Here is a 43,053-nt window from a genome sequence, read left to right as displayed (position 1 = left end):
CTAGCCCCTCGAGGGAAAAAATGAACTGCTTTTTTCCTAGGTCGCTTCGGTCCAGACGATGAAGTCAAAAACCGAATTCACCGTATGGCCAGCAAGCAATTGTCGGGGCTGACCAAGGCGCTTGCGATTTTCTTAAAAAAATACAGGGAGGGACGGACACTAGTCCTTTTATATGGAAAAGAATTGGTATGTTGTTCATACTTACTCAGGTTATGAAAATAAAGTAAAAGCTAACCTAGAAAAACGCGTTGAATCAATGGGGATGGCTGATAAAATTTTCCGGGTCGTAGTTCCTGAGGAAGAAGAAACGGAAATCAAAAATGGTAAAAAGAAAGTGGTAAAACGAAAAGTTTTCCCTGGCTATGTTTTAGTTGAAATTGTTATGACGGATGATTCTTGGTATGTGGTCCGGAATACTCCTGGAGTAACTGGTTTCGTCGGCTCCGCCGGTTCAGGTTCAAAGCCAACTCCGCTTCTACCGGAAGAGGTGGCCGTACTATTGAAACGCATGGGAGTAGAAGAAAAACGTTTAGATGTGGACTTTGAAATCGGCGAAACAGTGCGTGTGAAAGAAGGCCCATTTGCCAACTTTACCGGTACAGTTGAAGAGATGGATAAAGATAAAGCTAAACTTAAAGTATTAGTCAATATGTTCGGCCGCGATACTCCGGTTGAACTTGATTTCACACAAATTGACAAACTATAAAAAGAAAAATAAAGTCGATATTGTAAAAAAACTTGAAATCAACTTTAAAAAATGTTAATATTTCATAGGTCAGTATGTCTCGAACTTTGAGACAAGACTTTGTCAAGTTCTTTATCTTTATATAAAGACAGATGCCTTGAGTGGGAGGGTGAAAACCCTATTACCACATCACGGACTTTAAGGAGGTGTGTCTCGTGGCTAAAAAAGTAATTAAAGTTGTTAAATTGCAAATCCCTGCTGGTAAAGCAAATCCTGCGCCGCCGGTTGGTCCTGCACTAGGTCAAGCTGGTGTTAATATCATGGGATTCTGTAAGGAATTTAACGCTCGTACAGCTGATCAAGCTGGTTTAATTATTCCTGTTGAAATCACGGTGTTTGAAGACCGTTCATTTACATTTATTACGAAAACTCCTCCTGCTGCCGTTCTTTTAAAAGTAGCAGCTGGAATCCAGTCAGGTTCTGGTGAACCTAACCGTAATAAAGTAGCAACAGTTAAGCGCAACACAGTGCGCGAGATTGCGGAACAGAAAATGCCTGACCTTAACGCAGCTAGCGTTGAAGCAGCAATGCGCATGGTTGAAGGTACTGCACGCAGCATGGGAATCGTTATCGAAGATTAATCCATGTAAAACTGTTTGATGAAATGAAGGGTTGCGAAGTTCTAAAATACTCGCAACCTTTTTCGTGGGAGAATTATTCGCTAAAACCACATTTTAGGAGGAAAAACAAATGGCTAAAAAAGGTAAAAAATATCTAGATGCTGTGAAGCTTGTAGATCGTACAAAAGCATATCCAATTGCTGAAGCAATTGAACTTGCAAAGAAAACAAACTTTGCAAAATTCGATGCGACTCTTGAAGTTGCTTTCCGTCTAGGTGTAGACCCTAAGAAAGCGGACCAACAAATCCGTGGTGCAGTTGTACTGCCAAACGGTACTGGTAAAACTCAACGCGTTTTAGTATTCGCGAAGGGTGAAAAAGTGAAAGAAGCTGAAGCTGCTGGTGCTGATTATGTTGGCGATACAGAATACATTAATAAAATCCAACAAGGTTGGTTTGAGTTTGATGTAATCGTTGCTACTCCAGATATGATGGGTGAAGTTGGTAAACTTGGTCGTGTATTAGGACCAAAAGGTTTAATGCCAAACCCTAAAACTGGTACTGTTACATTTGACGTAACAAGAGCAATCAATGAAATCAAAGCAGGTAAAGTGGAATACCGTGTTGATAAAGCTGGTAACATCCACGTGCCAATCGGCAAAGCATCTTTTGAAGATGAAAAACTTGTTGAAAACTTCAAAACGATTTTCGATACCTTGCTAAAAGTTAAGCCTTCTGCTGCAAAAGGTACTTACATGAAGAACGTAACTGTTACTTCAACAATGGGACCTGGTGTGAAGGTAGATCCATCTTCAGTTGCTACAAAATAATTTTTGTTGACAAACTATTATTAGTTATATATAATATATTTTGTTGTTTAAAATAAAAACATTTGTACTGTAGACAGCAGGGGCTCTTGGGCTTAATTATCCTGCCGAGGTAATGCGATAAATTGGCTGAAACGCTTCAGCTTTATGCTGCCTCCATGTCTTTGTTTGATATGGAGGTTTTTTATCTGCCTGGTATAAATGTAGATAACTACAGGAGGTGTAAAGATGAGCAGTGCAATCGAATCAAAGAAATTAATCGTTGATGAAATCGCTGATAAATTAAAAGCCAGCAAATCTACGATTGTTGTTGACTACCGTGGTCTTACTGTTGCTGAAGTGACTGAACTTCGTAAGCAACTTCGCGAAGCTGGTGTCGATTTCAAAGTTTACAAAAACTCAATGACTCGCCGTGCGGCTGATGCTGTTGAACTTTCAGGTTTAAACGAAGCTCTAACAGGTCCAAACGCAATTGCGTTCAGTACCGAAGATGTTGTAGCTCCTGCTAAAATCCTTAATGATTTTGCGAAAAAACATGAGGCTCTTGAAATTAAAGCAGGTGTAATCGAAGGTAACGTCGCTTCGGTTGAAGATGTTAAAGCTCTTGCTGAACTTCCTTCACGCGAAGGTTTACTTTCTATGCTACTTTCAGTACTACAAGCTCCAATCCGCAATCTTGCTCTTGCAGCAAAAGCAGTTGCAGATCAAAAAGAAGAACAAGGCGCGTAAGTTAATCTAAATGCGTTACTAATAAATCGAATGAACACTAAGGAGGAAATTTAAAATGACTAAAGAACAAATCATTGAAGCAGTTAAATCTATGACTGTTTTAGAACTAAACGATCTAGTAAAAGCAATCGAAGAAGAATTCGGCGTAACTGCTGCTGCTCCTGTAGCTGTAGTTGGCGGTGCTGGTGCTGCTGCTGCTGAAGAACAAACTGAGTTTGATGTAATCCTTGCTGGCGCAGGAGATCAAAAAATCAAAGTTATCAAGGTTGTTCGTGAAATCACTGGTCTTGGTCTTAAAGAAGCAAAAGACCTTGTTGATAACACTCCAAAGCCTCTTAAAGAAGGCGTATCTAAAGAAGAAGCTGAACAAATCAAAGCTAAGCTTGATGAAGTTGGAGCGAACGTTGAAGTTAAGTAATTTTACTATAAAAAAGCTCGCTGTTTAAGCGGGCTTTTTTTGGCTTATTAAAAATCCTCGCCTTTCTTCAATATCATTCTCCAGGGAGTTGATTTTTTGACAGAACACTACTATTCTCGTTCCCAAAAAGTTGAAAGTGATCCGAAGTATTGGGATTATACCTTAAGGAAGCATCTTTTTCGTTTTAAAACAGATAATGGTGTTTTTTCTAAACGGGAAGTAGACTTTGGTTCGCGTTTATTAATTGAAGCATTTGAATTACCCGATGTTGAAGGATTTATTTTAGATGTGGGCTGTGGTTACGGACCCATTGGTTTATCTCTGGCACAGAGTTACCCTGAAAAAATAGTTCATATGGTGGATGTAAATGCGCGGGCAATTGAACTTGCTAAAGAAAATGCAGTGCTTAATCAGCTTCAAAATGTTGAAATTTATGAAAGCGACCGGTTAACAGCGGTTAAGGTAAACAATTTTGCGGCTGTTTTAACCAATCCGCCGATTCGGGCTGGCAAAAAAATTGTCCATGATATTTTTGAACAAAGCCATGAACACCTTGCTGCTGGCGGTGAACTTTGGATCGTTATTCAAAAGAAACAAGGAGCGCCATCGACAATTGAAAAATTGAAGGAACTATTTGCCGAGGTAGAAACGATTAATAAGTCAAAAGGTTATTTTGTCATAAAGGCTAAAAAATAGTTGACTCTAATTGGACGCTATGTTAGCATTATAAAATGCCATCATAATATTTTCCGAATTATTCCTGAAAACAATTAAAAACATTGTATAAAAATGGATAAAGTCGGAAATGATGACAAAATAATAGTCAAAATGTGAAAATGTGGTTTTTATGAAAAACCCTTTTTCTTTTTGTCTTACAAGAGGGAATTTATTTCTTCTTAAAGACGTTAATACATTTTATTATAACGCTTGATTTGAGGGGTGAATCAGTTGACAGGTCAACTAGTTCAGTATGGACGACACCGGAAGCGGAGGAGTTACGCGCGAATCAGTGAAGTTTTAGAATTACCAAATCTTATTGAAATCCAAACCTCTTCATATCAATGGTTTCTTGATGAGGGATTGCGTGAAATGTTCCAGGATATTTCACCAATTGAAGACTTTACTGGTAACCTATCACTAGAATTTATTGATTACAGCCTTGGCGATCCAAAGTATTCTGTTGAAGAGTCAAAAGAACGGGACGTTACATATTCAGCGCCTTTACGTGTAAAAGTACGTCTTGTTAACAAAGAAACAGGTGAAGTAAAGGACCAAGATGTTTTTATGGGTGATTTCCCGCTCATGACTGAAACAGGAACGTTTGTTATCAACGGTGCTGAACGTGTTATCGTTTCTCAATTAGTACGTTCACCGAGCGTATATTTCAGCGGGAAAGTTGATAAGAACGGAAAAAAAGGATTTACAGCCACTGTAATTCCGAACCGCGGCGCTTGGCTCGAGTATGAAACAGATGCCAAAGATGTCGTATATGTCAGAATAGATCGTACTCGGAAACTGCCCGTTACGGTTCTTTTGCGTGCACTTGGCTTTGGCTCTGATCAAGAAATCATTGAACTGATTGGGGACAACGAGTATATACGCAATACGCTGGAGAAAGACAATACCGAGGGTGTTGATAAAGCCCTTTTGGAAATTTACGAACGTCTTCGTCCAGGTGAACCGCCGACAGTTGATAATGCAAAAAGCTTATTAGTTTCCCGGTTCTTTGACCCTAAGCGATATGATCTTGCTAATGTTGGTCGCTACAAGATCAATAAAAAGCTTCATATTAAAAATCGCTTATTTAATCAACGTTTAGCAGAATCCCTTGTGGATCCTGAAACTGGTGAAATTATCACAGAAAAAGGAACATTACTTGACCGTAGAAATCTTGATCGGATTATTCCTGCGCTCGAAAAAAATATTAATTTTAATAGCTATAATCCAACAGGCGGCGTTGTGGAAGATGACATCATTCTTCAAGGAATCAAAATTTATGCCCCTAATGACGAAAATGAAAAAGTCATCAATGTATTGGGTAATGCGTATGTGGCTGAACCAATTAAAAATATTACTCCAGCAGATATCATTGCTTCCATTAGCTATTTCTTTAATTTGCTGCATGGTGTAGGAGATACAGATGATATTGACCATTTAGGGAACAGACGTCTTCGTTCTGTTGGTGAGTTATTGCAAAACCAATTCCGTATTGGTTTATCCCGGATGGAGCGCGTTGTACGCGAGAGAATGTCCATTCAAGATACGGCAACAATTACACCACAGCAACTCATTAATATTCGTCCTGTTATTGCATCGATTAAAGAGTTCTTTGGAAGCTCGCAATTATCGCAATTCATGGACCAAACAAACCCGCTTGCAGAATTAACTCATAAACGCCGTTTATCAGCGTTAGGACCAGGAGGATTAACACGTGAGCGTGCCGGCATGGAAGTTCGTGACGTTCACTATTCCCACTATGGTCGTATGTGTCCAATCGAAACACCAGAGGGTCCAAACATTGGTTTGATCAACTCTTTATCATCTTATGCAAAAGTAAATCGTTTTGGCTTTATTGAAACACCTTATCGTCGTGTCGATCCTGATACAGGTAAGGTAACAAGCCGAATTGATTATCTAACGGCAGATGAAGAAGATAACTATGTAGTTGCACAGGCAAATTCACGTTTAGGTGAAGACGGTGCCTTCCTTGATACGGATATCGTAGCTCGTTTCCGCGGTGAAAACACGGTGGTAAACCGTGACCGTATTGATTATATGGATGTATCACCAAAGCAGGTTGTGTCTGCGGCGACAGCATGTATTCCGTTCCTTGAAAATGACGACTCCAACCGTGCCTTAATGGGTGCGAACATGCAGCGTCAAGCAGTACCTTTGATGCAGCCGGAAGCTCCTCGTGTTGGAACTGGTATGGAATATGTATCAGGTAAAGACTCAGGTGCAGCGGTTATTTGTAAGCAGGATGGAATTGTCGAACATGTCGAAGCCCGCGAAGTTTGGGTTCGTGAATTAAAAGAAGTAGATGGCCAAGAGGTAAAAGGCGATCTTAAAAAATATCGACTCTTAAAGTTCATCCGTTCCAACCAAGGTACATGCTACAACCAACGTCCAATTGTTGCAGTAGGTAACCGTGTGAAAAAAGGAGAAATTCTCGCTGACGGTCCTTCAATGGAGTTAGGAGAATTAGCTCTTGGACGTAACGTTCTTGTTGCGTTCATGACATGGGACGGTTATAACTATGAAGATGCGATTATCATGAGTGAACGTCTTGTTAAAGATGACGTATATACATCAATTCATATTGAAGAGTATGAATCCGAATCTCGTGATACAAAGCTTGGACCAGAGGAAATTACCCGTGATATTCCAAACGTTGGGGAAGATGCCCTTCGTAATTTGGATGAGCGCGGTATTATCCGTACGGGTGCAGAAGTAAAAGATGGAGATCTTCTTGTTGGTAAAGTTACACCAAAAGGGGTTACTGAACTAACTGCTGAGGAACGTCTTTTACATGCGATTTTCGGTGAGAAGGCCCGCGAAGTCCGTGATACTTCCTTACGGGTACCACATGGCGGCGGCGGAATCGTCCATGACGTTAAAGTATTCAATCGTGAAGACGGCGATGAACTTCCTCCAGGAGTAAATCAGCTTGTCCGTGTATATATCGTTCAGAAGCGTAAGATTCACCAAGGTGATAAAATGGCAGGGCGCCATGGAAATAAAGGTGTTATCTCAAGGATTTTACCTGAAGAAGATATGCCTTATTTACCGGATGGCACACCGGTTGATATCATGTTAAACCCATTAGGGGTACCATCTCGTATGAACATCGGGCAGGTGCTTGAACTTCATTTGGGAATGGCTGCCAGATATTTAGGTATTCATGTTGCAACTCCAGTATTTGACGGAGCGCGTGAAGAGGATGTATGGTCAACGATTGAAGAGGCAGGAATGGCACGGGATGCGAAAACTGTTCTTTACGATGGTCGTTCAGGTGAACCATTTGACAACCGGGTTTCAGTTGGTGTCATGTATATGATTAAACTTGCCCACATGGTTGACGATAAATTGCATGCCCGTTCAACAGGACCATACTCACTTGTTACTCAGCAGCCACTTGGCGGTAAAGCGCAATTTGGCGGACAGCGTTTCGGTGAGATGGAGGTTTGGGCGCTTGAAGCCTATGGTGCCGCTTATACACTTCAAGAAATTCTGACTGTTAAATCAGACGACGTTGTTGGTCGTGTGAAAACATATGAAGCAATCGTTAAAGGTGAAAATGTTCCGGAACCGGGCGTTCCAGAATCATTCAAGGTTTTAATTAAAGAACTTCAAAGTCTTGGTATGGATGTGAAAATCCTCTCCGGTGATGAAGAAGAAATTGAAATGCGTGATATGGAAGACGAAGACGAATTACAACAGGTCGATACATTAAATATAGTTCCTGAAGCCCAGAACCTTGAGTCTGAAAAAGTGGGTTCAAAAGAGTAATTTTTAGCTAAGCGTACCGAGCATTAAAAAATGCTTCATAGGAACAAGTTGTACTTGTTCCTATTGCGCTTTTAGCTTTTCTTAGTGCAAAATGGGTAAAACCTGGAGATCAAAAGGGAGGTAGACCCTATGCTTGACGTTAATAATTTTGAGTACATGAAAATTGGTCTGGCTTCACCGGATAAAATCCGCTCATGGTCATTCGGAGAAGTGAAGAAACCTGAAACCATTAACTATCGTACGTTGAAGCCTGAAAAAGATGGCTTGTTCTGTGAGCGCATTTTTGGTCCTACAAAGGACTGGGAATGTCATTGCGGGAAGTATAAGCGTGTCCGTTATAAAGGTGTAGTTTGTGACCGATGTGGCGTTGAAGTAACTCGTGCAAAGGTACGCCGTGAAAGAATGGGCCATATTGAACTTGCAGCACCTGTTTCACATATCTGGTATTTTAAAGGTATTCCAAGCCGAATGGGACTTGTGTTAGACATGTCACCAAGGGCGTTGGAGGAAGTTATTTACTTTGCCTCTTATGTTGTAACGGAATCAGGAGATACAGCTCTTGATAAAAAGCAGCTTTTATCTGAAAAAGAATATCGTGCATACCGTGAAAAGTTTGGCAATAAGTTTCAAGCATCCATGGGTGCCGAAGCTATTAAGAAATTACTTTCAGACATCGATTTAAATAAAGAAGTAGATACCCTTAAGGAAGAATTAAAAACAGCACAAGGCCAACGCCGAACTCGTGCGATCAAACGCCTTGAAGTTTTAGAAGCTTTCCGTGGTTCGGGTAATGAGCCATCATGGATGGTTCTTGACGTACTTCCTGTTATTCCTCCCGAACTTCGTCCAATGGTTCAATTAGACGGAGGAAGATTCGCAACTTCTGATTTAAATGATTTATATCGCCGTGTTATTAACCGAAATAACCGCCTAAAGAGATTGTTAGACCTTGGTGCACCAAGCATTATCGTTCAAAACGAAAAGCGTATGCTCCAGGAAGCAGTAGATGCTCTTATCGATAACGGCCGTCGCGGTCGTCCTGTAACGGGACCAGGTAACCGTCCATTGAAGTCACTTTCTCACATGCTAAAAGGTAAACAAGGACGTTTCCGTCAAAACCTTTTAGGAAAACGTGTTGACTATTCTGGACGTTCTGTTATTGTTGTAGGTCCTAACTTGAAAATGTTCCAATGCGGTCTTCCAAAGGAAATGGCTCTTGAGTTATTCAAGCCGTTTGTTATGAAAGAACTTGTTGAAAAAGGCTTGGCCCATAACATTAAATCCGCAAAACGGAAAATTGAACGAGTGTCTCCTGAAGTTTGGGATGTCCTTGAAGATGTAATTAAAGAGCATCCGGTTTTATTAAACCGCGCTCCGACATTACACAGACTTGGAATTCAGGCATTTGAGCCAACCCTTGTTGAGGGCCGTGCCATTCGTCTGCACCCGCTTGTATGTACAGCTTATAACGCTGACTTTGACGGGGACCAAATGGCCGTTCACGTGCCGCTTTCTTCGGAAGCACAAGCTGAAGCAAGACTGTTAATGCTTGCTGCACAAAACATTTTGAATCCAAAGGACGGTAAGCCTGTTGTAACTCCTTCTCAGGATATGGTGCTTGGTAACTATTACCTAACGCTTGAAAGAGAAGGTACTGTAGGAGAAGGTATGGTCTTCAAAGACACGAATGAAGCACTGCTTGCGTACCAAAACGGCTTTGCTCATTACCATACTCGTGTGGCTGTCTATGCCGGTTCGTTAGGTAATGAAACCTTTACAGAAGAACAAAATAATATGCTATTAATCACAACAGTAGGTAAACTGATTTTCAATGAAATTCTGCCAAAATCTTTCCCGTATATCAATGAACCAACAAGAGATAATTTAGAAGTGAAAACTCCTGAAAAGTACTTTGTTGCTAAGGGCGAGGATGTTCGTGCAAGAATTAAAGAAATGCCTATTGTCGATCCATTTAAAAAGAAAATTCTTGGAAATATCATTGCGGAAGTATTCAAGCGTTTCAAAATTACCGAAACCTCAAAAATGCTTGACCGCATGAAGGATCTAGGATTTAAACATTCAACGAAAGCCGGTATTACGGTTGGTGTAGCTGATATCGTCGTATTAGGTGAGAAACAGCAAATCCTTCACGAAGCACAGGAAAAAGTTGATAATGTTATGAAGCAATTTAGACGTGGTTTAATTACGGAAGATGAGCGTTATGATCGTGTTATTGCGATTTGGAGTGCGTCTAAAGATACGATTCAAGGTAAACTGATGAAATCCTTGAATAAAACGAATCCAATCTTCATGATGTCTGACTCCGGAGCCCGTGGTAACGCATCGAACTTTACACAGCTTGCGGGTATGCGCGGATTGATGGCCAACCCGGCTGGACGGATTATTGAGTTACCGATTAAATCAAGTTTCCGTGAAGGTTTAACAGTTTTGGAATACTTTATCTCGACACACGGAGCCCGTAAAGGTCTTGCTGATACGGCGCTTAAGACAGCGGACTCTGGTTATTTAACACGTCGTCTTGTCGACGTTGCGCAGGATGTTATCGTTCGTGATGATGATTGCGGAACGGACCGTGGATTGCTCATTCGTGCATTAAAAGACGGAAATGAAATCATTGAGTCGTTAGAAGAACGTCTAATTGGCCTTTATGCTCGCAACCCAATTAAACATCCGGAAACGAAAGAAGTTCTTGTTCCTGAAAACGGACTGATTACTGAAGATCTGGCAGAGACCATTGTCGGTACAGGAATTGAAGAAGTAAAAATTCGTTCCGTATTTACATGTAATACCCGCCATGGCGTATGTAAGAAGTGTTATGGCCGTAACTTGGCTACTGGTCAGGAAGTGGAAGTGGGTGAAGCAGTTGGTATTATCGCTGCCCAATCCATTGGTGAACCGGGTACACAGTTAACAATGCGTACCTTCCATACAGGCGGTGTTGCCGGAGACGATATCACACAGGGTCTTCCGCGTATTCAAGAGATTTTTGAAGCACGTAACCCTAAAGGGGTAGCCGTCATTTCGGAAATTGATGGTGTTGTTGTTGGCATTAATGAGGGACGCGACCGTCAGCATGAAATTGTTGTTCAAGGTGAAGTGGAATCACGTACTTACAATGCACCGTATACTGCCCGCTTAAAGGTAGCAGTGGATGATCGTGTTAAACTTGGTCAAGAATTAACCGAAGGTTCAATCGACCCTAAAGAGTTAATTAAAGTAAAAGACGTGAACGCTGTTCAAGAATACCTATTGCGTGAGGTACAAAAGGTTTACCGTATGCAAGGGGTAGAAATCGGTGATAAACACGTTGAAGTAATGGTTCGTCAAATGCTTCGCAAGGTTCGCGTAGTAGATGCTGGGGAAACAGATGTACTACCGGGCACATTACTCGATATCCACCAGTTTACGGATGCCAATGAAAAGGCATTGTTAGCAGGTAAATTACCTGCGACAGGACGACCTGTATTACTTGGTATTACTAAGGCATCTCTTGAAACAGATTCATTCTTGTCCGCTGCATCATTCCAAGAAACAACAAGAGTTCTTACAGATGCTGCAATTAAAGGCAAACGCGATGAACTGTTGGGTCTTAAAGAGAATGTTATCATTGGTAAACTTGTTCCAGCTGGAACAGGAATGCAGCGTTATCGCAAGGCTGAGCCAGTATTCGCTGAATCAGAGTCTAACGAAACCGTTACAATTGATTAATCAAAGTTGTAAACGCGGTACTTGCCTTAAAGCAGGTACCGCATTTTAAAGAAAAATACTTTTTAAAGATTTGTTGACATCCAATTATAAAGATGTTAATATATCAAAGGTGCTCCTATTCACCTAGTACTTTGGAGGATATGAAAATGTCTTATGAAAAAGTATTACGGGCAAGCAAAGTAATTATAGGAACAAAACAAACAGCAAAGGCACTTAAAAACGGTCAGGTACAAGAATTGGTTATAGCACAGGATGCTGATCCGAAGGTGACGGAATCTGTGATTAATCAAGCCTTGCAAATGAACGTACCAATCCTTTATGTTGATTCGGCAAAAAAGCTGGGGAAAGCATGCAGGGTTGATGTCGGAGCCTCAACTGTTGCGATTATCCGTTAAAAACTGTTTTTGTAGATAGAGAAGTCTGCAAAAACTTTGTTTTTGCAAAAAAATGAACCACCTGGATGTGTGGGCTTACAAATAATGAAGGGAGGAAACATAACATGCCTACTATTAATCAATTAGTGCGCAAGCCACGTCAGGCTACTACTGAGAAGTCAAAATCTCCTGCGCTAAACAAAGGTTACAACAGCTTCAAGAAATCTCAAACAAATGTATCTTCACCACAAAAACGCGGAGTATGTACTCGTGTTGGTACAATGACTCCAAAGAAACCGAACTCAGCGTTACGTAAATATGCTCGTGTACGCTTAACAAACGGTATTGAGGTGACTGCATACATTCCTGGTATTGGTCACAACCTTCAAGAGCACAGTGTTGTTCTTATCCGTGGAGGACGTGTAAAAGACTTACCAGGGGTACGTTACCACATCGTACGTGGAGCACTTGATACTGCTGGTGTAAACAACCGCATGCAAGGACGTTCTAAATATGGTACTAAGAGACCAAAAGCAGCTAAAAAATAATCACTTTAAATAACAGCTTTCTCGAAAGGAGGAAATAATATGCCACGTAAAGGTCCTGTAGCAAAAAGAGATGTGTTACCAGATCCACTTTACAATTCAAAATTAGTTACTCGTCTAATCAACAAAATGATGGTTGACGGTAAAAGAGGTAAATCCCAAGAAATTCTTTACTCTGCGTTTGATACGATTCGTGAACGCACTGGTAAGGAACCAATGGAAATTTTCGATGCAGCTATGAAAAACATCATGCCTGTACTTGAAGTAAGAGCACGCCGTGTAGGTGGTGCGAACTACCAAGTTCCAGTTGAGGTGCGCCCTGATCGCCGTACTACTTTAGGTCTTCGTTGGTTAGTTAACTATTCACGTCTTCGCGGTGAAAAAACGATGGAAGAGCGTTTAGCTAACGAAATCATGGATGCAGCTAACAACTCTGGCGCATCTGTTAAGAAACGTGAAGATACACACAAAATGGCAGAAGCAAACAAAGCGTTTGCTCACTATCGTTGGTAATTTAACCTTCAATATAAAAACTTTCATACTAGGAAGGAGAAAGACCCAATGGCAAGAGAGTTCTCCTTAGAAAACACTCGCAATATCGGCATCATGGCTCACATCGATGCCGGTAAAACAACCACCACTGAGCGTGTACTTTACTACACTGGTAAGATTCATAAAATCGGTGAAACACACGAAGGTGCATCTCAGATGGACTGGATGGAGCAAGAACAGGAGCGCGGAATCACTATCACTTCCGCTGCCACAACAGCACAATGGAAAGGCCACCGTGTAAACATCATCGACACACCAGGACACGTAGACTTCACAGTAGAAGTTGAACGTTCCCTTCGTGTTCTTGATGGTGCAGTAGCCGTCCTTGATGCACAATCAGGTGTTGAACCGCAAACTGAAACAGTTTGGCGTCAAGCAACAACTTACGGAGTACCACGTGTTGTATTCGTAAATAAGATGGACAAAATTGGTGCTGACTTCCTATATTCTGTAGGAACAATCCATGATCGCTTACAAGCGAATGCACATCCAATTCAGTTACCAATCGGTGCTGAAGATCAGTTTGAAGCAATCATTGACCTAGTGGAAATGAATGCTGTATTCTACGGTAATGACTTAGGTACTGACATTGAAGTGCGTGAAATTCCTGAAGAATACCGTGCACAAGCTGAAGAATACCGTGAAAAATTAGTAGAAGCTGTAGCAGAACTAGATGAAGAATTAATGGAAAAATACCTTGGTGGCGAAGAAATCACCAAAGAAGAGCTTAAAGCTGGAATTCGTAAAGGTACCGTTAATGTTGAATTCTATCCTGTAATCTGTGGATCAGCTTTCAAAAACAAAGGTGTCCAGCTGATGTTAGATGCTGTTATTGACTACCTTCCATCACCGTTAGATGTACCTGCAATTAAAGGTCATGCAATTGATGATGAAGAAGAAGTCATTGAACGTCACTCTAGTGATGAAGAGCCATTCTCTGCTCTTGCATTTAAAGTTATGACTGACCCTTATGTTGGTAAATTAACATTCTTCCGTGTTTACTCTGGTATGTTAGAGTCTGGATCATATGTCCAAAACTCTACTAAAGGTAAGCGTGAACGTGTAGGACGTATCCTGCAAATGCATGCAAACAGCCGTCAAGAAATTTCTAAAGTTTATGCCGGTGACATTGCTGCAGCAGTAGGTCTGAAAGATACCACAACTGGTGATACTCTATGTGATGATAAAAACCCTGTGATCCTAGAGTCAATGAATTTCCCAGAACCGGTAATTCAACTTTCAGTAGAGCCAAAATCAAAAGCAGACCAAGACAAGATGACTACTGCACTACAAAAGCTTCAAGAAGAAGACCCAACTTTCCGTGCACATACTGACCAGGAGACTGGCCAGGTTATCATAGCGGGTATGGGTGAACTTCACCTTGATATTCTAGTTGACCGTATGCGTCGTGAATTTAAGGTTGAAGCAAATGTAGGAGCTCCTCAGGTTGCCTATCGTGAAACTTTCCGTGCTTCTGCACAAGTTGAAGGTAAATTCGCTCGTCAATCTGGTGGTCGTGGACAATACGGTCACGTTTGGATCGAATTCTCACCTAACGAAGAAGGAAAAGGATTCGAATTTGAAAACGGTATTGTCGGTGGTGTTGTTCCTCGTGAATACATCGCTCCAGTTCAAGCTGGACTTGAAGATGCTTTAAATCGTGGTGTTCTTGCTGGATATCCATTAGTTGATATTAAAGCAAGATTATTCGATGGTTCTTACCATGATGTTGACTCATCTGAAATGGCCTTTAAAATTGCTGCATCTATGGCACTTAAAAATGCTGCATCTAAATGTAGCCCAGTTATCCTTGAACCTATGATGAGGGTTGAAGTTGTTATCCCTGAAGAATATTTAGGGGATATCATGGGTCAAATCACTGCTCGTCGTGGTCGTGTTGAGGGTATGGAAGCTCGTGGTAACGCACAAGTTGTTCGCGCGATGGTTCCGCTTTCTGAAATGTTCGGATACGCAACAGCACTTCGTTCTAGTACACAAGGTCGTGGAGTATTCTCTATGCACTTTGATCACTATGAAGAAGTACCAAAATCAGTATCTGAAGAAATCATCAAAAAAAATAAAGGTGAGTAATTGATTTTCACTTATCTTTAAAGTATAACTACTAATGTAAGCAAGGAAACTGTAAGATTGGGACAACCACCTTGCGGTTTCCAAAAAATATACTTATATTTTATAATTTAGAGGAGGATTTCCTAATGGGTAAAGCTAAATTCGACCGCTCAAAACCACACGTTAACATTGGTACAATTGGTCACGTTGACCATGGTAAAACTACTTTAACAGCTGCAATCACTTCTGTACTTGCTAAATCCGGTAAAGCAGAAGCACGTGCATATGATCAAATTGATGGTGCTCCTGAAGAAAGAGAGCGTGGTATCACAATCTCTACAGCGCACGTTGAGTATGAAACTGATAATCGTCACTATGCACACGTTGACTGCCCAGGACACGCTGACTATGTTAAAAACATGATCACTGGTGCTGCGCAAATGGACGGCGGTATCCTAGTTGTATCTGCAACTGATGGTCCAATGCCACAAACTCGTGAACACATTCTTCTTTCTCGTCAAGTAGGTGTTCCTTACCTTGTTGTATTCATGAACAAATGTGACATGGTTGACGATGAAGAACTTCTTGAATTAGTAGAAATGGAAATTCGTGACCTTCTTTCTGAATACGATTTCCCTGGCGATGACACTCCAGTTATCAAAGGTTCTGCTCTTAAAGCATTAGAAGGCGATGCTGCATGGGAAGAAAAAATCTTTGAACTTATGAGCGCTGTTGATGAGTTTATCCCAACTCCAACTCGTGATACTGATAAGCCATTCATGATGCCTGTTGAGGATGTATTCTCAATCACTGGTCGTGGTACTGTTGCTACAGGACGTGTTGAGCGTGGTGTAGTAAAAGTTGGTGATGTAGTTGAAGTCGTTGGTTTCACTGAAGAACCAAAATCTACTACTGTAACAGGTGTAGAAATGTTCCGTAAACTTCTTGATTTTGCAGAAGCAGGAGACAACATTGGTGCTCTTCTTCGTGGTGTAGCACGTGAAGATATCGAACGTGGACAAGTATTGGCTAAACCTAAGTCAATTACACCACACACTAAATTCTTAGCTCAAGTTTACGTATTAACAAAAGAAGAAGGTGGACGTCATACTCCATTTTTCACAAACTACCGTCCACAATTCTATTTCCGTACTTCTGATATTACTGGTATTTGTAATCTTCCAGAAGGAACAGAAATGGTTATGCCTGGCGACCACATCGAAATGACTGTTGAGCTTATCGCTCCAGTTGCGATTGAAGAAGGAACTAAATTCTCTATCCGTGAAGGCGGACGTACTGTAGGATCTGGTACTATTACTTCAATTCAAGCGTAATAAAACAATAAAAAAAGCAGATGGGTGACGATCCATCTGCTTTCTTTATTGTTTGCTTTTTGAATAACCAGTTGAATTGCGCTCCAGGCGATTCACTCTAAACAAAATATTTATGATTTCAAAATGACTATTTAACTAAGCCTAATCGATAAAACGAGTTTCTTCTATATAAATATGTATTGTTTTATTTCACGAATTTTTAAACTTTTATAATCTAGCCCCGATTAAATTTAGGATATTAATGGAGATTGAAGTTTACTATTGAAATTGACTATAGGTGCCGTTATAATAATAAAAGTGTGCTAAGCACAAGAAACATAAAAGAAAATCGTGATAAATGTTGCGTTTGCTTTATGTTTTATGTATAATAGACAATGTTGGTCTTTGACTGCGATGATGTGGAAGGTTGCTGACACACCCGGCCGCTTTGCCATGGCGAGTGTGTGGGAAATTTTCACTGAGTATGTCTATTTAGAAAATAGGCGATAAAGGAGGGAAAATAATGGCAAAACAAAAAATTCGTATCCGTTTAAAAGCGTATGATCACAGAATTCTTGATCAATCTGCAGAAAAAATCGTGGAAACAGCAAAGCGTTCAGGTGCGGCAGTATCGGGTCCAATCCCGCTTCCAACTGAAAAATCTGTTTACACAATCCTTCGTGCGGTTCATAAGTATAAAGATTCTCGTGAGCAATTCGAAATGCGGACACATAAGCGTCTAATCGACATCGTTAATCCAACTCCACAAACAGTTGATTCATTAATGCGTTTAGATTTACCATCTGGTGTTGATATTGAAATTAAACTTTAATTACAATAAACAATCAAAAATTATAGGAGGTGTGACTAAATGACCAAAGGAATCTTAGGAAGAAAGATTGGTATGACTCAAGTATTTGTTGAAAACGGCAATTTAATCCCAGTTACTGTTGTTGAGGCAGCTGCAAACGTTGTTCTTCAAAAGAAAACTGTTGACACAGATGGCTATGAAGCAATCCAAATCGGTTTCGAAGACAAACGTGAAAAATTAGCTAACAAACCAGAAAAGGGCCATGTTGCGAAAGCAAATACTGCTCCTAAGCGCTTCGTTCGCGAAATTCGCGGAGTTGATGTGGCAGGGTATGAAGTTGGTCAAGAAGTCAAAGTTGATATTTTCGCTGCAGGCGAATCAGTAGATGTAACAGGAATTTCAAAGGGTAAAGGTTTCCAAGGCTCAATCAAACGCCACGGACAATCTCGCGGCCCAATGGCTCACGGTTCTCGTTATCATCGCCGTCCTGGTTCAATGGGACCTGTTGCTCCAAACCGTGTATTCAAAGGTAAAGCATTACCTGGACGTATGGGTGGAGAACAAGTTACTGTACAAAACCTTGAGATTGTAAAAGTTGATGTTGAACGCAATTTACTATTAATCAAAGGTAATGTTCCAGGAGCTAAAAAATCATTACTAAAAATTCAACGTGCGGTAAAAGCATAAATACTTTCTAAGAAAGGAGGAACAAAAGCATGCCTAAAGTAGCATTATTAAACCAAGCTGGATCACAAGTTGGTGAAATCGAACTTAACGAATCAGTATTTGGACTTGAGCCAAACCAACACGTATTATTTGAAGCAATTGTCATGCAACGCGCTTCTTTACGTCAAGGAACTCATAAAGTAAAAGGTCGTTCTGAAGTACGTGGTGGTGGACGTAAACCATGGCGTCAAAAAGGAACTGGTCGTGCTCGTCAAGGGTCTATCCGTTCTCCACAATGGCGCGGAGGTGGTATTGTATTTGGTCCAACACCACGCAGCTATAGCTATAAACTACCAAAAAAGGTTCGTCGCTTAGCGATCAAATCTGCACTATCTTCTAAAGTGGTAGAAGAAAATATTTTGGTGCTTGAAAGTTTGATTTTCGATGCACCAAAAACTAAAGAATTCAAATCAGTATTAGGCGGTCTTTCGGTTGAGAAGAAAGCACTAATCGTTACTGCTGACCTAGATGAAAACGTAGCATTATCTGCTCGTAACATCCCTGGCGTAACAGTTGTAACAGCTGATGGAATCAACGTATTAGACGTTGTAAATCATGATAAATTAATCATGACAAAAGCAGCGGTTGAAAAAGTAGAGGAGGTGCTTGCATAATGGATGCACGCGATATCATTAAGCGCCCCGTTATCACTGAACGTTCTACTGACCTAATGGCTGAAAAGAAATATACATTTGAAGTTGATGTTAGAGCAAATAAAACTCAAGTTAAAGATGCTATTGTAACTATCTTTGGCGTTGATGTTGAAAAAGTAAACATCATGAACTACAAAGGTAAATTCAAGCGTATGGGTAAATTCGGTGGTTACACAAATAAACGTCGTAAAGCAATTGTTAAATTAACAGCTGACAGCAAAGAAATCGAATTCTTTGAAGCATAAGAATCTAACTAGAAGAGGAGGGAAACAAAATGGCGATTAAAAAGTACAAACCTACCTCCAATGGTCGTCGTGGTATGACTACTTCTGATTTCGCAGAAATCACAACTAGCACACCAGAGAAATCTCTATTAGCACCTTTAAAGAGAAAAGGCGGCCGTAATAACCAAGGTAAGTTAACTGTTCGTCATCAAGGTGGCGGCCATAAGCGTCAATATCGTTTAATTGACTTTAAACGTACAAAAGATGGCATTCCAGGACGCGTTGCCACAATCGAGTATGATCCAAACCGTTCTGCAAACATTGCATTAATTAATTATGCGGATGGAGAAAAGCGTTATATCTTAGCTCCTAAAAACCTTCAAGTAGGTATGGAAGTAATGTCTGGTCCAGAAGCTGACATTAAAGTGGGTAATGCACTTCCATTAGCAAATATCCCTGTTGGTACCGTTGTACACAACATTGAATTGAAACCAGGAAAAGGTGGACAATTGGTACGTGCTGCCGGTACATCCGCACAAGTTCTTGGTAAAGAAGGTAAATACGTACTTGTACGTTTAAATTCTGGTGAAGTTCGTATGATTCTTTCTGAATGCCGTGCATCAATCGGTCAAGTTGGAAACGAGCAACACGAACTAATTAACATTGGTAAAGCTGGACGTTCTCGCTGGTTAGGCAAACGCCCAACTGTTCGTGGATCTGTTATGAACCCTAACGATCACCCACATGGTGGTGGTGAAGGTCGCTCTCCAATCGGACGTAAATCACCAATGTCTCCATGGGGTAAACCAACTCTTGGATACAAAACTCGTAAGAAGAAAAACAAATCGGACAAATTTATCGTTCGTCGTCGTAAAAAATAACGTGATTGAACTACGGTTCAAAGGAAGAACCGTAGACCTATCACGAAGGGAGGTTCATTCATGGGTCGCAGCTTAAAAAAAGGACCATTCGTTGATGATCATTTAATGGTTAAGATCGAAAAGTTAAATGAAACTGAAGGCAAGCAAGTTGTTAAAACTTGGTCACGCCGTTCTACGATCTTCCCACAATTTATCGGACACACTATAGCAGTTTATGATGGTCGTAAACATGTGCCTGTATATGTAACTGAAGACATGGTTGGACACAAGCTTGGAGAATTTGCTCCAACTCGTGCTTACAAAGGCCATGGTAATGATGATAAGAAAACAAGACGTTAAGAGAGGAGGCCATCCAAATGCAAGCTAAAGCTGTTGCAAGAACAGTTCGTATTGCTCCTCGTAAAGCACGTTTAGTCGTCGATTTAATCCGAGGTAAGCAAGTTGGTGAAGCGGTGGCGATTTTAAATCTCACTCCTAAGGCTGCTTCTCCAATCGTTGAGAAAGTTTTAAAATCTGCTATGGCAAACGCCGAGCACAACTATGAAATGGACGTAAATAACCTGGTAGTTGCACAGGCATTCGTTGATGAAGGACCAACTTTAAAACGTTTCCGTCCTCGCGCTATGGGCCGTGCTAGCCAAATTAACAAACGTACTAGTCATATTACAATCGTTCTATCAGAAAAGAAGGAGGGGTAGTCAGTGGGTCAAAAAGTAAATCCAGTCGGTTTGCGTATTGGAATCATCCGTGATTGGGAATCTAAATGGTACGCAGGCAAAGACTTTGCTGATCTTTTACACGAAGACCTTAAAGTTCGTGAATACATCACGAAGCGTTTAAAAGATGCTTCTGTTTCTAAAGTAGAAATCGAACGTGCTGCAAACCGTGTAAACGTAACTGTTCATACAGCTAAGCCAGGTATGGTTATCGGTAAAGGCGGTACAGAAGTTGAAGCACTTCGTAAAGCATTAAATCAACTAACTGGCAAACGTGTTCACATTAACATTCTTGAAATCAAGAGAGCGGACATTGATGCGAAATTGGTTGCAGAGAATATTGCTCGTCAATTAGAAAACCGTGTATCTTTCCGTCGTGCACAAAAGCAAGCGATTCAACGTGCTATGCGTGCTGGTGCGAAAGGTATTAAAACAATGGTATCCGGTCGTTTAGGCGGTGCAGATATTGCTCGTTCAGAACATTACAGCGAAGGAACAGTTCCACTTCATACGCTTCGCGCCGACATCGACTATGCTACAGCTGAAGCAGACACTACTTATGGTAAGCTTGGCGTAAAAGTATGGATCTATCGTGGAGAAGTCCTTCCTACTAAGAAGAAAACTGAGGAAGGAGGCAAATAATATGTTATTGCCAAAACGCGTAAAATATCGCCGTCAACACCGCGGGAAAATGCGTGGAAATGCGAAAGGCGGCACTGAAGTAACTTTCGGTGAATTCGGCCTACAAGCATTAGAAGCTTCTTGGATTACAAACCGTCAAATCGAAGCTGCACGTATCGCGATGACTCGTTACATGAAACGTGGCGGTAAAGTTTGGATTAAAATTTTCCCACATAAGCCTTATACTGCAAAGCCTCTAGAGGTGCGGATGGGTTCTGGTAAAGGTGCACCTGAAGGATGGGTAGCTGTTGTAAAACCAGGAAAAATTATGTTTGAAATCGCTGGCGTTTCGGAAGAAATCGCACGTGAAGCTCTTCGTCTTGCAATGCACAAACTTCCTGTAAAATGTAAGTTTGTAAAACGTGAAGAAATTGGTGGTGAATCAAATGAAAGCTAATGAACTTCGTGACCTTACCACTGCTGAAATTGAACAAAAAGTTAAATCTTTAAAAGAAGAGCTTTTCAACCTTCGCTTTCAATTGGCGACAGGACAACTTGAAAATACGGCTCGTATCCGTGAAGTACGCAAAGCGATTGCTCGCATGAAAACTGTGATTCGTGAGAGAGAAATCAGCGTAAACAAGTAATAGTGAGAGGAGGTTCACATAATGAGTGAACGTAACCAACGCAAAGTTTACACTGGACGCGTTGTTTCTGACAAAATGGATAAAACCGTTACAGTTTTAGTCGAAACATACAAAAAGCATCCATTATACGGTAAACGCGTTAAGTACTCTAAAAAGTATAAAGCTCATGATGAGCAAAATCAGGCAAAAGTTGGCGACATCGTACGTATCATGGAAACTCGTCCACTTTCAGCTACAAAGCGCTTCCGCCTAGTAGAAGTAGTAGAAAAAGCAGTTATTATTTAATTGTTCGGTTAAGCTTCATACCGAAGGGAGGTTACACGCATGATTCAACAAGAATCACGTTTAAAAGTTGCTGACAACTCTGGTGCTCGTGAAGTACTTACTATTAAGGTTCTCGGTGGTTCTGGTCGTAAAACTGCTGGTATCGGCGATATTATTGTATGTACAGTAAAACAAGCAACACCAGGTGGCGTTGTTAAAAAAGGTGATGTGGTTAAAGCTGTTATTGTACGTACAAAAAGCGGTGCACGTCGCACAGATGGTACCTATATTAAATTCGACGAAAACGCATGTGTAATTATCAAAGATGATAAGAGCCCACGCGGTACACGTATCTTCGGACCAGTTGCCCGCGAACTTCGCGAAAACAACTTTATGAAAATCGTTTCTTTAGCTCCAGAAGTATTATAATTTTAAATTCAAATGCCTTTAAGGAGGTGCTTAATGATGCATGTGAAAAAAGGTGACAAAGTAAGAGTCATCTCTGGTAAGGATAAAGGCAAAACAGGTGTTATTCTATCTGCTTACCCTAAAGAAGCCCGAGTGCTTGTAGAAGGCGTAAACATCGTAAAAAAACACACTAAGCCTTCTCAAGTGAATCCACAAGGTGGAATCATCAGCCAAGAGGCTCCAATTCATGTATCAAACGTTATGCCTATCGATCCTAAATCTGGTAACCCGACTCGTGTAGGTTACAAAACGGTTGATGGCAAAAAAGTACGTGTAGCAAAATCCGGTGAAGTTTTAGATAAATAGTTTAAATTAAGAAGGGAGGTACAATAAGTGAACCGCCTAAAAGACAAATTTGCAAAAGAAATTTCTCCTGCTCTAATGAGCAAATTCAATTATGAATCAGTAATGCAAGTGCCAAAAATTGATAAAATCGTTATTAACATGGGTGTTGGTGACGCAGTTCAAAATGCTAAAGCACTTGATAATGCTGTAGAAGAACTTGCTACAATTACTGGTCAAAAGCCAGTCGTAACTCGTGCGAAAAAATCTATCGCTGGTTTCCGCCTTCGTGAAGGTATGCCAATCGGTGCAAAGGTTACTCTTCGCGGAGAGCGCATGTACCAATTCTTGGACAAATTAGTTTCTGTATCATTACCTCGTGTACGTGACTTCCGTGGTGTTTCTAAGAAATCATTCGATGGTCGTGGTAACTACACTTTGGGTATTAAAGAACAGTTAATCTTCCCAGAAATTGATTACGATAAAGTAACTAAGGTTCGTGGTATGGATATCGTTATCGTAACCACTGCTAATACCGATGAAGAAGCTCGTGAGTTGTTAACTCAAGTTGGAATGCCATTCCAAAAGTAATCGCTAAATAAGGGAGGCGAAAACGTGGCTAAAAAGTCAATGATTGCGAAACAAAAGCGCGCGCCTAAATACAAAGTACAAGAGTACACACGTTGCGAACGTTGCGGACGTCCACACTCTGTATATCGTAAATTTAAGCTTTGCCGTATTTGTTTCCGTGAATTAGCATACAAAGGACAAATTCCTGGTGTTAAAAAAGCCAGCTGGTAAAATTATAGGGTTTGGAAGGAGGTAAAAATAATGGTCATGACAGATCCAATTGCTGATTTGCTTACTCGCATTCGTAATGCGAATATGGTACGTCACGAAAAGTTAGAAGTACCTGCTTCTAATATCAAAAAAGAAATCGCTGAAATTCTTAAGCGCGAAGGTTTCGTACGTGACGTTGAATTTATTGATGACAACAAACAAGGTATTATCCGTATCTTCCTTAAGTACGGTGCAAATAACGAACGTGTTATTACTGGTCTTAAACGCATAAGCAAGCCTGGTCTTCGTGTTTACGCTAAATCCACTGAAGTACCACGCGTACTAAATGGTCTTGGTATTGCACTAGTCTCTACATCATCAGGTGTTATAACTGATAAAGAAGCGCGTGCAAAACAAGTTGGCGGAGAAGTATTAGCTTACGTTTGGTAATAGAGTTTCTGAAAGAATGGAGGTGCACTAAATGTCTCGCGTAGGAAAAAAACCAATTGAAATTCCAGCTGGAGTTACAGTTGCTTTAAATAATCATACCGTTACTGTAAAAGGACCTAAAGGCGAATTGACTCGTTCTTTTAATCCTGAAATTACAATCAACGTGGAAGAAAATGTGATCAACATCACTCGTCCATCTGACGTGAAGGAACACCGTGCATTACATGGTACAACTCGTGCTGTTATTGCAAACATGGTTGAAGGTGTTTCTAAAGGCTTCGAAAGAGGTTTAGAATTAATCGGGGTTGGATACCGTGCGCAAAAACAAGGTAACAAGCTTGTTTTAAACGTTGGTTATTCTCATCCTGTTGAAATTGAGCCTGAAACAGGACTTGAAATTGAAGTTCCTTCTAATACAAAAGTTATTGTTAAAGGTTCTGACAAAGAACGCGTTGGTGCGTTAGCTGCTAACATTCGTCAAGTTCGCCCGCCAGAGCCGTATAAAGGCAAAGGTATTCGTTACGAAGGTGAATTCGTTCGTCGTAAAGAAGGTAAAACTGGTAAGTAATAACTAGCCTTATTGTTAAACGAAAGGGGTGACGTAAATGATTACGAAGCTTGATAAAAACGCTGTTCGCCTTAAAAGACATGCTCGTGTTCGTGCGAAACTTAGCGGAACTTCAGCTCGTCCACGTCTAAATGTGTTTCGTTCTAATAAACATATTTATGCTCAAATTATCGATGACATGAATGGAGTTACTTTAGCAAGTGCTTCAACTCTAGATAAAGAATTAAATCTTGAGTCTTCAAGCAATGCTGATGCTGCACAAAAGGTCGGAGAATTAGTTGCAAAACGTGCAGTTGAAAAAGGTATTACGAATGTTGTCTTTGACCGTGGAGGATACCTTTATCATGGACGTATTCAAGCGCTAGCTGATGCAGCCCGCGCGAACGGCTTACAATTTTAATAGACAAAGGAGGGACACAAAAAGATGCGTCGTATTGATCCAAACAAACTTGAACTAGAAGAACGCGTGGTTACGGTTAACCGTGTTGCGAAAGTTGTTAAAGGTGGCCGTCGTTTCCGTTTCACTGCTCTTGTAGTAGTTGGAGATAAAAACGGTCATGTCGGATTCGGTACTGGTAAAGCTCAAGAGGTACCGGATGCGATTCGTAAAGCTATCGAAGATGCGAAGAAAAACTTAGTCGAAGTACCTATGGTTGGAACTACTGTTCCTCACCAAGTAATTGGTCGTTTCGGTGCTGGCGAAATCCTTTTAAAACCTGCTTCTGAAGGTACAGGAGTTATCGCTGGTGGACCAGTTCGTGCCGTTCTTGAATTAGCTGGTGTTGCTGATATCCTTTCAAAATCTTTAGGAACAAATACACCAATTAATATGGTTCGTGCAACTGTAGAAGGTTTAAAACAATTAAAACGTGCTGAGGACGTAGCAAAATTACGTGGTAAATCAGTAGAAGAACTGTTAGGATAAGGGGGGAATTCAAATGGCGAAACTATTAATTACCCTCAACCGTAGTCTAATCGGTCGCCCTGAAGACCAACGTGCGACAGTTACTGCGCTTGGATTACGCAAATTAAATCAAACAGTTGAGCATCAAGATAACGCTGCTATTCGCGGTATGATTAACAAAGTTGCTCACCTTGTAACAGTAAAAGAACAATAATTGATTGTTTTCTTTCATAAAGGAGGTGCCAATATGAAACTTCATGATTTAAAACCTGCTGAAGGTTCTCGTAAAGAACGTAAACGTCTTGGACGCGGTATCGGTTCTGGTCAAGGTAAAACTGCTGGTAAAGGTCATAAAGGTCAAAACGCTCGTTCCGGTGGCGGTGTTCGCTTAGGATTTGAGGGTGGTCAGACACCATTATTCCGTCGTTTACCAAAACGTGGATTTACAAATATCAATCGTAAAGAATACGCTGTTGTGAACCTTGATGCTCTTAATCGCTTTGAAGAAGGTACTGAAGTTACTCCAGAACTTCTTATCGAAACAGGTGTTGTTAAGAACGAACGTGCAGGAATTAAAATTCTTGCTAATGGGAACGTAGAGAAAAAGTTGACTGTTAAAGCTCATAAATTCTCCTCTGCGGCCAAAGAAGCAATTGAAGCTGCCGGTGGAAGCACTGAGGTGATCTAATGTTCCAAACAATCTCCAATTTTATGCGCGTGGGTGATATAAGACGAAAGATTCTATTCACCCTTTTAATGTTAGTAATCTTTCGTCTAGGTACATTTATTCCTGTGCCTAATGTAAATGCTGATGTGCTTAGTGCTCAGGATAAACTTAGTGTATTCGGTGTTTTAAATACCTTTGGAGGTGGAGCATTAAAACAATTCTCCATCTTTGCAATGGGTATTATGCCGTATATCACTGCATCAATTATTATCCAGCTTTTGCAAATGGATGTTGTTCCAAAATTCACTGAATGGTCTAAGCAGGGAGAAGCTGGACGCCGGAAAACTGCTCAGTTTACTCGCTATTTTACTGTTGTGCTTGGATTTATCCAAGCATTAGGTATGTCCTACGGTTTCAATAACCTTGCAAATGGCCAATTGATTCAAAATCCGGGAATTGGTACGTATCTATTAATTGCGGTAGTTCTAACTGCCGGTACTTCATTCTTAATGTGGCTTGGTGAGCAAATAACTGAAAAAGGTGTTGGAAATGGAATTTCCATCATTATTTTTGCAGGGATTGTTGCCGGGATCCCAACCACAGTGAAACAAATTTTTGTGCAACAGTTTGAAAATGCTGGTGAAGCATTATTTATACGAATTGTTACCGTTATTTTAATTGTTATTGCTGTCATTGCTATTGTTGTGGGTGTTATTTTTATTCAACAAGCAAATCGCAAAATTCCAATCCAATATGCCAAACGTGTTGTGGCAGGACGTAATCCAGTGGGAGGACAATCCACCCATATGCCATTAAAGGTTAACGCAGCGGGAGTAATCCCTGTTATCTTTGCCATATCCTTTATTGTGACGCCGAGAACGATTGCTTCTTTCTTTCCGCAAAACAACGTAACCATTTGGATTAATAAAATATTTGATTATTCTCATCCAATTGGGATGATCATTTATGCAGCATTAATTATCGCGTTTACTTATTTCTATGCTTTTATTCAAGTTAACCCTGAACAAGCAGCGGAAAACCTGCAAAAGCAAAGTAGCTATATTCCGGGCATTCGTCCTGGAAAAAGCACACAAGAATATTTAACGCGTGTACTATATCGTTTAACTTTTGTCGGAGCACTCTTCTTAGCAGCAATTTCGGTTCTTCCGGTTATCTTTATTAAGGTAGCGAATCTTCCGCAATCTGCTCAAATAGGCGGAACAAGCTTACTGATCGTTGTCGGGGTTGCCCTTGATACGATGAAACAGCTTGAAGCTCAATTAGTTAAACGGCATTATAAAGGTTTTATTAAATAAATGGTTTTGGGGACCGTGTCCCCTTAAAGCCAAACAAAAGCACGAGGGGGAATACGTGTGAATTTAGTATTAATGGGGCTTCCGGGTGCTGGTAAAGGCACACAAGCCGAGAAAATAGTTGAAAAATACGGCATCCCTCATATCTCTACTGGAGATATGTTCCGTGCAGCGATGAAAGAAGGAACAGAACTAGGATTAAAAGCTAAATCCTTTATGGACAAAGGCGAGCTTGTTCCGGATGAAGTAACAATTGGAATTGTTCGTGAACGATTAAGTAAAGAAGACTGTCAAAAGGGATTTTTACTTGATGGCTTTCCTAGAACAGTACCTCAGGCAGAAGCATTGGAAACTCTTCTTGTTGAACTTAGCAGGTCAATCGATTATGTTATTAACATTGATGTTGACAAGAATATCCTAATGGAGCGTTTGACAGGTCGCCGAATTTGTAAAGATTGTGGCGCTACTTATCATCTTGTGTTTAACCCACCAGCTCATGAGGGGAAATGCGATCGCTGCGGCGGAGAACTATACCAACGAGCAGATGATAATGCAGAAACTGTGCAAAATCGTTTAGATGTTAATATTAAACAATCCCAACCATTGTTGGATTTCTATGAAACAAAGGGATATTTACGCACGATCAATGGCCAGCAAGATATTAATATAGTATTTGCTGACATTGAGCGATTACTTGGGAAGTAATTGAATGACGAAGTGTAAAACCAGGCTAATGTCTCTCGAACATCTCCGATAAGATTCTAACTTTTTGGATGCAAATCGTTTTTCATTGTACGTGAGTATGCAGGACACGGTGTTTGGCAAAACTTACATGGTGACGCTGGATTTTTCAGCATAGACCGCGTCTTAAAGCCTGGCATAGAAATTTAAATTTCTAATTGTTACTAAGAGACGTGATGCAGGTCATTATGTTATAATCGTATGGTTGAACTTTGATTTGCACTTTTAAAGAGTTTTTAAATAAATGACAATCTGAAAAAGAGAAGGGAGACGTGTCTAATGGCCAAAGATGATGTAATTGAAATCGAAGGTAAAGTCCTTGAAACTTTGCCGAATGCAATGTTTAAGGTAGAATTAGAAAATGGTCATACTGTGCTAGCTCATGTTTCTGGTAAAATTCGAATGCACTTCATTCGAATCCTTCCGGGTGACAAAGTGACTGTTGAGCTTTCTCCATATGACTTGACACGCGGAAGAATTACCTACCGCTTTAAATAATCTGCTTGCACTCCGTACTACTAAGGAGGTTAGGATAATGAAAGTAAGACCATCTGTTAAACCGATCTGCGAAAAGTGCAAAGTTATCCGTAGACGCGGTAAAGTCATGGTTATCTGTGAAAACCCTAAACATAAACAAAAACAAGGTTAATTTTTGAAGGAGGTGCGCTAAAATATGGCACGTATTGCTGGTGTAGATATTCCACGTGAAAAGCGTGTAGTTATCTCATTAACTTACATTTATGGTATTGGTAAAAATACAGCACAAAAAGTCTTGGCAGAAGCTGGTGTTTCTGAAGATACAAGAGTGCGTGATTTAACTGAAGACGAATTAAATAAAATCCGTGATATCATCGACAAGTTAAAAGTTGAAGGTGATCTTCGCCGTGAAGTTTCTCTTAACATTAAGCGTTTAATGGAAATCGGCTGCTACCGCGGATTACGCCATCGTCGCGGCTTACCGGTTCGTGGACAAAATACAAAAAACAACGCTCGTACACGCAAAGGTCCTCGTAAGACTGTTGCGAACAAGAAGAAGTAATCGGCAAAGGAGGTTATTTAAATGGCACGTAAAACGAATACACGTAAACGTCGTGTTAAAAAGAATATTGAATCAGGTATTGCACATATCCGTTCAACATTTAACAATACAATTGTAACAATCACTGATGTCCATGGTAATGCAATTTCATGGTCAAGTGCGGGTGCGCTTGGATTTAGAGGTTCTCGTAAATCTACTCCATTCGCAGCGCAAATGGCTGCAGAAACTGCAGCAAAAACTTCTATCGAACACGGTATGAAAACGTTAGAAGTAACGGTTAAAGGGCCTGGTGCAGGACGTGAAGCTGCAATTCGTGCTCTGCAAGCTGCTGGTCTTGAAGTAACAGCAATTAAAGATGTTACTCCTGTTCCACATAATGGATGCCGTCCACCAAAACGTCGTCGTGTTTAATTTTTCTGTATAGACTTTAATATCCTTGTCTATAATGGGATATGATACAAATTTTTCCGTTCATACAGAAGATTTATTCCAGTTGTTGTGCACAAAACGGGAACGTATACATGGGGGAATTTCGATTAGAACATTTTCTTAATCGAGGTTTTTGACGTTTTGAAGGAGGGTTAATTGATGATCGAAATAGAAAAACCAAAAATCGAAACGGTTGAGATCAGCGATGATGCCAAGTACGGGAAGTTCGTCGTAGAGCCGCTTGAGCGTGGATATGGTACCACTTTGGGTAACTCCTTACGTCGTATCCTATTATCTTCACTCCCAGGTGCCGCTGTTACATCGATTCAGGTCGATGGGGTACTTCATGAGTTCTCAACAATTGAAGGCGTCGTAGAGGATGTAACATCCATCATTTTAAACATTAAAAAATTAGCTATTAAAATCTACTCTGATGAAGAGAAGACTCTTGAAATTGATGTTCAAGGCGAAGGACCTGTCTTAGCTGGTAATATTACCCATGATAGTGATGTAGAGATTTTAAATCCAGACCTTCATATTGCAACATTAGCTTCAAACGGTCATCTACGCATGCGTTTAACTTCTAGACGCGGACGCGGCTATACACCGGCAGATCAAAATAAGCGTGAGGATCAACCGATTGGTGTGATTCCAATTGACTCTATTTATACTCCGGTATCAAGAGTGTCCTATCAGGTAGAAAATACTCGTGTAGGTCAAATGACAAATTATGATAAGCTAACGCTTGATGTTTGGACAGATGGAAGCACTGGGCCAAAAGAAGCGATTGCTCTTGGTTCGAAGATTTTGACCGAGCATTTGAATATTTTCGTTGGGTTAACTGACGAGGCTCAAAATGCTGAGATTATGATTGAAAAAGAAGAAGATCAGAAAGAAAAAGTTCTAGAGATGACAATAGAAGAACTTGATTTATCTGTTCGTTCTTATAACTGCTTAAAGCGTGCTGGCATTAATACTGTTCAGGAATTAGCTAATAAAACTGAAGAGGATATGATGAAAGTACGGAACCTTGGTCGCAAATCACTAGAAGAAGTAAAAGCGAAACTAGAAGAACTAGGATTAGGTTTACGTAAAGACGACTAGTTCAGCCGCGTATTGGCTGATTGCGAGAATTTTTTAATGACTTCAACAAAGGAGGGAACCCTTCATGGCATACAGAAAGTTAGGACGCACAAGCGCACAGCGTAAAGCTATGCTTCGTGATTTAACAACTGATTTAATCATCAACGAGCGCATTGAAACAACAGAAACTCGCGCGAAAGAAATTCGCTCAACTGTTGAAAAAATGATCACTTTAGGAAAACGCGGTGATTTACATGCTCGCCGTCAAGCTGCTTCTTACGTTCGTAATGAGGTTGCTGATGCTGAGAATAACACAAGCGCATTACAAAAACTTTTCACTGATATCGCTCCTCGTTATCAAGAGCGCCAAGGTGGATATACTCGTATTATGAAACTTGGACCACGCCGCGGTGACGGTGCGCCAATGGTTATCATCGAGTTAGTTTAATACACACTTATCTGACAACAAGGGCGCTGGACAGTTTACAATCAAACTTGTTCTTTGCCCTTTTGTTGTATCATTATTTTAATAATGTACGAACCAAGCCAAAAAGAGTGTTACGATGGGCGTGACCCTATAATTTTAGGAGCTCATAAGGAGAACCAGCATCTCCACTGGAAGAATAATGTTGATTAATATTATATTCTTTTCACGTCTCGTCTAGCTCATGCACCTCTCCCATTTCCTGAAGGAATTCCAATTAATCGGCAGATGATTTTCGTTCCTGCCAGGGAAGAGGTGCAGGCTTTTTTTGTATGTAGTAAAATATCAGTAGAGTTTAGCTTGAGTCGAGATAGGGGGAATCTTTCATGAAAAAACCTATTGTATCCCTTGATAACGTTTCTTTCAAATATGACGGTCAGGACCGCCATGCCCTTCAGAATGTAAGTTTTCAAGTTTTGGAAGGAGAGTGGCTGGCAATTGTGGGCCATAATGGCTCAGGAAAGTCCACGACAGCGAAACTTTTAAATGGGCTGCAATTTCCGCAACAAGGTGAAATTACTGTTTGTGGTAAAAAATTATCGGAAGAATCCGTTTGGGATATACGGGAAAAATTAGGGATGGTATTCCAGAACCCGGATAATCAATTTGTAGGGACCACTGTACAGGATGATGTGGCTTTTGGTTTAGAAAACCACGGCATTCCCAGAGAGGAAATGACCCAAAGGGTAGGAGACTCTTTACGAAAAGTAAAAATGGATCAATTTCTTAATCAAGAGCCCCACCATCTTTCAGGTGGCCAAAAACAGCGAGTAGCTATTGCAGGTGTACTTGCTCTAAGACCTTCGATTATTATTTTGGATGAAGCGACATCGATGCTAGATCCAAGAGGAAGAGAAGAGGTGTTAGAGACTGTTCGCGCTTTGAAGGATGAAAAGCAGCTGACCGTAATATCCATCACCCATGACTTAGAAGAAGCAGCTAAGGCTGATCGGATCATTGTGATGAACCGAGGAAAGGTTTTCCGTGAGGGAACTGCGGAAGAAATTTTTTCAATGGATGAAGAGTTAATTCAATTAGGACTGGATATCCCTTTTTCCGTGAAAATGAGTAAAGCTTTCCGTCAAGAAGGAATTGAACTATCAAAACATTATTTAACGGAAGATGAGTTGGTGACTGAGTTATGGACATCTCACTGCAGCATGTAGAATACCGTTATCAAGTAAATTCCCCATTTGAACGACTGGCCATAGAGGATGTCTCCATCGATATTAAAACTGGAACCTACCTGGCTATTATTGGCCATACTGGCTCCGGAAAGTCCACAGTATTACAGCATTTAAATGCGCTTCTGCAGCCTACTGCAGGAACGGTCGTAATTGGAACCCATGAAATTAAAGCAAAGCAGAAAAATAAAAATCTTAAACCGGTACGACAAAAGGTGGGAATTGTCTTTCAGTTTCCAGAACATCAATTGTTCGAAGAAACCGTTGAAAAGGATATTATTTTTGGTCCGATGAATTTTGGGATTTCTGAAGAAGAGGCAAAAGATAGAGCCCGGACTGCTCTTAAACAAGTGGGATTATCAGATGAAATATTGGGTAAATCGCCTTTCGACTTATCAGGAGGCCAAATGCGCCGTGTTGCCATAGCGGGTGTTCTTGCCATGGAACCGGACGTTATCGTCCTGGACGAGCCGACGGCTGGATTAGACCCAAGAGGCCGCAAAGAAATTATGGACATGTTTTATCGTTTGCATAAGGAAAGAGGATTATCAACGATTTTGGTTACTCACAGTATGGAGGATGCCGCACAATATGCGGACCAAATCGTGATTATGCAGCAAGGAAAAGTAGTAAATAAAGGTACACCAGAAGAAATTTTCACTGCAACAGAGGAATTGCTTCACATGGGGTTGGATGTTCCAGAAGTGGTCCGCTTCCAGCTTAAGCTTGAAAAAATAATGGGTAAAAAGTTGGATAAAACCTATTTAACCATTGATGAGCTGGCTTCTGCTGTTACACAATTAATAGGCAGAGGTGAGCGGGTATGATGGAAAAAATGATTTTTGGGAGATTTGTCCCCGCAGATTCTGTTGTACATCGGATGGATCCCCGTTCTAAGTTAATCATTATTTTTTTATTTGTTTGTATCATTTTTTTTGCGAACAATTGGATGACTTACGTACTTATTGGAATTTATACCTTTTTTATGATTGCCTTATCGAAAATACCTGTTCGTTTTTTGTACACTGGGCTTAAACCCATTATTTGGCTTGTGCTTTTCACATTTGTTATGCAGCTGCTGTTTACGAAGCAAGGTAACCTGTTGTTTCATATAGGGCCGTTGAAGGTTTATGAGCAAGGTCTTAGAATGGGGATCTTTATTTCCTTAAGGTTCTTTTTTTTAATTTTAATGACATCGTTATTAACGTTAACAACGACACCAATTGAAATAACGGATGGACTTGAAACAATATTACATCCATTGAAAAAAATCCGATTTCCTGTACATGAAATGGCCTTAATGATGTCGATTGCATTGAGATTCATTCCCACTCTTATGGAGGAAACTGATAAAATTATGAAGGCGCAAATTGCCAGGGGCGTTGAGTTTTCCAGTGGGCCGATCAAAGAGAGAATAAAAGCAATCATCCCGCTTTTAATTCCGCTCTTTGTGAGTTCATTTAAACGGGCAGAAGATCTTGCAATTGCCATGGAGGCAAGAGGGTACCGAGGCGGGGAAGGAAGAACGAAATATCGCCAATTAAACTGGAGTAATCGTGATTCTATCCAAATTGCCGTGTTTGTACTTTTAACTATTCTATTAATTTTATTACGTTCATAATGGAGAGAAGACCAATGCAGCGCTATAAATGCATCATATCCTATGATGGATCCGAGTTCTCAGGCTATCAGATTCAACCAAGTAAACGTACCGTTCAATTGGTGCTTGAGGACGTTTTAACCAAAATGCATAAAGGTAATGCTGTGAAAGTTAGTGCTTCGGGAAGAACAGATGCAGGAGTTCATGCAAAGGGTCAGGTCATTCATTTTGATTCACCGCTCTCCATTCCTGAAAATAAGTGGGAAGTTGCCCTTAATTCCTTACTGCCAGAGGATCTTGCGGTATTATCTGTTGAGAAGATTCATGATTCGTTTCATGCCCGTTTTGATGCTGTTGGCAAAGAATACCGCTATTTTTTGCGGCTTTCCACGAAAAGAGACCCATTTCAGAGAAAATATGCCTACCAGTATTCATTTCAGTTAAATATGGACGCAATTAGAGAGGCTATACCCAATCTCTTGGGGACTCATGATTTTACGAGCTTCTGTTCCGCAAAAACAGAAGTAGAAGATAAGATTCGAACGTTAGAATCGATTGAGATTACTGTTGACGACGATATGCTTATTTTTCGTTTTAAAGGGAATGGCTTTTTGTATAATATGGTGAGAATTTTAGTCGGAACATTGTTGGAGGTTGGATCAGGTGAACGAAACCCATCTGATTTACTCGAAATTCTGCAAGCAAAGGACCGGAAATGTGCCGGAAAAACAGCACCGGCGCAAGGATTGTATCTTTGGAAGGTATTCTATGAATAAATTTTCATTAATACAACCTAACCAGGTGTAACATTTTCTTGACATATCGCTTCCAAGTATTTATTATATTATATGTGTGTGTTTTTAATCCCACGATAAAGCCCCGGAAAGTCTTAATCGTGATTGAAAATATATGATTTGGAAAATGGCCGCACAAGGGCAGTGAATGTTCATTCCCGGAACAGAATGGACGCTTACGGCTTTGAAGGTGCGAAAGAATAATCTTTTTACGGATATAAATTAGGAGGGAAACTCATGCGTACAACATTTATGGCAAATGCCAACAATATCGAGCGTAAATGGTACGTAATTGATGCTGAAGGCAAAACTCTTGGTCGTCTTGCTTCTGAAGTTGCATCAATTCTACGTGGTAAAAATAAACCAACTTTTACACCACATGTTGACACTGGTGATCATGTGATCATTATCAACGCTTCTAAAGTTGAATTAACTGGTAAGAAATTAACTGACAAGATTTACTATCGTCACAGCTTACACCCAGGCGGTTTAAAACAAAGAACTGCTCTTGAAATGCGTACTAACTATGCTGAGAAAATGATCGAGCTTGCTGTTAAAGGTATGCTTCCAAAGAATTCTCTTGGCCGTCAAATGTTCAAAAAATTACACGTTTATGCTGGTAGCGAGCACAAGCACCAAGCACAACAACCAGAAGTTTACGAACTTCGCGGATAATTTAAAGGGAGGGAATTAACTTGGCACAAGTTCAATATATTGGTACTGGTCGTCGTAAGAGCTCTGTCGCACGTGTGCGCTTAGTTCCAGGTACAGGTAAAATTGTAATTAACAATCGTGACATTGAAAACTATATTCCATTTGAAGCTTTACGCGTTGTTGTAAGACAACCATTAGTAGCAACTGAAACAGTTGGCAGCTACGATGTTCTTGTAAACGTAAAAGGCGGTGGCTACACTGGTCAAGCTGGCGCAATCCGCCACGGTATTGCACGTGCATTACTTCAAGCTGATCCAGAATACCGTCCAACATTAAAACGCGCTGGTCTATTAACTCGTGACGCACGTATGAAAGAACGTAAGAAATACGGTCTTAAAGGCGCTCGTCGTGCACCTCAGTTCTCAAAACGTTAATATTCTTTATATATCAGCGTTTACAGCCCTTTCTCGAATTGCCGAGGAAGGGTTTTTTATTAGTATAAAACTAAGTTATTATTAACAGGACAAAATTCTCTTTTTCTTAGCATATAATTCAATTTATAATAGTGAGAGGGCTTTATTGTCAAATCAAATTAAACGTTTAGAAAAGTGCCTCAACAAAGGGGCTGATTGGTTCGTTTTTTTCGTATCGCTGGGCGATATAATGTAAATAAACTAAAAATCTTCCTATTAAATAGAAAGGAGGTATAATATGCGAGGGGATATTCAACCGAATGAACGAGCTTTCACTTCTAAGGAAGTGGCAGAAGAAGTGGGGATTGCTACACCCACTGTTCGAAAGTATGGCCAAATCTTAGAGCGGAATGGATATGAGTTTTTAAAAGATGGCGACCGACGTATCTTTGTTCAATCCGACATCGAAGCGCTTATAGCGTTACGCGATACAAAAAAGCCTCTAGATGATACAGCTAAAGACCTTGTATCCCAGCAAAATGAACGATTAGAAGGAAACAATACAACAGGAATTGCGGTATCCGATACATATAGAGATTTACCACATGACCCTAATCAATTAAAAGAGATGTTAAGGTTTTTAGTTAATGAACTTGCAGCCACACGTGAAATGAATGTCCAACTGACAAATGATATGTCACAGCTTAAAACTGCGGTTTCTCGACTCCAACAAGATCATCATGTTATAAGTTCCACTATTGGTAATTCAGCGCAAAAAACTCATGTGAAAATTGAAAAATTAGCTGAACATCAAAATATTCAATACGAAACATTGCTGGAACAAGAAAAACAAATAAGCGATTTCCTACAAAAAGAAATACAAAATCTGCGGGACGAACAGAAAAAAGAATGGTGTTCACAAAATGATTTTAATAAACGTTTAGAAGAAGCGATACAAAAGCCTAAAGAAAAATGGGAATGGCTTTTCTCTTTATTTCGAAAATAAGGGCCTACTAAGGCTTTTGGGGTAATCGTTGAGGGGAAAATTTTGATGTGGAAACAAATGTTAGTTTTTCCTGCTGCAAGCTATTTTTTGAGTATGTATCGCTGGGCGATATAACTTGGATTGGATTCAAAACCTTCATAGCTTAAAGCGTTACTTGATACAGTAAAGACCTAGACGATACAGCTGAAGACTTAATATAGATAAAAAACTGAAACAGTCATTGAGAAATGCGATACATATAAATTAAAGTTTAGATATATTGAGCCCGAAGACAACCCTCAAAAACAGAAATTCCATTGTTTTAAATAGGATTTATTATATTTCAAATTTCAACATATTCCCGGGAAATAATACAAAATCTGAGTAGATCCAATAAATCTAATCTTAGATGAAGGGATTATTCCGTTGATAGATGCTGTTGTGGTGCAAGTGATGTTTATTGGTTGAAAAATAATTAAAGATTTTAAAGTCCAGTCAAAATGGCTGGATTTTTTAAACCATAAAATTGGCAGCTGAAATTTTGCATTTCTTAGGATTAAGGGATGAAGAATAGTCCTAAGAGGTGAAAACTGTGACTGTTATTACAACCTTTAAAGAAAAGAAACGGGATAAACAAATAAAATATGAGCGTTCAGTCCTTAGAGACTTATCGATAAAAACATTAAAAGAAAGGGTTCAGCAATATTTTGGGTCCTCAAGAATCACATCAAGTTTTGTCATGCATGCAGGTGTGGAAGAGGCTTGTTACGATGTGGCGCTGGAAGCCTTTCTTTTAGGGGCTAAGTACAGTAAATTTGGTCATTATGGCGAAAATATCGAAGAAGTTAGAAAACGCTGCTACAAGGAAGAAAGGCATTTAGTTGATACCCTTTTTAATTTTTTACTTTATTGGGGTAACGGAGAGGAAGGGACGATGAGTGAATCCCTTTACTATCTTTGTGAACAATATATTAATGTCTGGTGGCTTGAAGGATACCAAAAAGGTGAACGACGGCATAAGCTACGTCTGCACTAGGTAATCCATTAGTTCTAAATCATCCCCTTGTCCCATATATTTAAATGAACATGGACGAGCGGGAAGGAATGATTTGGTTGCTAAAGAGAAGAGTAAAAATTATAGCGTTCTCTGTGGGTTTACTTTTATTGTTCCTGATTTTGCAACATGATTTTATGGAAGATAAATCATGGAAATCATGGAATCTGCCCTTATCAGGGAAAATCATTTTAATTGACCCGGGTCATGGTGGTCCTGATGGAGGCGCCGGCGATGGAAAAACCTTAGAAAAGGATATTGCTTTGGATATTTCCTTTAAGGTCAGGGATTTTCTCCAGCAGCACGGTGCCCTCGTTATGATGACGAGAGAGAAAGATGAGGACTTGGCGGACCCTACAACAAGGGGGTATAGCAGAAGAAAGGTAGAAGATCTAAAGCAAAGGCTTAAAACGATTAATAGCAATGATATAAACCTTTTTGTTAGTATTCATTTAAATGCCATTCCTTCTGCCAGATGGAGCGGAGCCCAAACCTTTTATTCCCCCCATTATAAAGAAAACGAAAAAGCAGCAAAATTTATTCAAGATGAGTTAAGGCGTAATTTGGAAAATACCAATCGAAAAGCTAAGCCTTTAGGCCATGTCTATATTTTAAAAAATGCGAAAAAGCCTGGAGTATTAGTTGAGGTCGGCTTCTTATCCAATCCTGCAGAAAAGGAATATTTAAAAACCGACGAATACCAAGAAAAAGTAGCTGCATCCATTTATAAAGGGATTATTCGTTATTTTACGTATGAAAAAGAATTAAAAGAAACAGATTAAGGGAGATGAGCATTTCGCTCATCTTTTTGATTTTGTCTAGCTTCAGCACCTAGCCCCTCTGGGGAAAAAATGAACTGTTTTTTTCCTAGGTCGCTTCGGTCCTGGCGATGAAGTCAAATGCCGACTTCACCGTCAAGCCCGCAAGCAGCAGTCGGGGCTTACCAAGGCGCTTCCGCTTTTCTTTACAATATTAGAACAGGGTTTACTGTGATTCAGTTAACTGTTTTTATTCAGAGTTATGGTATACTTGAATTTGGAAACGAATTCAATGGTGAGGTGTTTTTACATGCTAACAGAAGCAAAAGTCCGTGAAATTCTTGGCGGCTTAAAAGAACCATTTTTACATAAAACATTATTAGAATTAAATGCAATCGAGGAAATAAAAATTAAAGAAGAAAAAAACCATGTCAGCGTTAAAGTTGATATAGCAAAAACCGGAACGGCCGAGCAACTACAATTGCAAACACAAATTGTAAATGTATTAAAAGAAGCTGGAGCGGTCACTGTAGGGATTCGCTTTGGTGAATTGTCTGAAGAGGTGCTTACGGCCCATCGCCACTCAGCTGAAGAAACGGAGGATAAAGGTTTACTTTCGTCTAAAAATACAACCTTTATTGCGATTGCTTCTGGTAAAGGTGGCGTAGGTAAATCTACTGTATCAGTTAACCTTGCTGTTGCTTTAGCCCGTCTAGGTAAAAAAGTAGGGCTGATTGATGCAGATATTTACGGGTTTAGTGTACCGGATATGATGGGAATTACTAAGCGGCCTGTAGTTAGAGGAGAAAAAATTATTCCAGTTGAACGTTTCGGAGTTCAAGTCATTTCTATGGGATTCTTTGTCGAGGATAATGCGCCAATCATTTGGCGTGGACCAATGCTTGGAAAAATGCTGAACAGCTTCTTCCATGAAGTCGAATGGGGAGAAGTGGATTATTTATTGTTAGACCTTCCTCCAGGAACAGGGGACGTTGCATTAGATGTTCACACCATGCTTCCGGCATGTAAGGAAATTATCGTTACAACACCACATCCGACAGCGGCATTTGTAGCGGCCCGTGCCGGTGCAATGGCAGTTCGTACGGAACATGAAATCCTGGGTGTAATTGAAAATATGGCTTATTTTGAAAGTAAGCAGTCTGGCGAAAAAGAATACGTATTTGGCCGCGGTGGTGGAGATAAATTGGCGGAAGAATTAAATACAGAAGTACTTGGGCGTCTACCGCTAAACCAGCCTGATTGGAATGACGAAGATTTTGCCCCATCTGTGTATCAAGAGGACCATCCAATCGGAAAAATTTATATAGATATTGCTGAAAAAGTGACAAGTCTTTTAAAGAAATAACAAAAAAACCTCTTCCTTAATTGGAAGGGGCTTTTTTGGTTGATGGGAAAGCGGAATAAGGACAACACTATTCAAGTGGGCCTTTATTATGGTTAATTAGGCACCGCTGCTGCCGCCCTTACCGCTTTGCCCGCCGCTTGATTGGCTTCCGCCACTATCTTTTCCGCCGCTTGAACTATTTTTTACATCCTCTGCAGCTTTAAGCAGAAGTTCCTGCATTTTAGCTTTAAATAACGGACTCTCGATCGTTTCGGCAATTACCTTTTGAAGATGCTCACGGTATTCTTTACTTTTTAATGCATCCGCTAATTCCTTTTGGATTTCCGGCTCTTTAAAAACTTGAATCATCATACCTCTATACTGAGGGTCATTCATTAAATCCTTTAGCAGCTTTTCGTTTTCGGATCTCATGTTTTTGGCAACACCTTGAGCAAATTTTGGATCACTGAAGGTTTTTTTCCAAAAGGTTGTTGCTTTATCGGAAGTAAGGGTTTGTTCAATTGTCTGTGAAACCATCTTCTGGTCCATCACTAACTTTTCCTTCATTTTATCATCAGACATCACTTCTTGAATTGCCTTCTTACCATCATCAGTTTTTAGAATATCAACGACCATTTTTTTTGTTTGGTCATAATCAACTTGTCCACCGCTGCTGGTGTCTGTGGATGCGCAGCTGGATAACAACATCATGATGGGTAGGAGGAGCAGTATAATTTTCGCTTTCATTTGAAAAGCTCCTTTCACATAAGAATCCTTAATTTTATGATGAAGAAAATTGAGAAAGATTATGCGTGAAGGATTTTAAAATATGGATTTTTCAAAAATGGATTGGTACAATCATTAGGAATGCATATTTATTTTGGAGGTTTATGGTGTGACAAGCCGCAATTGGGTAAAACTGTTTTTGAACACTTTATTGGTGGGCGGGCTCACAACGGCTATTGTGGGTTTTATTGTTCGCTGGAGTGAATTTCAGCATTATTTTACTGAATTTAACCTAATTGATATAATATCAACAACAATATGGTTAATTGTTATGGGATTCCTTTTTAGTGTCATTAGTCAAATGGGCTTTTTTGCTTATTTAACCATACATAGGTTTGGTTTAGGGATTTTTAAGTCAACCACCCTTTGGAATGGGGTTCAAACGGTGCTCATTCTATTTTGCCTGTTTGATTTGGTTTATATGCGTTATGCAGCATTTGCAAAGCCGGGGGATTCTGTTATGCCCTATATTGGGGTAGCGTTAATTCCATTCCTCATTGGTTTGGCTGTTGCCTGGTTTAAGAGTAAACAAACGAATCTAACGGCTTTTATTCCTGCTTTATTTTTTATGGTTGTTGTAACAGTTGTGGAATGGGTTCCTGTCCTGCGGGTTAATGAAAGAAGCTGGGTATACCTTATGGTTTTTGGTCTCTTGGCCTGTAATGCGTATCAATTATTGATTCTTCAAAAATTAAATGAACGTTCCGATCAGGAAAGACAAAATCGCAAAAATGCAGCGGCTGGGAATAAGCATAAAGCTGTAAAAAATAAAACCAATAAAAAACCGTCCCTTTAGAATGAAAAGGGGCGGTTTTTGTGTGAGGTTATTTTATTTCTTTTGAACTGACATGGCCATTAGCGATCATTTCCGAAACGGAAATAAGCTTTAAGCCTTTATGGTGAATTTCTTGAATAATTGCCGGCAAAGCCTTTAAGGTTTGCTTAGCTGAATCAGATGCATGTAAAAGAACGATATCTCCTTTTTTTGCTTTTTCAACATTCGCTACAATGGTTTTAACGCCGGGATTTGTCCAATCCTGCGAATCCACACTCCAATGGACAACCGTATACCCATACACTTCAGCAATTTTTAACGTTCTTTCATCGAAGTGCCCGGTTGGAGCACGCAGAAGTTTAATATTTTTTACATTTAATTTAGTAAAAACTTCTTGGGCTTTTGAAATGTCTTTGCGAATTTTTGCATCCTCTAAACTTTTATAATTCTCATAGGCGTAGCCAAGGATGCCTATTTCGTAACCTTCTTTTACAATGCTGCTGACGATATCGGGATGACGCTCAGCCCATGATCCTGCTAAAAAGAATGTTGCAGATTTGACTCCTTCTTTTTTTAAAGTGTTTAAAATCGGTTTGGCTTTTTCATCCCCCCAGCCTATATTAAAAGATAAGGCAATGTCTTTTTCGCCGCGATAAATCGCTTTAGGACCATCTTTTGTAGAAAAAACGGGGAATTGGGCAATATTCTGCATGTAAAGGAACCACGCCGTAAAAAAAGCAGCAATTAAGATTAATGAAAAGTTTTTCAACGACTTGCCGTTTAATACATAAAAAAACTTCATCCTGACCACCTCGTCCATTACCATCCTTGTCTCAACTTATGACGCGATTTTTAAGAATATGAATAAAGTTTTTTATTATAAAATTGAATTATTTGGAAAACACTACTAGAACAGAAATTTACTGGAGGTCATTGGATGCTGGGAATACTAATTAACCAAAAAGAAGTAAAAGAGATGGAATATTTAATCAAGCGGGAAATGGATGAAATTCTCTTTGATTTAAGGGATGAGCGGATTGACCATATTGTGAAAAGAGCAATGGAAGAGAGATATAAAGTGTTATTTACTTTATTTAGACGAGTTGCTTCACCAAGTGAATGTTTGAAATATATGAGAAAAGACAAAAGAAGCAGAAAAAAAGGGTAGTTTTTTTAAAAAGAATTATTGACATATTTTTATTATCCTGTTATATTTATAAACGTCGCTGCTGACGTAATAAACAATTGAAAATAATTGTTGACAATGCGATTTGCGAGTGATATATTTAAAAAGTCGCTTTTGAGCGATAATGAGAAATTGATCTTTGAAAACTAAACAAACAAAACGTCAACAAACAATAATTATTCATTTCATTTATTGAAGTGAAGCCAACGTAAAATTCGAGCTACATCAACTTTCTTGGAGAGTTTGATCCTGGCTCAGGACGAACGCTGGCGGCGTGCCTAATACATGCAAGTCGAGCGAATCAATAGGAGCTTGCTCCTGTTGATTAGCGGCGGACGGGTGAGTAACACGTGGGCAACCTGCCTGTAAGACTGGGATAACTTCGGGAAACCGGAGCT

The 43,053-nt window shown here is 40.0% G+C and carries 56 protein-coding genes, 1 rRNA gene and 1 other annotated feature; of the genes, 55 read left to right on the top strand and 2 right to left on the bottom strand.

The features are described 5' to 3' along the window. The first annotated feature begins 172 nt into the window (after positions 1-172). The 52 genes from nusG (at position 173) to BIV60_RS11640 (ending at position 39,929) form a co-directional block, all read left to right on the top strand. On the top strand, positions 173-706 hold the full coding sequence (gene nusG, locus BIV60_RS11895) for a transcription termination/antitermination protein NusG (RefSeq protein ID WP_071355950.1): 534 nt from the start codon (positions 173-175) through the stop codon (positions 704-706). 194 nt (positions 707-900) lie between these two features. Next, on the top strand, positions 901-1,326 hold the full coding sequence (gene rplK / locus BIV60_RS11890; protein ID WP_026565509.1) for a 50S ribosomal protein L11: 426 nt from the start codon (positions 901-903) through the stop codon (positions 1,324-1,326). A 109-nt stretch (positions 1,327-1,435) separates the two neighbouring features. After that, positions 1,436-2,134 carry a 50S ribosomal protein L1 gene (gene rplA / locus BIV60_RS11885; protein WP_071355949.1) on the top strand — a complete coding sequence of 233 codons (699 nt, stop codon included), beginning with the start codon at positions 1,436-1,438 and terminating at the stop codon, positions 2,132-2,134. 49 nt (positions 2,135-2,183) lie between these two features. After that, positions 2,184-2,326: a sequence feature (ribosomal protein L10 leader region), on the top strand. Between the two features lie 33 nt (positions 2,327-2,359). Continuing rightward, the gene (gene rplJ / locus BIV60_RS11880) at positions 2,360-2,860 is read left to right on the top strand and encodes a 50S ribosomal protein L10 (RefSeq protein ID WP_071355948.1); all 501 of its coding nucleotides are present in this window, start codon (positions 2,360-2,362) and stop codon (positions 2,858-2,860) included. Between the two features lie 55 nt (positions 2,861-2,915). Continuing rightward, positions 2,916-3,278, top strand: coding sequence for a 50S ribosomal protein L7/L12 (gene rplL, locus BIV60_RS11875; protein WP_071355947.1), 363 nt, complete (start codon positions 2,916-2,918; stop codon positions 3,276-3,278). Positions 3,279-3,374: 96 nt separating this feature from the next. Continuing rightward, positions 3,375-3,974 (top strand): class I SAM-dependent methyltransferase, encoded by a 600-nt coding sequence (locus tag BIV60_RS11870; RefSeq protein ID WP_071355946.1) that lies wholly within the window; start codon positions 3,375-3,377, stop codon positions 3,972-3,974. Positions 3,975-4,226: 252 nt separating this feature from the next. Beyond that, complete coding sequence (rpoB, locus tag BIV60_RS11865; protein ID WP_071355945.1) at positions 4,227-7,787, top strand: DNA-directed RNA polymerase subunit beta; 3,561 nt, start codon at positions 4,227-4,229, stop codon at positions 7,785-7,787. A 129-nt stretch (positions 7,788-7,916) separates the two neighbouring features. Beyond that, a complete protein-coding gene (rpoC, locus tag BIV60_RS11860) occupies positions 7,917-11,516 on the top strand; it encodes a DNA-directed RNA polymerase subunit beta' (protein ID WP_071355944.1) in 3,600 nt (1,199 codons plus the stop codon). 146 nt (positions 11,517-11,662) lie between these two features. After that, entirely contained in the window at positions 11,663-11,911 is a 249-nt protein-coding gene (locus BIV60_RS11855) for a 50S ribosomal protein L7ae-like protein (protein WP_071355943.1), read from the top strand. A 104-nt stretch (positions 11,912-12,015) separates the two neighbouring features. Further along, complete coding sequence (gene rpsL / locus BIV60_RS11850; RefSeq protein ID WP_071355942.1) at positions 12,016-12,438, top strand: 30S ribosomal protein S12; 423 nt, start codon at positions 12,016-12,018, stop codon at positions 12,436-12,438. Between the two features lie 39 nt (positions 12,439-12,477). Further along, a complete protein-coding gene (gene rpsG, locus BIV60_RS11845) occupies positions 12,478-12,948 on the top strand; it encodes a 30S ribosomal protein S7 (RefSeq protein ID WP_071355941.1) in 471 nt (156 codons plus the stop codon). A 48-nt stretch (positions 12,949-12,996) separates the two neighbouring features. Further along, positions 12,997-15,078, top strand: coding sequence for an elongation factor G (fusA, locus tag BIV60_RS11840; protein ID WP_071355940.1), 2,082 nt, complete (start codon positions 12,997-12,999; stop codon positions 15,076-15,078). A 125-nt stretch (positions 15,079-15,203) separates the two neighbouring features. Continuing rightward, positions 15,204-16,391 carry an elongation factor Tu gene (gene tuf, locus BIV60_RS11835; RefSeq protein WP_071355939.1) on the top strand — a complete coding sequence of 396 codons (1,188 nt, stop codon included), beginning with the start codon at positions 15,204-15,206 and terminating at the stop codon, positions 16,389-16,391. A 502-nt stretch (positions 16,392-16,893) separates the two neighbouring features. Further along, positions 16,894-17,202, top strand: coding sequence for a 30S ribosomal protein S10 (rpsJ, locus tag BIV60_RS11830; protein WP_003354783.1), 309 nt, complete (start codon positions 16,894-16,896; stop codon positions 17,200-17,202). A gap of 39 nt (positions 17,203-17,241) precedes the next feature. Then, complete coding sequence (gene rplC, locus BIV60_RS11825) at positions 17,242-17,868, top strand: 50S ribosomal protein L3 (RefSeq protein WP_071355938.1); 627 nt, start codon at positions 17,242-17,244, stop codon at positions 17,866-17,868. A 29-nt stretch (positions 17,869-17,897) separates the two neighbouring features. Continuing rightward, the gene (rplD, locus tag BIV60_RS11820) at positions 17,898-18,521 is read left to right on the top strand and encodes a 50S ribosomal protein L4 (protein ID WP_071355937.1); all 624 of its coding nucleotides are present in this window, start codon (positions 17,898-17,900) and stop codon (positions 18,519-18,521) included. Then, positions 18,518-18,805: a 50S ribosomal protein L23 gene (gene rplW / locus BIV60_RS11815; protein WP_177177280.1), complete on the top strand. Its 288-nt coding sequence runs from the start codon at positions 18,518-18,520 to the stop codon at positions 18,803-18,805. The genes rplD and rplW overlap by 4 nt, the downstream gene beginning before the upstream one ends. A gap of 29 nt (positions 18,806-18,834) precedes the next feature. Further along, positions 18,835-19,665 carry a 50S ribosomal protein L2 gene (gene rplB, locus BIV60_RS11810; protein WP_071355935.1) on the top strand — a complete coding sequence of 277 codons (831 nt, stop codon included), beginning with the start codon at positions 18,835-18,837 and terminating at the stop codon, positions 19,663-19,665. 60 nt (positions 19,666-19,725) lie between these two features. Then, complete coding sequence (gene rpsS, locus BIV60_RS11805; protein WP_026574091.1) at positions 19,726-20,004, top strand: 30S ribosomal protein S19; 279 nt, start codon at positions 19,726-19,728, stop codon at positions 20,002-20,004. A gap of 17 nt (positions 20,005-20,021) precedes the next feature. Further along, on the top strand, positions 20,022-20,363 hold the full coding sequence (gene rplV, locus BIV60_RS11800; RefSeq protein ID WP_042453964.1) for a 50S ribosomal protein L22: 342 nt from the start codon (positions 20,022-20,024) through the stop codon (positions 20,361-20,363). 3 nt (positions 20,364-20,366) lie between these two features. Continuing rightward, positions 20,367-21,023: a 30S ribosomal protein S3 gene (rpsC, locus tag BIV60_RS11795; protein ID WP_071355934.1), complete on the top strand. Its 657-nt coding sequence runs from the start codon at positions 20,367-20,369 to the stop codon at positions 21,021-21,023. A gap of 1 nt (position 21,024) precedes the next feature. After that, entirely contained in the window at positions 21,025-21,459 is a 435-nt protein-coding gene (gene rplP / locus BIV60_RS11790) for a 50S ribosomal protein L16 (RefSeq protein WP_071355933.1), read from the top strand. Continuing rightward, the gene (gene rpmC, locus BIV60_RS11785; RefSeq protein ID WP_026574095.1) at positions 21,449-21,649 is read left to right on the top strand and encodes a 50S ribosomal protein L29; all 201 of its coding nucleotides are present in this window, start codon (positions 21,449-21,451) and stop codon (positions 21,647-21,649) included. Before rplP ends, rpmC begins: the two co-directional genes overlap by 11 nt. A 21-nt stretch (positions 21,650-21,670) precedes the next feature. Further along, a complete protein-coding gene (gene rpsQ / locus BIV60_RS11780) occupies positions 21,671-21,934 on the top strand; it encodes a 30S ribosomal protein S17 (RefSeq protein ID WP_066321295.1) in 264 nt (87 codons plus the stop codon). Between the two features lie 39 nt (positions 21,935-21,973). Beyond that, entirely contained in the window at positions 21,974-22,342 is a 369-nt protein-coding gene (rplN, locus tag BIV60_RS11775) for a 50S ribosomal protein L14 (RefSeq protein WP_071355932.1), read from the top strand. Between the two features lie 36 nt (positions 22,343-22,378). Next, on the top strand, positions 22,379-22,687 hold the full coding sequence (gene rplX, locus BIV60_RS11770) for a 50S ribosomal protein L24 (RefSeq protein WP_071355951.1): 309 nt from the start codon (positions 22,379-22,381) through the stop codon (positions 22,685-22,687). 27 nt (positions 22,688-22,714) lie between these two features. Further along, positions 22,715-23,254, top strand: a complete 540-nt coding sequence (gene rplE, locus BIV60_RS11765) for a 50S ribosomal protein L5 (protein WP_071355931.1) — start codon at positions 22,715-22,717, stop codon at positions 23,252-23,254. Positions 23,255-23,278: 24 nt separating this feature from the next. Next, on the top strand, positions 23,279-23,464 hold the full coding sequence (locus BIV60_RS11760; protein WP_071355930.1) for a type Z 30S ribosomal protein S14: 186 nt from the start codon (positions 23,279-23,281) through the stop codon (positions 23,462-23,464). A 30-nt stretch (positions 23,465-23,494) separates the two neighbouring features. Next, positions 23,495-23,893 (top strand): 30S ribosomal protein S8, encoded by a 399-nt coding sequence (rpsH, locus tag BIV60_RS11755; protein ID WP_071355929.1) that lies wholly within the window; start codon positions 23,495-23,497, stop codon positions 23,891-23,893. A gap of 31 nt (positions 23,894-23,924) precedes the next feature. Next, entirely contained in the window at positions 23,925-24,461 is a 537-nt protein-coding gene (gene rplF, locus BIV60_RS11750; RefSeq protein WP_071355928.1) for a 50S ribosomal protein L6, read from the top strand. A 37-nt stretch (positions 24,462-24,498) separates the two neighbouring features. Next, positions 24,499-24,861 carry a 50S ribosomal protein L18 gene (rplR, locus tag BIV60_RS11745; protein ID WP_071355927.1) on the top strand — a complete coding sequence of 121 codons (363 nt, stop codon included), beginning with the start codon at positions 24,499-24,501 and terminating at the stop codon, positions 24,859-24,861. Positions 24,862-24,885: 24 nt separating this feature from the next. Next, positions 24,886-25,386 carry a 30S ribosomal protein S5 gene (gene rpsE / locus BIV60_RS11740; protein ID WP_066094729.1) on the top strand — a complete coding sequence of 167 codons (501 nt, stop codon included), beginning with the start codon at positions 24,886-24,888 and terminating at the stop codon, positions 25,384-25,386. Between the two features lie 13 nt (positions 25,387-25,399). Further along, positions 25,400-25,579, top strand: a complete 180-nt coding sequence (gene rpmD / locus BIV60_RS11735) for a 50S ribosomal protein L30 (protein WP_026574104.1) — start codon at positions 25,400-25,402, stop codon at positions 25,577-25,579. Between the two features lie 33 nt (positions 25,580-25,612). Next, positions 25,613-26,053, top strand: coding sequence for a 50S ribosomal protein L15 (rplO, locus tag BIV60_RS11730; RefSeq protein ID WP_071355926.1), 441 nt, complete (start codon positions 25,613-25,615; stop codon positions 26,051-26,053). Continuing rightward, positions 26,053-27,348 (top strand): preprotein translocase subunit SecY, encoded by a 1,296-nt coding sequence (secY, locus tag BIV60_RS11725; protein WP_071355925.1) that lies wholly within the window; start codon positions 26,053-26,055, stop codon positions 27,346-27,348. Before rplO ends, secY begins: the two co-directional genes overlap by 1 nt. Before the next feature lie 57 nt (positions 27,349-27,405). After that, positions 27,406-28,050, top strand: coding sequence for an adenylate kinase (locus BIV60_RS11720; RefSeq protein WP_071355924.1), 645 nt, complete (start codon positions 27,406-27,408; stop codon positions 28,048-28,050). 315 nt (positions 28,051-28,365) lie between these two features. Next, on the top strand, positions 28,366-28,584 hold the full coding sequence (infA, locus tag BIV60_RS11715) for a translation initiation factor IF-1 (protein WP_034676129.1): 219 nt from the start codon (positions 28,366-28,368) through the stop codon (positions 28,582-28,584). Between the two features lie 37 nt (positions 28,585-28,621). Further along, a complete protein-coding gene (gene rpmJ, locus BIV60_RS11710; protein ID WP_000868344.1) occupies positions 28,622-28,735 on the top strand; it encodes a 50S ribosomal protein L36 in 114 nt (37 codons plus the stop codon). 24 nt (positions 28,736-28,759) lie between these two features. Then, positions 28,760-29,125: a 30S ribosomal protein S13 gene (gene rpsM / locus BIV60_RS11705; protein ID WP_071355923.1), complete on the top strand. Its 366-nt coding sequence runs from the start codon at positions 28,760-28,762 to the stop codon at positions 29,123-29,125. A gap of 21 nt (positions 29,126-29,146) precedes the next feature. Further along, positions 29,147-29,536, top strand: a complete 390-nt coding sequence (gene rpsK, locus BIV60_RS11700; protein ID WP_024027886.1) for a 30S ribosomal protein S11 — start codon at positions 29,147-29,149, stop codon at positions 29,534-29,536. Between the two features lie 177 nt (positions 29,537-29,713). Further along, positions 29,714-30,658, top strand: coding sequence for a DNA-directed RNA polymerase subunit alpha (locus BIV60_RS11695; protein WP_071355922.1), 945 nt, complete (start codon positions 29,714-29,716; stop codon positions 30,656-30,658). A gap of 64 nt (positions 30,659-30,722) precedes the next feature. Then, positions 30,723-31,085 (top strand): 50S ribosomal protein L17, encoded by a 363-nt coding sequence (gene rplQ, locus BIV60_RS11690; RefSeq protein WP_071355921.1) that lies wholly within the window; start codon positions 30,723-30,725, stop codon positions 31,083-31,085. 362 nt (positions 31,086-31,447) lie between these two features. Beyond that, positions 31,448-32,287, top strand: coding sequence for an energy-coupling factor ABC transporter ATP-binding protein (locus BIV60_RS11685; RefSeq protein WP_071355920.1), 840 nt, complete (start codon positions 31,448-31,450; stop codon positions 32,285-32,287). Then, positions 32,263-33,132 carry an energy-coupling factor ABC transporter ATP-binding protein gene (locus BIV60_RS11680; RefSeq protein ID WP_071355919.1) on the top strand — a complete coding sequence of 290 codons (870 nt, stop codon included), beginning with the start codon at positions 32,263-32,265 and terminating at the stop codon, positions 33,130-33,132. Before BIV60_RS11685 ends, BIV60_RS11680 begins: the two co-directional genes overlap by 25 nt. Continuing rightward, positions 33,129-33,926 (top strand): energy-coupling factor transporter transmembrane component T family protein, encoded by a 798-nt coding sequence (locus BIV60_RS11675; RefSeq protein ID WP_071355918.1) that lies wholly within the window; start codon positions 33,129-33,131, stop codon positions 33,924-33,926. Before BIV60_RS11680 ends, BIV60_RS11675 begins: the two co-directional genes overlap by 4 nt. Positions 33,927-33,940: 14 nt before the next feature. After that, positions 33,941-34,681 (top strand): tRNA pseudouridine(38-40) synthase TruA, encoded by a 741-nt coding sequence (gene truA / locus BIV60_RS11670; protein ID WP_071355917.1) that lies wholly within the window; start codon positions 33,941-33,943, stop codon positions 34,679-34,681. Positions 34,682-34,936: 255 nt separating this feature from the next. Then, the gene (rplM, locus tag BIV60_RS11665; protein WP_071355916.1) at positions 34,937-35,374 is read left to right on the top strand and encodes a 50S ribosomal protein L13; all 438 of its coding nucleotides are present in this window, start codon (positions 34,937-34,939) and stop codon (positions 35,372-35,374) included. Between the two features lie 20 nt (positions 35,375-35,394). Next, on the top strand, positions 35,395-35,787 hold the full coding sequence (rpsI, locus tag BIV60_RS11660) for a 30S ribosomal protein S9 (RefSeq protein ID WP_026574304.1): 393 nt from the start codon (positions 35,395-35,397) through the stop codon (positions 35,785-35,787). 277 nt (positions 35,788-36,064) lie between these two features. After that, on the top strand, positions 36,065-36,772 hold the full coding sequence (locus tag BIV60_RS11655; protein WP_071355915.1) for a hypothetical protein: 708 nt from the start codon (positions 36,065-36,067) through the stop codon (positions 36,770-36,772). Positions 36,773-37,343: 571 nt separating this feature from the next. Further along, positions 37,344-37,787 carry a YbaK family protein gene (locus BIV60_RS11650; RefSeq protein ID WP_071355914.1) on the top strand — a complete coding sequence of 148 codons (444 nt, stop codon included), beginning with the start codon at positions 37,344-37,346 and terminating at the stop codon, positions 37,785-37,787. Between the two features lie 68 nt (positions 37,788-37,855). After that, positions 37,856-38,587, top strand: coding sequence for an N-acetylmuramoyl-L-alanine amidase CwlD (gene cwlD, locus BIV60_RS11645; protein WP_071355913.1), 732 nt, complete (start codon positions 37,856-37,858; stop codon positions 38,585-38,587). 286 nt (positions 38,588-38,873) lie between these two features. Next, entirely contained in the window at positions 38,874-39,929 is a 1,056-nt protein-coding gene (locus tag BIV60_RS11640) for an Mrp/NBP35 family ATP-binding protein (RefSeq protein WP_071355912.1), read from the top strand. A 96-nt stretch (positions 39,930-40,025) separates the two neighbouring features. Here BIV60_RS11640 and gerD read toward each other — a convergent pair whose 3' ends face one another. Further along, positions 40,026-40,655: a spore germination lipoprotein GerD gene (gerD, locus tag BIV60_RS11635; RefSeq protein ID WP_071355911.1), complete on the bottom strand. Its 630-nt coding sequence runs from the start codon at positions 40,653-40,655 to the stop codon at positions 40,026-40,028. A 148-nt stretch (positions 40,656-40,803) separates the two neighbouring features. On the opposite strand from gerD, the gene BIV60_RS11630 reads away from it, so the two are divergent. Next, complete coding sequence (locus tag BIV60_RS11630; protein ID WP_071355910.1) at positions 40,804-41,490, top strand: KinB-signaling pathway activation protein; 687 nt, start codon at positions 40,804-40,806, stop codon at positions 41,488-41,490. Positions 41,491-41,518: 28 nt separating this feature from the next. Here BIV60_RS11630 and pdaB read toward each other — a convergent pair whose 3' ends face one another. Continuing rightward, positions 41,519-42,271, bottom strand: a complete 753-nt coding sequence (pdaB, locus tag BIV60_RS11625) for a polysaccharide deacetylase family sporulation protein PdaB (RefSeq protein ID WP_071355909.1) — start codon at positions 42,269-42,271, stop codon at positions 41,519-41,521. A gap of 135 nt (positions 42,272-42,406) precedes the next feature. Here pdaB and BIV60_RS11620 point away from each other — a divergent pair, with 135 nt between their 5' ends. After that, positions 42,407-42,637, top strand: coding sequence for a hypothetical protein (locus BIV60_RS11620; RefSeq protein WP_071355908.1), 231 nt, complete (start codon positions 42,407-42,409; stop codon positions 42,635-42,637). A 249-nt stretch (positions 42,638-42,886) separates the two neighbouring features. Then, a 16S ribosomal RNA gene (locus BIV60_RS11615) occupies positions 42,887-43,053 on the top strand; the annotation flags it as partial.

This window comes from Bacillus sp. MUM 116, from assembly GCF_001866655.1.
Classification (GTDB): Bacteria; Bacillota; Bacilli; order Bacillales; family Cytobacillaceae; genus Neobacillus.
Note: the sequence above shows the minus strand (reverse complement) of the source record. Positions and strands in the feature narration are given on the sequence as shown.

Bases quoted from the DNA above. Each gene is read 5' to 3' on its own strand.
- rplO (WP_071355926.1), top strand. From the start codon at position 25,613: ATGAAACTTCATGATTTAAAACCTGCTGAAGGTTCTCGTAAAGAACGT.
- BIV60_RS11620 (WP_071355908.1), top strand. From the start codon at position 42,407: ATGCTGGGAATACTAATTAACCAAAAAGAAGTAAAAGAGATGGAATAT.
- BIV60_RS11685 (WP_071355920.1), top strand. From the start codon at position 31,448: ATGAAAAAACCTATTGTATCCCTTGATAACGTTTCTTTCAAATATGAC.
- rplB (WP_071355935.1), top strand. From the start codon at position 18,835: ATGGCGATTAAAAAGTACAAACCTACCTCCAATGGTCGTCGTGGTATG.
- rplF (WP_071355928.1), top strand. From the start codon at position 23,925: ATGTCTCGCGTAGGAAAAAAACCAATTGAAATTCCAGCTGGAGTTACA.
- rpsH (WP_071355929.1), top strand. From the start codon at position 23,495: ATGGTCATGACAGATCCAATTGCTGATTTGCTTACTCGCATTCGTAAT.
- rpsM (WP_071355923.1), top strand. From the start codon at position 28,760: ATGGCACGTATTGCTGGTGTAGATATTCCACGTGAAAAGCGTGTAGTT.
- rplP (WP_071355933.1), top strand. From the start codon at position 21,025: ATGTTATTGCCAAAACGCGTAAAATATCGCCGTCAACACCGCGGGAAA.
- BIV60_RS11675 (WP_071355918.1), top strand. From the start codon at position 33,129: ATGATGGAAAAAATGATTTTTGGGAGATTTGTCCCCGCAGATTCTGTT.
- rplR (WP_071355927.1), top strand. From the start codon at position 24,499: ATGATTACGAAGCTTGATAAAAACGCTGTTCGCCTTAAAAGACATGCT.
- rpsE (WP_066094729.1), top strand. From the start codon at position 24,886: ATGCGTCGTATTGATCCAAACAAACTTGAACTAGAAGAACGCGTGGTT.
- rplL (WP_071355947.1), top strand. From the start codon at position 2,916: ATGACTAAAGAACAAATCATTGAAGCAGTTAAATCTATGACTGTTTTA.
- fusA (WP_071355940.1), top strand. From the start codon at position 12,997: ATGGCAAGAGAGTTCTCCTTAGAAAACACTCGCAATATCGGCATCATG.
- infA (WP_034676129.1), top strand. From the start codon at position 28,366: ATGGCCAAAGATGATGTAATTGAAATCGAAGGTAAAGTCCTTGAAACT.
- rpsJ (WP_003354783.1), top strand. From the start codon at position 16,894: ATGGCAAAACAAAAAATTCGTATCCGTTTAAAAGCGTATGATCACAGA.
- pdaB (WP_071355909.1), bottom strand. From the start codon at position 42,271: ATGAAGTTTTTTTATGTATTAAACGGCAAGTCGTTGAAAAACTTTTCA.
- BIV60_RS11655 (WP_071355915.1), top strand. From the start codon at position 36,065: ATGCGAGGGGATATTCAACCGAATGAACGAGCTTTCACTTCTAAGGAA.
- BIV60_RS11855 (WP_071355943.1), top strand. From the start codon at position 11,663: ATGTCTTATGAAAAAGTATTACGGGCAAGCAAAGTAATTATAGGAACA.
- rplV (WP_042453964.1), top strand. From the start codon at position 20,022: ATGCAAGCTAAAGCTGTTGCAAGAACAGTTCGTATTGCTCCTCGTAAA.
- rpmD (WP_026574104.1), top strand. From the start codon at position 25,400: ATGGCGAAACTATTAATTACCCTCAACCGTAGTCTAATCGGTCGCCCT.
- gerD (WP_071355911.1), bottom strand. From the start codon at position 40,655: ATGAAAGCGAAAATTATACTGCTCCTCCTACCCATCATGATGTTGTTA.
- rplM (WP_071355916.1), top strand. From the start codon at position 34,937: ATGCGTACAACATTTATGGCAAATGCCAACAATATCGAGCGTAAATGG.
- rpsG (WP_071355941.1), top strand. From the start codon at position 12,478: ATGCCACGTAAAGGTCCTGTAGCAAAAAGAGATGTGTTACCAGATCCA.
- rpsQ (WP_066321295.1), top strand. From the start codon at position 21,671: ATGAGTGAACGTAACCAACGCAAAGTTTACACTGGACGCGTTGTTTCT.
- secY (WP_071355925.1), top strand. From the start codon at position 26,053: ATGTTCCAAACAATCTCCAATTTTATGCGCGTGGGTGATATAAGACGA.
- rpsL (WP_071355942.1), top strand. From the start codon at position 12,016: ATGCCTACTATTAATCAATTAGTGCGCAAGCCACGTCAGGCTACTACT.
- rpmC (WP_026574095.1), top strand. From the start codon at position 21,449: ATGAAAGCTAATGAACTTCGTGACCTTACCACTGCTGAAATTGAACAA.
- rpoC (WP_071355944.1), top strand. From the start codon at position 7,917: ATGCTTGACGTTAATAATTTTGAGTACATGAAAATTGGTCTGGCTTCA.
- rpsK (WP_024027886.1), top strand. From the start codon at position 29,147: ATGGCACGTAAAACGAATACACGTAAACGTCGTGTTAAAAAGAATATT.
- rplA (WP_071355949.1), top strand. From the start codon at position 1,436: ATGGCTAAAAAAGGTAAAAAATATCTAGATGCTGTGAAGCTTGTAGAT.
- nusG (WP_071355950.1), top strand. From the start codon at position 173: ATGGAAAAGAATTGGTATGTTGTTCATACTTACTCAGGTTATGAAAAT.
- truA (WP_071355917.1), top strand. From the start codon at position 33,941: ATGCAGCGCTATAAATGCATCATATCCTATGATGGATCCGAGTTCTCA.
- rpmJ (WP_000868344.1), top strand. From the start codon at position 28,622: ATGAAAGTAAGACCATCTGTTAAACCGATCTGCGAAAAGTGCAAAGTT.
- rplJ (WP_071355948.1), top strand. From the start codon at position 2,360: ATGAGCAGTGCAATCGAATCAAAGAAATTAATCGTTGATGAAATCGCT.
- rplX (WP_071355951.1), top strand. From the start codon at position 22,379: ATGCATGTGAAAAAAGGTGACAAAGTAAGAGTCATCTCTGGTAAGGAT.
- rpsS (WP_026574091.1), top strand. From the start codon at position 19,726: ATGGGTCGCAGCTTAAAAAAAGGACCATTCGTTGATGATCATTTAATG.
- cwlD (WP_071355913.1), top strand. From the start codon at position 37,856: ATGATTTGGTTGCTAAAGAGAAGAGTAAAAATTATAGCGTTCTCTGTG.
- BIV60_RS11695 (WP_071355922.1), top strand. From the start codon at position 29,714: ATGATCGAAATAGAAAAACCAAAAATCGAAACGGTTGAGATCAGCGAT.
- BIV60_RS11680 (WP_071355919.1), top strand. From the start codon at position 32,263: ATGGACATCTCACTGCAGCATGTAGAATACCGTTATCAAGTAAATTCC.
- rplQ (WP_071355921.1), top strand. From the start codon at position 30,723: ATGGCATACAGAAAGTTAGGACGCACAAGCGCACAGCGTAAAGCTATG.
- rplD (WP_071355937.1), top strand. From the start codon at position 17,898: ATGCCTAAAGTAGCATTATTAAACCAAGCTGGATCACAAGTTGGTGAA.
- BIV60_RS11640 (WP_071355912.1), top strand. From the start codon at position 38,874: ATGCTAACAGAAGCAAAAGTCCGTGAAATTCTTGGCGGCTTAAAAGAA.
- rplC (WP_071355938.1), top strand. From the start codon at position 17,242: ATGACCAAAGGAATCTTAGGAAGAAAGATTGGTATGACTCAAGTATTT.
- rplN (WP_071355932.1), top strand. From the start codon at position 21,974: ATGATTCAACAAGAATCACGTTTAAAAGTTGCTGACAACTCTGGTGCT.
- tuf (WP_071355939.1), top strand. From the start codon at position 15,204: ATGGGTAAAGCTAAATTCGACCGCTCAAAACCACACGTTAACATTGGT.